The sequence below is a fragment of the Agromyces sp. NPDC029043 genome (assembly GCF_055564615.1).
The window spans coordinates 1-56953 of record NZ_JBVHVX010000008.1; the positions used below are offsets into that span (position 1 = coordinate 1).

Consider the following 56953-nt stretch of genomic DNA (forward strand, 5'->3'; position numbering starts at 1 on the left):
CCTCCCCCCCTCCCCCCCCCCCTCCCCCCCTCCCCCCCCCCCCCCCCCCCGCCCCCCCCCCCCCCCCCCCCCCCCCCCCCCCCCCCCCCCCCCCGCGTTCCGCCCGGAGACCGCGAATCCCGGGTTTGCGCGGGTGCACCCGCACGAACGCGGGACTCGCCGAAGAAGCCCGTCGCCGCCGTGCCACCCCCGGCTCCCGAAGCCCGCGTTTCCGCGGGTGCACCCGCACCAACGCGGAACTCGCCGAAGAAGCGCGTCGCCGCCGTGCCACCCCCGGGTTCCCGAATCCCGGGTTTCGGCGGGTGCACCCGCACGAACGCGGGACTCGCCGAAGAAACGCGTCGGCGCCGTGCCACTTCGGTTGCCGAATCCCGGGTATCCGCGGGTGCACCCGCACGAACGCGGGACTCGCCGAAGAAACGCGTCGCCGACGCACGCCGCGAACGCGAGCGGGGCGGTCAGCCGCGCGGGACGCCGCCGTCCTGCAGGAACGCCAGCACCGCGGCCACCCGTCGGTGCACGCCCGTCTCGGGCAGGCGCAGCTTGGTGAAGATCGCGTTCACGTGCTTCTCCACGGTCGACGACGACAGGAAGAGCGACTGCTCGATGCCGGCGTTCGTGCGACCGCGCGCCATCTCGCGCAGCACCTCGAGCTCGCGCGGCGACAGCGCCGACAGCGGGCTCGACGCGGCCGCGCTGCGCCGCCGCACGAGCGTGTCGACGATCTGCGGGTCGATGACCGAGCCGCCCGCGCGCACCTCCCGCAGTGCGTGCACGAGGTCCTCGAGGTCGCCGATGCGATCCTTCAGCAGGTAGCCGAGCCCCGCCGAGCCGTCGGCGAACAGCGCGAGCGCGTAACTCTCGTCGGCGTGCTGCGACAGCACCACGACGCCGACGTCGGCGTGCTCGGCACGGATGGCGCGGGCCGCCTCGATGCCCTCCATGTGATGGCCCGGCGGCATCCGGATGTCGGTGAGCACGGCGTCGGGCGTGAACCGCCGGACCGCATCGAGGAGCTCCGTCGCGTCGCCGGTCCCCGCGACGACGTCCACCTCACCCGAATCCTCGAGCAGCCGACGCACCCCTTCACGGACGAGGTAGTTGTCCTCCGCGATGACGACGCGCAGCGTGCCCTGGTCATCCACCGCGATCACCGACCGGGAGGTCGACGAGCACGGTCGTACCGGCACCCGGAGGCGGGATCGGCGTCACGCGCACCGTGCCCCGCAGCGCGGCGACCCGGTCGCGGATGTTCGCCAGCCCGCCGTGCGCCGCAGAGGTCGCGGCCGATTCGATGCCGCGCCCGTCGTCGGTGATGGTGATCGTGAGATGCCCGTTCGAACGCGCCAATCCGACCGACGCGTGCGACGCGTTCGCGTGCTTCGCCGTGTTCGCCAACGCCTCGCGCACCACGTAGTACGCGGTGGTCTCGACCTCCTCGGGGTACCGCTCGGCGCGGACCGCGGCATCCGCCTCCACCGCCAGCGGGATCGGGAACCGCGCCACGCCCGACTCCACTGCGGCGACCAGCCCGTTGTCGCTCAGCACCGGCGGGTGGATGCCGCGCGCCAGCTCGCGCAGGTCGGTCAGCGTCTCACGCGCCTGGTCCTGCAGCTCGACCAGGTCAGCCGGCTGGAGCTGCCCTCGTTCGAGTCGGTTGCGCGCCAGCCGGAGTCCGGCGATCTGCGCCACGATGTCCTGCTGGATCCCGTCATGCAGGTCGCGCTCCAGCCGCCGCCGCTCGTCGTCCTGCGCCGCGACCAACCGCTCCCGGGAGGCGGTGAGCTCCTGCAACTGCTCCGCGAGTTGCGCCGTGAGGCTCACGTTGGCGACGGATGCCGCGGCCTGTCCGGCGACCGTGCGCAGCAGGGCCTGCTCCGCCTCGCTGTACTCGCCGCGCCGCCGCGGCCCCGCATCGATCCGCCCCAGCGTCCGGTCGGCGTGCACCAGGTCCACCCCGAGCGCCGGCTCACCCGCCACGTCACCCGCGATGCCCGCGGGTGCGCCGGCGAGTGCGCCATCCGCACCCGCCAGCCGGATGCGGACCCACGACGCATCCAGGCCCTCGCGGACCGCCGCGGCGAGGTGGCCCAGGAGGTCGCGCGGTTCGGCCGCCTGCTCGAGCCTCGCGCCGAGTTCGCTGAGCATTCCGAACTGTCGCTCGCGGTCGCCGAAGAGCGCCCGGTGCAGCCGATTCTGCATCCAGCCGCGCACGGGCAGGAGGACGACGGCGAGCAGGGTGGTGAGCAGGATCGCCGGCACGACTCCCAGGGGCGGACTGAGCAACAGGGCCGGCGTCGCCACGCCGGCCGCGTAGACGACGGTGATGAGCAGGATGGACGAGCGCTCGGCCCGCGCCGAGCGCTGGCCGGGCGCGATGTCGAAGGCGCCGTAGCGGAGGATGCCGTGGATCGCCGCGATCGGAATGGCGAGCATCGACACGTAGACGAGGAGCTCCACGCCTCGCAGGTCCGGGAGGAAGGTCCACAACGCGAACGCCACGATCGCGAAGGCGACGGCGAGGGCGATGACGCGCGTGCGGGCGCGCACCTCGGGCGCCCCGAAGACGGCGCGCGAGACCAGCACGGCCAAGCCGAGCACGACCGCCACCCACGCCTGGACGACGAGGTAGTACACCAGCGGTTCGGCCCATTCGAGCCACGGCACGGCGTAGGGGTTCGGGATCGTCTCGCCGCTGATCCCGAGGAACGGTGACGTCACGACGTGCGGCGTGGTGAGCAGGGTGAGGGGGCCGGAGAGGACCGGCACCCAGAGGAACCCGACGGCGATCCGCTCCCACCGCCGCTCGGCGACCCCGTCGGGGAAGGTCGCGAACACGATGAGCAGCGTCGAGGTCGCGACCGCGTCCGCCGTCAGGCCGATCATGTTGAAGAGCGGGAACCATGGCGCGGCGAGGATCTCGGGTTCGGTGTGCACGAACGTCTCGTACGCCGACCCCACCAGCAGGGCGGTCGCGCCCAACGCGACGAACACCGCCACCCGCGACGACGAGACGGTGAGCAGCCAGATGCCGAACACGAACAGCGGCAGGATTCCGAGCAGCGGCCAAGCGAGGCCGTGATCCGACACGCTGTCGACGTGGGTGAATCCCCGGACGACCACGACGTAGGCCAGGCTCGCGACCCCGATCGGGCCGAGTATCCCCAGGCACACCCACCTGCGTTCCACGGTTCCATGGTCCTCCTCCGGGACGGCGAACGGGAGGGGGCGCTCCACGACAGCCCTTGGCGGCTGGCCCCCATCGGCCGTGCGGCGGTCCGCCACGCGGCATCCGGTTCGCTTCGTTCCGGCCGCGGTCGCGTGCGACGAGGGTGTGGGTCGAGCGGATGCCGCGACGAGGCGCCGCACGAAGGAGAAGGCATCATGCGCAGGCTGTACACCGGACTCGCCTGGACCGTCGCCGGAGCCGTCGTCATCCAGGCCGCGGCGATCGCGTTCGCGTTCGGCGGCATGCTGAACCTCGTCGCCGAGGGCGGCGTGGTCGACAAGGCGCTGCTCGAGAGCTTCCAGGCGGCCGGCGTCGGCGAGGTCGGCTTCCTGATCCACGGGGTCGTCGGCGGCGTGCTCATCCCGCTGGTCGCCGTCGCGCTGCTCATCGTGTCGTTGCTCGTCCGCACCCGCGGCACCACGCTGTGGGCGGCCATCGTACTCGGCCTCGTCGCGCTGCAGGTCACGCTCGGCTTCTCGATCACCGACACGCCGTACCTCGGCCTCATCCACGGGGCGAACGCGCTCGCGGTCGTCGCCGCGGCGTCGTTCGCGGCGCTCCGCACCAAGCGCCTCGGCGCGCAGGCTCGCGACGAGGAGGCGAAGACCGATGCCGTCGCGGCGTGAACTCATCCGCCGGGTCGCGCTCGGCACCGCGGTCGCGACCGCGGTCGGCGCCGGCGCGCTCGCGTGGAGCTCCACGCTGCTGGGCGAGTACTCGGTCATGGACATGGGCCGCGGCGACGCCGGAGCGGGCGAGCATGCCGGTCACGGAGACCACGCGCACGCCGCGGGTGGAACCGGCGCCGCCGCGCCATCCGGTGCCGTCGACCCGTCGGTGTCGGTCGACGTGACCTCGCTCACGGCCGACCCCGACCGCCCCGCCGACGTGCGCGTCGAACTCGTGGTGCGGCAGGAGCCGATCGACGTGCCCGGCGGCCGCCGCATCGACGGCTACACCGTGAACGGCACGTCGCCGGGGCCCGAGATCCGGGCGCGGCAGGGCGACCTCGTCGAGGTGACGCTCGTCAACGAGTCCGTGGCGGATGGCGCGACGCTCCACTGGCACGGCATCGACGTGCCCAACGCGGCCGACGGCGTCGCCGGCATCACCCAGAACGTCGTGCCCGTCGGCGGCCGCCACGTCTACCGGTTCACGGCCGACGACGCCGGCACGTACTGGTACCACTCGCATCAGGTCTCCCACGACCAGGTGCTCCGCGGGCTGCTCGGCGCGATCGTGATCGACCCTGCGACGCCGGCGGATGGCGCGGCCGACCTCGACGTCACCGCGCTCCTGCACGTGTACGGCGGCCTGCACACGCTCAACGGTCGCGTCGCCGACGCGCACGTCGACGCGACGCCCGGATCGAGCGCGCGCGTCCGCGTCGTCAACACCGACCAGGGAACGGCCGCGGTCTGGTCGGCGGCGCCGTACCGCGTGCTCGCGATCGACGGCCGCGAGGTGCACGAGCCGACCGAGGTCCGCGATCAGCGCCTGCTCATCCCCGCGGGCGGGCGAGCGGATGTCGCGGTGCGCGCGCCCTCGGACGGCAGCGCCGTGCGCCTGCACGTCGGCGGCGCACGCAGCGTGCTCGTCGGCGGCGACGACCCCGAGCCCGAGTCATCCGCCCCGCCCGCACGCCAGCCGAAGGACACCCTCGACCTGCTCGCCTACGGCACGCCGGCGCCCCTCGACTTCGACCCGACCGCACCCGATCGCGCCTACGACTACGTGATCGCCCGCCGCTTCGGCCTCATCGACGGCCGGCCGGGCAACTTCTGGACCATCAACGGCCGCATGTTCCCCGACGTGCCGATGTTCCACGTCCGCGAGGGCGACGTGGTCGCAATGCGCATCGAGAACGCCTCGGGCGACGTGCACCCGATGCACCTGCACGGGCACCACGTCGTGGTCCTCGCGCGCGACGGGGTGGCGGCATCCGGCAGCCCCTGGATCGTCGACTCGCTCGATGTGCACCCGGGCGAGCGCTACGACATCGCGTTCGTCGCCGACAACCCCGGCATCTGGAGCGACCACTGCCACACGCTGCCGCACGCGGTCGACGGCCTCGTGGCGCACCTCATGTACGAGGGCGTCGGCACGCGGTTCACGATCGACGGAGCGGCCGGAAACCGGCCGGAGTGAGCGCGGCCCCGGCGCAGCTCCGATGGCACGCTGCCCGTCGCCGCCGTAGGATCGTCTCGAGGGCGCCGAGCATGCCATCGACCGGGGAATTCTTCGACGAACTGGGCCGCCGCGGCCACGAGCCGCTGCTGCGGCGGGTGAGCGCGACCATCCGGTTCGACATCGAGGACGGCGCGGCGACCGAGCACCGCACGGTGCGCATCGAGCGCGGCGACCTGCGCGTGTCCGATGAGGCGGCGTCCGCGGGATGCAGCTTCACATGCAGCCGGGCCGAGTTCGACGACCTCGTCGCCGGGCGGACCAGCGTCATGGCGTCGCTGCTCCGGGGCGCGCTCATGGTCGACGGCGACCCGGAGCTCCTGGTCCTGGCCCAGCGGCTGCTCGCCGGCGCGCCGCACGCGGTACCCGCCCGGGACGCGAGCCGCGCGGACGGCACGAGCGGAGGAGGGACGGCACGATGACCGACGGGCTCGTGCACGTCCTCGAGGGCAACACCTTCGTGGTCAGCGATCGCCGCGGCGACATCGAGGCCTCGGCCACCGACCCGACCGGCCTGTTCGCCTGGGACACCAGGTTCCTCTCGCGCTGGGTGCTCACGATCGGCGGGCAGCGGTTGACCGCGCTCTCGACCGACGACCTCAACTACTTCGAGGCCCGCTTCTTCCTCGTGCCGGGGACCGGCACGGTCTACGTCGACGCGAAGCTCACCGTCATCCGGCAGCGGGCCGTCGGCGACGGCTTCCGCGAGCGCATCACGCTCCTCAACCACGATGAGCTGCCGCTCGACGCGACCGTCCGGATCGACGTGGGCTCCGACTTCGCCGACCTCTTCCAGGTGAAGGACGCGCTCGCCAAGCAGGGCACGTACGCCACCCGGATCGACGACGGGTCGCTCGTGCTGTCCTACGAGCGCGACACGTTCCACCGCTCGACCACGGTGTCCACGTCCGAGCGGGCGGCCCGTGTCGACGAGGGCGGGCTGGAGTTCGACGCGGCGATCGAGCCGCACGGCTCGTGGTCCACCGAGTTGCATGTGGCTCCGGCGACGGCGCGGCACGGCGCCCGCACCATCCTGGTCGGGTCCGATGCGGCCACGCGCGCCGGGCGCAGCCGGGAGGATGACCTCGATGCGTGGCTCGCGGCCGCGCCCAAGCTGGTCACCGACTCGGACGCGCTGGACCTGACGTACCGGCGCAGCCTCATCGACCTCGCGGCGCTCCGCTACTCGCCGGTCATCGCCGGAACCCGGAGCCTCCCCGCCGCCGGCCTGCCGTGGTTCATGACCATGTTCGGCCGCGACAGCATCTTCACGAGCCTGCAGGCGCTGCCGTTCACGCCGGAGCTCGCGGCGACGACTCTGCGCGTCCTCGGCGACTGGCAGGGCACCCGCGTCGACGACTTCCGCGACGAGGACCCCGGTCGGATCCTGCACGAGATGCGCTACGGCGAGATGACCGCGTTCCAGGAGCGCCCGCACTCGCCCTATTACGGGACCGCCGACGCCACGCCGCTGTGGCTGGTCCTGCTCGACGAGTACGAGCGGTGGACCGGCGACGCCGACCTCGTCCGCGAGTTCGAGCCCGAGGCCCGGGCGGCACTGCGCTGGATCGACGCGTACGCCGACCTGCAGGGCAACGGCTACATCGCCTACCGGCGCCGCAACGAGCAGACGGGGCTCGAGAACCAGTGCTGGAAGGACTCCTGGGACTCGATCTCGTACCACGACGGCCGGCTCCCCGGGTTCCCCCGGGCCACGTGCGAACTCCAGGGCTACGCGTACGACGCGAAGGTCCGGGCGGCGCGCCTCGCCCGCCGGTTCTGGGGCGATCCGGCGTTCGCCGACGAGCTCGAACGCCAGGCCGCCGACCTCAAGCAGCGGTTCGACCGCGACTTCTGGGTCGAGGACGGCGACTACCACGCGCTCGCCCTGGACGCGGACGGCGGACGGGTGGACGCGCTCTCCTCGAACATCGGGCACCTCCTCTGGAGCGGCATCGTGAAGGAGGACCGCGCGCCGGCGATCGCGGCGCACCTGCTCGGTCCGCGCCTGTTCTCGGGCTGGGGCGTCCGGACGCTGGCCGAGGGCGAGGCCCGGTACAACCCCATCGGCTATCACGTGGGCACGGTCTGGCCCTTCGACAACTCGTTCATCGCCTGGGGTCTGCGCCGCTACGGCTTCAAGGCCGAGGCGGCGCGCATCGCGGCGGGCGTGCTCGAGGCGGCGGGTTTCTTCGAGGGCCGGTTGCCCGAGGCGTTCGGCGGATACGAGCGCTCCGTGACGCGGTATCCCGTCCAGTATCCGACCGCCTGCAGCCCGCAGGCGTGGTCGACCGGGGCGCCGCTCCTCTTCCTGCGCACCATGCTCGGACTCGAGCCGATCGACGACCACCTCATCGTCGACCCCGCGGTGCCGGTCGGCTTCGGCCGAATCGAGCTGCTCGACATCCCCGGCCGGTGGGGCCGCTTCGACGCGTTCGGCCGCGGCATGGTCGAGGTCGGCGGAGGGCGGTGACGCCGGGCAGCCGCCCCGCGTCACTCCTCGCGGACGGCCCCCGATGCCCTCGGCTGCCCGCCGAACCCGCCGACGAGGCGCGCCCGGCGGTGCCGCGGCCGCGGCTGACGGCCGGCCGCTCCTCCGGTCCCGTCCGTGTGGACGGCTGATGTCCGAGGTCGATGACATGCTGGACGCATGGCGATCGAGGTGCGCCCGGCCACCGTCTTCGACGATGTCGCCGCCGTCGTCGGCCCCAAGCGGCCCGACGCGAACGTGTGCTGGTGCCTGAGCTACCGGCTCCCCACGTCGAAGGAGAACCTCGCGCTGCGCGGGCCGGCGCGGGGCGAGCGCGTCGCCGAGCTCGTACGACAGGATCCGCCGCCGGGTGTGCTCGCGTACGACGGCGACGAGGTGGTCGGCTGGGCGGCGGTGCACCCGCGCGCCGACACGAGCTTCGCGACCAACCGCAAGATCCCGCACGTCGACGAACTCGACGTGTGGTCGATCTGGTGCATCCGGGTCCGACCGGGTCACCGCAAGCAGGGCATCTCGCACCACCTCCTCGCCGGAGCGGTCGAGTTCGCCCGCTCGCACGGCGCGCCCGCCGTCGAGGCCTACCCGGTCGACAACCGCGGGGCCAAAGTCGACCTGACCATGGCGTACGTCGGCACGCGGGCCCTGTTCGAGGCCGCCGGCTTCGTCAAGGCGGCCGACACCGACTCGGTGATCAACGGCTTCCCGCGGGTGCTCATGCGGCTCGACCTGCGCTGATCGCGGCGCAGGGGCCAAGATCGACCCATGGGCATGCGTGAGGTGCCGACCGACGTGGCGGTCGCCGTCGACATCGGCGGCACCAAGGTCGACGCCGCACTCGTCGACTCCGGCGGGCGCATCGTGCCGGGCACCCGCCACCGCGCCCCCACCGGGCCCGGGCAGACCCCCGACACCTTCGCCGCCGCGATCGCGTCGGTCTGCCGACTGGCGGCGGAGGCCGCGGGCCCGGCGCACCGCGTCATCGGCATCGGCATCGGCACCGCCGGGCCGCTGCGCGGCGACGGAACGCACGTGTCGCCGCTCAACATGCCCGGCATCCGCGAATTCCCGCTGATTCCGGCGGTCGACGGCCTCGTGCCGGGGGCGCCCGTGCGCGTCGCCCTCGACGGCACGTGCATCGCCCTCGCCGAGCTGCGCTTCGGCGCGCTTCGCGGCGTGCAGAACGGCATCGCGATGGTGGTCTCGACGGGCATCGGCGGCGGCATCGTGATCGACGGTCGCGTCATCCGCGGCGACACCGGCAACGCCGGTCACGTCGGCCAGGTCTGGGTGCGCCGTCTCGGCCCGGCCGAGCCGGCTCGCGCGAGCGTCGAGGGCGTCGCGTCGGGGCCCGCGACCGTGCGGTGGGCGAATGCGCACGGCTGGACCGGCCCCGACGGGCGGGCGCTCGCCGCCGACTACCTCGCCGGCGACGCGGTCGCGGTGCGCGCGGTGCACCGGTCGGCCGAGGCGGTCGGGCAGGCGATCGCGGGCTACGCGGCGCTGCTCGACCTGCGGACCGCTGCGATCGGCGGCGGCTTCTCACGCGTCGCCGACGACTACCTCCCGCTCGTCGAGGCAGCCGCGCACCGGGCCGCGCTGCTCCCGGCCGCCGCCGAGCTGCGCGTCGTGCCGGCTGAGCTCGGCGACGACGCGCCGCTCGTGGGCGCCGCGCTGCTCGTGCACGACCCGTGACGACCAGCGGGGCGCCGGGCCGGCTGAGCGCCACCCTCGCCATCCGCTCCGCCGTTCGTCGCGCGGGCACTGCCGTTCGTCGCGCGGGGACTACCGGCTAGGGCCGATCGTGCGCTATCGTCGGTTTCCTGACTGAACGATCGGTCGGCAAACCCCTCGGCGCACCACCCTCGCGCTGGATCACCCGAGTCCCGCATGAACAACGGAGTTCACCCAATGACCTCAACATTCCACGATGAAGCCGAGCGCACGGGCCGCATGCCCTCCGAGGAGCGCAAGGTCCTCGCCGGCACGCTCGTCGGCACCTCCATCGAGTGGTACGACTTCTTCATCTACGCGCAGGCTGCGGGCCTCGTGCTCGCGCCGCTCTTCCTCGCGCCCGTGGCCGAGGCGAACCCGGCGCTCGCGCAGATCCTCGCGTTCGCGACGATCGGCATCTCGTTCCTGTTCCGGCCCCTCGGCGCCGTCGTCGCCGGCTACCTCGGCGACAAGATCGGCCGCAAGAAGATGCTCGTCTTCACGCTCATCATGATGGGCGTCTCGACCTCGTTGATCGGCTTCCTGCCCACCTACGCGGCGATCGGCATCGCGGCGCCGATCCTGCTCATCACCCTCCGCATCCTGCAGGGCTTCTCGGCCGGCGGCGAGTGGGGCGGCGCGGCGCTCATGGCCGTCGAGCACGCCCCGAACAGCCGACGCGGCTTCTTCGGCTCGTTCCCGCAGATCGGCGTGCCGGTCGGCATGATCCTCGCGACCTTCACGCTCTGGGTCATCACGTCGTCGATGTCGCCCGAGGCGTTCCTCGAGTGGGGCTGGCGCATCCCGTTCATCCTCTCGATCGTGCTCATCGTGGTGGGCTACGTGATCCGTCGCGCCGTCGAGGAGAGCCCGGTCTTCAAGGACCTGCAGCGCCGCCAGAAGGAGTCGTCGGCGCCGCTCGGCCAGCTGTTCCGCCACAACACGAAGAACGTGCTGCTCACGGCGCTCATCTTCATCGGCAACAACGCCGCGGGCTACCTGCTCATCGCCTTCTTCGCGACCTACGCGGTCACCGTGCTGGGCATGGACCGTCCGACGGTGCTGCTCGCGACGGTGCTCGCCTCCTTCGGCTGGCTCGTCTTCACGATGTTCGGCGGCCGGCTCTCCGACCGCCTGGGCCGCGTGCGCACGTTCCAGATCGGCTACGGGTTCCTCGCACTGTGGGCCGTGCCGATGTGGTTCCTCATCGACACCGGCAACATCGTCTGGTACTTCGTGGCGCTGTTCGTCATGACGTTCGGCCTCGGGCTCTCCTACGGCCCGCAGGCGGCGCTCTACGCCGAGATGTTCCCGGCGAACGTGCGCTACTCGGGCGTCTCGATCGGCTACGCGCTGGGTGCGATCCTCGGCGGCGCGTTCGCCCCGATGATCGCCGAGGCGTTGCTCTCCGCGACCGGCAACTCCTGGACGATCGGCGTGTACATCGCGATCGCGGCGCTGGTCTCGCTGGCCGCGGTCTCGGTCGTCAAGGAGACCAAGGGCACCGACCTGAAGGTCTGACCCGGGGGTCGAGCGAGGGGCGGATGCCACGCGGCATCCGCCCCTCGTCGTACCCTCTCCGGCCGCCGGCCGGCGCTCACGGCGAGGGTTCGACCCGCCGCCCCGCCGATTCCTCGAGCGCACGGATGAGCGTGCGCGAGTCCCACGGCCCGATGTGCCGGACCCCGCCGATGAAGAACGTGGGCGTCGAGTGGAGGTCCATCATCTCGGCGTCGAGCTGGTCCTCCTCGACGCGCAGCACCGCCCGCGGCGAGCGGAAGTCCTCGATGAACCGGTCGACGTCGAGGTCGAGCTCGTTCGCGTACCGGCACAGGTCGTCGGCGGTCAGCGCACCCTGGTGGGCGAACATGATGCGCGCCATCTCGAGGTAGCGCCCCTGCATCGCGGCGGCCTCGTACGCCTGCGCGGCCTCCTTCGCGTGCGGGTGCACCGACTCGAGCGGCAGGTGGCGCCAGACCCAGCACACGTCGTCGCCGAAGTGGTCGATCACGGCGTCGATGGAGCCCGTGGCGCGGCTGCAGAACGGGCACTCGAAATCGCCGTACTCCACGATCTGGTACGGGGCGTCGGCCCGGCCGCGGAAGTGGTCGCGAGTGGGATCGAACGGTCGCGCGAGCACCTTGCCGATCGGTTGCGGCGGTGCGAGGCGGTCGGCGATCGCGAAGATCGCCCAACCGAGCGTGAACGCGATGACGGAGGCCGTGAGCACGCCGACGCGCGCGAGGTCCTGCATCTCGGGGTCGTCGATCGCGATGGTCACGATGAAGAGCGAGATCGTGAAGCCGATCCCCGAGAGGGCCGCGCCCCCGGCGATGCGCGGCATCCCGAGTCCCGGTGCCAGGCGGCCCAGTCCGGTCATCCGCATCACGGCGGTGGCGCCGGCGATCCCGACGAACTTGCCGACGACGAGGCCCGCGATGATGCCCCACACGAGCGGCGAGGCGACCGCGGCGCCGAGCGTCTCGGCGTTGAGGTGGACACCGGCGTTGGCGAGTGCGAAGAGCGGCAGCACGAGGAACGAGATGTACGGGCCCCATGCGGCCTGGAGCCGATCGTTGATCGACAGCGAGTCGCGCAGGCTGCGGGCGACCGCGGCGGCGTAGGCCGCGTTCGGCGATTCGCGGAACGCCTGGGAGAGCTCGGCGGAGCGCTCGACATCGGTGCGCCGCGGCGGGAACACCGGGATGAGCAGTGCGACCGCGACCCCCGCGAGGGTCGGGTGCACGCCCGCCGCGGCGATCGCGAACCACAGCGCGGTGCCGAGCGTGGCGTAGGCGATGCCGCGCCCGGCCCGCAGGAATCGCACGAGCGCGATCGCGACCATGAGCACGACCGAAACGACGAGCGGCACGACGTCGATGTCCGAGTTGTAGAACACTGCGATCGCCAGCAGCGCGCCGATGTCGTCGACGACCGCGAGCGTGAGCAGGAACGCCCGGAGACGGGCGGGGAACTTCGGCCCGATGATCGCGAGTGCGCCGAGCAGGAACGCCGTGTCCATCGAGATGACGACGCCCCACGCCTGCGCCTCGCCCGACGGCCACGCGATGGCGAGGAAGATCAGCGCGGGCACGACGAGCCCCGCGGCGGCGGCGACGACCGGCACCACCGCACGCTTGGGGTCGGTCAGGTCGCCGAGCGTGAACTCCCGCTTGACCTCGAGCCCGACCACGAAGAAGAAGAGCGTCATCACGGCGTCGTTGACGACGTGATGCAGCGTGGTGGTCAGCACCATGTCGCCGACGCCCAACTCGACGGGCATCTCCCAGAACAGCTCGTAGGTGTCGCCCCAGGGCGAGTTCGCCCACACGATCGCGATGACCGTGAACAGGAGCAGCAGCGCCGCGGCCGCCCGATCGCCCGTGCCGAAGCGCAGCCTCGCGTGCCACGGCGTCGTGGTCGTCGTGGTGTCGGGTGCGGGGGCGGGCGCTGCGGCGCTCATGGGGCAATGCTAGAGGCGGATGGCGCGCGCCGGGCCAGTGCTGCGACGCAGCGCGCCGTTTGACTTCGAGCTCGCGCGGGATGAAACTGCCGATCATGAGCACGCATGGAGATGCCCGGACCGACGAATCCGAGCAGCGCAGCGTCGACGAGGTCATCGAGCGCCTCGTCGGGAAGTTCCCCCACGTCGATCGCGAGGAGATCCGTCGGATCGTCGACGAGGAGCATCACGGCTACGACGGCCGGCCCGTCCGCGACTTCGTGCCGGTGCTCGTGGAGAAGAGCGCCAAGCGCCGCGTGAAGGCGCTCGCGACGGCCTGAGGGGGCGCGCGCACCAACCACCTCGGTTGGCGCGGGCTCAGACTGCGACGACCGCTGCAGCCCTGTGCGCCCGGGCCGTCTCTTCCACCACGACACGCGCGCCGGTCCGGGCGGACTCGAGCACCGCCGCGGTCAGGTGCGCCGCGCGGAGGCCGTCCGCGAACGTCGGCAGCGTGTCGGAGGGGTCGCGGGTCAGTGCGGCGTACGCGTCGGCCACGAAGTCGTTGAAGCACTGCTGGTATCCCTGCGGGTGGCCTGCTGGCACCGGCTCGAGTCCGACGGGCGAGGCGAGCGCCTTGGCCGGGTTGCGAGTGATCAGGCGGCTCTCGTCGCGACGGCCGATCCAGGCGCGCTCGGGCAGCTGCTGGTCGAACTCGTAGCTCTCCTCCGGGCCGTCGAACGAGAAGTACAGCCGATTGTCGCGCCCGGCGCTCGCCTGGCTGACGACGAGCGAGCCGATGGCGCCGCGATCGGTCGTGAAGGTCAGCACGGCGCCGTCCTCGGTGAGGTTCTGCGCCGGACCGCCGTGGCGCTCGAAGGCGTTGCCGACGGTGGCGGTGACGGTGGTGATGCGCTGCCCCGTGACGAACTCCATGAGGTCGCACCAGTGCACGCCGATGTCGCCGAACGCGCGGCTGGTGCCGCCGGCGACGGGATCGACCCGCCAGTTCGTCTGGTCGGCGCCGGCGAGCCAGTCCTGGAGGTAGCTGCCGTGCAGCATCCAGAGCCGATTGCCGGGGGTGCGCCGGATCCGCTCCCGGATCTCGCGGACGAGCGCGGAGTACCGGTAGATGAACGGCACCGCGGCGACCGGCACGTCGGCCCGACGCCCGGCGAGCGCCTCGGCGTCCTCGACGCTCGTCGCAAGGGGCTTCTCCACGATCACGCCGATGCCCGCGTCCATGACGGCCTCGGCCTGCATGCGGTGCAGCGCGTTCGGCGTCGTCACATGCACGACGTCGGGGCGGAGGCCGATGAGCTCCTCGACGCTCGCGACCGGCACGGTGGCCGGACGGGCCGTCACGAAGGCCTCCGCCTTCTCACGCGTCGAGCCGGCGACGCCGACGAGACGGTGGCCGCCCGAGGCGATGGCCTGCGCGTGCACGCGTGCCATGAACCCGGTGCCGATGATCCCTGCGCGAACCGACATGCGATGCTCCTCTGGTCGTGATGAACCCTCACCACCAGTGTCCCGCAGTTGCGCCTGTTTCGCACATAAGTAGTTGCGATCCTGCGCATAAGGCGGAATGCAGTGCATTCAGCCCTCGTGGTTGTAGTACGGCCACGGGAGGAACCTCCGCTCCCCCCGTCGATCCGGCCCATGGAGGGTGATCTCGCCCGTTGCGGCCCACTCGACGCCGCGCGGGAACATCCGGATGAACTCGATGCGCCGGAACGTGTCGATGTCGTGACCGATCGTGATCGTGAAGCTGCGGCCCGCGCCGTACTCGTTGATCCACGCGATGGGCTGGTCGGTGTTCATGCCGTTCAACTCGGCGATGCCGCCTTCGGGAATCTCGACCGGATAGTGCGACATCGGCCAGACGGGCGCGTTCTCGTAGGCCTCCAGGTCGTCGAAGGTCGTCAGCAGCACCTGAGCGCCCTCGTAGAGGTTCACGCCCGTGAGGATGTCGTCGCCGGTCACCGTCCAGCGGGCGCTGATGCCTTCTGTGATCGGATGCCGCGGCTCGACGGTGTCGAGCTGCGCCTCGCCCCAAGGGCGGGGGCGGAGGCCGGTCTCATACGCGCTCAGCTTCGCGCCCCGCATGACGTTGTACTCCTCGGGATAGCCCCAGCGGTCCTCTTGGGCTGCGGACCCGTGGAACCACACGATGCCCTTACCGTCATCGTGGACGAACTTCAGGATCGCGGCATCCGTCTCCGCTCCGAATCCGACGGCCTTCTCGAAGAACCCGTCGCGACCCTCGAACACGACGACCAGCACGTCGTACTTGTCGATGATGTCGGCGCCGAGGCCGCGCGGGTCTTCGACGACGCGCACCCTGAACCGCCCGGTGTCCTCCAACAGGGTGGTGATCCACTCGTTGTGCAGCCGGAAGCTGCGGAACTCGTTGTCGTGCTCCCGGGTCATGTGCCCGGAGAGGATGAGCACGTTCAGCATGCCTGCCATCAGGGGGTCTCCGGTCCTCAGGCCTTACTCGAGAATGCCGCGTCGAACGCCGCGGCCGACGGCTCGTACGACGACAGCCGTCGAATGAACTCGAGCGCCTCGGGTGCGCCGGCCATCCGGTCCATGCCGGCGTCCTCCCACTCGATCGAGAGGGGCCCGTCGTAGCCGATCGCGTTGAGCATGCGGAACGCGTTCTCCCAGGGCACGTCGCCGTGACCGGTGGAGATGAAGTCCCAGCCGCGGCGCGGGTCGGCCCACGCGAGGTGGGAGGAGAGCCGGCCGTTGCGCCCGTTCGAGAGGCGCTTCTTGGTGTCCTTGCAGTGCACGTGGTAGATCCGGTCCTGGAAGTCCCACAGGAATGCCACCGGGTCGAGGTCCTGCCACACCATGTGGGAGGGGTCCCAGTTGAGCCCGAACGACTCGCGGTGCCCGATCGCCTCGAGCGCGCGCTTCGTCGTCCAGTAGTCATAGGCGATCTCCGACGGATGCACCTCGTGCGCGAACCGCACGCCGACCTCCTCGAACACGTCGAGGATCGGGTGGAACCGATCGGCGAAGTCGCGATAGCCCGCGTCGATGAACTCCTCCGAGGCCGGCGGGAACATCGCCACGGCCTTCCAGATCGACGAGCCCGTGAAGCCGGTGACGGTCTTCACGCCGAGGGCGGCCGCCATCCGGGCCGTCATCTGCAGCTCCTCGGCCGCGCGCTGCCGCACGCCCTCCGGATCCCCGTCACCCCACACGCGGCGGTTCAGGATGTCGCGGTGCCGCTCGTCGATGGGATCGTCGCAGACCGCCTGGCCGGCGAGGTGGTTCGAGATGGTCCAGACCTTCAGGCCGTTCCGCTCGAGGATGTCGCGTCGGCCCTGCACGTAGGCGTCGTCGTCCCAGCGGGACACGTCGAGGTGGTCGCCCCAGCAGGCGATCTCGAGGCCGTCGTAGCCCCAGTCGCCGGCGAGCCGCGCCACCTCCTCGAACGGCAGGTCGGCCCACTGGCCGGTGAACAGCGTGATCGGACGTGGCACGTGGTTCCTCCTCTAGTCTCCGGCGGGTTCGGCGACGCCGACCCACCGCGAATCGTGTGCGGCGCTCTCCTCCACGGCGGCGAGGACACGTTGAACGTGCAGCCCCTCGGCGAACGTGGGGTGCGGGTCGGTGCCCTCGGCGATCGCCTCGACGAGGTCCTTCACCTGATGGCTGAAGCCGTGCTCGTAGCCGAGCATGTGCCCGGCCGGCCACCACCCGGAGACGTACGGGTGCTCGGGCTCGGTGGCGATGATCCGCGTGAAGCCCTGCACCTCGTTCGGCGCCGTCCGGTCGTACCAGTGGAGGACGTTGAGATCCTCCAGGTCGAACGCGAGCGCGCCCCGGTCGCCCGAGACCTCGATCGCCAGCGCGTTCTTGCGGCCGGTCGCGAACCGCGTGGCCTCGAACGAGGCGAGCACGCCCGACGCGAACCGTCCGGTGAAGATCGCCAGGTCGTCGACGGTGACCGGGCCGCGGCCTTCGCCGGCCGTGCCCGACAGGCCCGATCCGGACCCCTGCACCGGACGCTCGTGCACGATCGTCTCGAGCACGCCCGACACCGACGTGAGGTGCTGCCCGGTGACGAACTGTGCGAGGTCGATCGCGTGCGCGCCGATGTCGCCGAGCGCACCCGACCCGGCGTGCTCCTTCTGGAGGCGCCATCCGAGGGGCATCTCGGGGTCGACCAGCCAGTCCTGCCGATAGCTCGCGCGCACCTGCTGCACCCGGCCGATCCGGCCGTCGGCGATCAGGTCGCGCATGAGCGTGACGGCGGGCACGCGTCGGTAGGTGAAGCCGACCATCGAGCGGATGCCGCGTGCGGACGCCCGCTCCGCGGCATCCGTCATCGCCTCGGCCTCATCGACCGCATTCGCGAGCGGTTTCTCGCACAGGACGTGCTTGCCGGCCTCGAGCGCGGCGATCGCGATCTCGGCGTGCGACCCGCCGGGGGTGACGATGTCGACGAGGTCGATGTCGTCGCGCGCGATCACCTCGCGCCAGTCGGTCGCCGACTCGGCCCAGCCCCACTTCGTCGCGGCATCCGCGACCGCCTCGGCGTTGCGCCCGACCACGACCGACATCTCGACGTCGGCCGGCAGGTCGAAGACCCGCGGCGCGGTGCGCCACGCCTGCGAGTGCGCGGCGCCCATGAAGCCGTAGCCGATCATGGCGACGCGCAGGGGCGGGCGGGGAGTCATGCCAGCACCACCTCGCGCTCGACGGGAACGCGGTTCGTGACGTAGCGGCCGGGGCCGCCGTCGACGCCCGGCATGATCTGCATGTAGAGCAGTCGCATCGTGAGTACCACCTCGACGGTGAGCTGCTCACCCTCCGCCGGGGTGCGGCCGAGGTCGATGAGCACATCCGGTCGGTCGGCGACGAACCAGAGCGTCTCCCACTGTTCGGGCAGCTCCTCGATGCGGTACTCGCGACCCTGCAGCGCGAAGCGCAGGCGGTCCTTGGAGATCGCCTCGCCGTTGACGGTCACCGCGACGTCGTCGACGGCCGAAAGCCAGAGGCTGCGGTACCAGGGCAGTTGCACCGAGACGGCGACGCCGCGGTCGGTCCGGCGAACGTCGTTCTCGGAGAAGAGGGAATCGTGCGTGGCCATGGCTGATCCTCAGGCGTAGGTGTCGGTGAAGAACTCGTGCGGCACCGGCGGGGCGGGCTCGAGCTTCTGCACCGTCTGCGGGCTGTACGGGTGGTTGGTCGAGGGCACCGGCTCGTCGGCCGGCGGCATGAAGACGGGCTTGCCGTCGTCGCCGAAGTACATGAGGTCGAGATCGAACGCGCCCTGGTTCTTCAGGCCGAAGCTGACCCAGTTCTCCTCGAACGGCGCACGGGCCAGCTCGTAGCAGCGGAACTTCCAGAACTTCCACTCGCCGTCCTGCTTGAGGAAGTCGATCGCGTACTTGCACCACACCCAATGCGCCCAGACCTTCTTGCCGAGCACTTCTCCGGGCGAGTACATGTCGGGAAACGCCTCGGCGACCTTGGGCTCGGTCAGGCCCGACTCCGTGCCGGCCATGAGCCAGACGCCCTTGGCGGTCTCGCCGTCGGCGGCGACCTCGATCACCGGGGTCGTCGTGGCGTGGAGGATGAGCTTGCCCTCGGGGTGGGGACGGTCGCGGTGGTAGCGGGTCACACTCTCCCATGTCGTGTACTGGCCGGCGTTGGTGTAGCGCGCGCGGATGCCCTCCGTGCCCTCCTTCACCCACAGCGGGATGATCTGCTCGTCCTCGAAGGCGTTGTGCAGGTACATGTAGCGGTTGAACAGGTTCTCGACCTGGCCGCGGTCCTCGGCGCGCTGCGCGAGCGCGCGGGCTGCGGAGACCTCCTCGCGGAGGGCGGCGAGCTCGGCCTGCAGCTCCGAGAGGGATGCGGGGGCCATGGTGGTGTCAGACATCAGCGGTCTCCTTGGATCGTTCGGCTACCGTGTCTTCGATGGCCTTGCGCATGAGCGCGTGCTGCTTCTTCACGAGATCGATCGGGTCGGCCTCGCCGAGGTCCTGGAAGGCATGCCCCTCCCACTCGCTGGAGAGGTATCCCCGGTATCCGCCCACCACGAACTGCTTCACGATGCGCGGGATGTCCATCGCCGGCTCCTGGCCGGACTCGTCGATGTCGTAGAACTTCGCGTGCACGTGGAAGATCTGCGGCATGATGTCGAGCCACTCCTCCGGCGGCACCAGGCCGTGCATGTTGAAGGCGAGACGCGTGAAGGGGCCGAACGTGAGCGGGTCGACGCCCTCGTTCGAGAGGTAGTCCTCGAACTTCTGGTTGCGCACGTGCATGGGCGTGGGCTCGTGCCAGACCTCGTCCATGACCGCGAAGTGCTTCTCGTCCATGCCCATCTTGCTCAGTTGTGCGAGCAGCGTCGGCGAGAGGCTGTGCATGGTGGATGAGAAGTCCGCGGTGAAGCCCAGCCGTTCGCTCTGCAGCTCGTCGTACATCTCGCGCATCTGCAGCACGGCAGGGTTGTTCGGCCCCGAGGGGGCGTGGATCTCGTACCCGAGGTACTGGTCGTACTGCTCGGCGAGCGGCAGGAGGCTGCGGAGCAGTTCCTTGCCGTGCGAGCGGATGACGACCTTCTTGAAGCCGAGGGTGTGCGCGGTCTTGAGCTGGCGCGCGAGGAAGTCGTGCTCCTCGTCGGGCGTCATGTCGCGGTCCTTGCGGCGCCCCATGTCGAGGTTGGTGCCGACGGCGCTCGCCTCGAGGCCGTACTTCTCGAGTGAGTCGAACCAGAGCTTGACGAAGTCGGCGTCGACATCGGGATATGTGCGCAGCAGCTGGGCGATGTTGAACTCGACGCCGGGGCCGATGCCGTTCTCGGCGACGGCGGCGATCAGCGTCTCGGGCGTGTAGAGCCCGGCCGCGAACTCGCTGGTCATCGAGTAGAGGGTCGTCCCGAGCTTGATGCCGGTGCCGGCGATGCCGGTGGAGGTGTCGGTCATGCCTGGACCGCCTTTCCGAGGTGGGTGTCGAGGATGCGACGCGCCTCCGCGGCATCCGTGATCATGCGGGAACCGGATGCCTCGGCGGCCGAGCGCTGCACGGCCTGCTCGGCCGCGATGATCTCGAAGGGACTCTGCCAGTTGTTCCAGTGCCATCCCTCGTACTCGCTCGAGACGGCGCCCGAGTAGCCGTTCTCGACGAGCAGGCGGATGAGATCGCGAACGGGGACGGACGGCTCCTCGCCGCGCTCGTCGATGCCGAAGAACTTGCCGTGCACGTGACGGATCCATGGCATGATCTCGAGCCAGTCGTCGACGCGCGCCGGGCCGAAGAGCCCGGTGCCGTTGATGGCGAAGTCGATGCCGAGGTCGGGGCGGCCGTTCTGGGCGGCGAGGCCGATGAAGGCACCGAACCGCTGGCCGTGCTCGGCCTGGTCGGCCGGCGGACCCTGCTCGTAGAAGGTGTTCCAGAGGTCGACGACCTTGGCCAGCAGCTCGTCGGACGCGCCGCGGCGACGGTACGCCTCGAGCAGCGACGGGGCGAAGCCCGTGACGGTGGCGCCCCAGTCCATGGTGAAGCCGAGGAAGGGCGAACCGACCTGCTCATAGCGGTCGCGCAGCGCGAGGATGCGCGGGTGCGAGGCGTACTGGTCGGCGTGCACCTCGAGCGCGAGCGTCACGCCGTACTGCTCGGCGATGGGGGCGAGCTGCTCCATCGAGTCGGGCGTGAGCGAGATCTGCACGCGCGCGATCGGGAAGCCGAGCTTGGCGGCCGCCTCGATCTGGCGCCGCATGTACTCGATGAGCTCGTTCTGCGTGAGCAGCCGGTCGCGGTGGATGCCGATGTCGGCGTTGACCGCGAGCGACGTGGTGACGAGGCCGACCTCGTCGACGAGCTCCCTGAACTCACCGGCGAACCGGTCGTCGATCTCTGGGAAGCCGCGGAAGCTCGAGAACCCGATGATCTCGAGGCCGGGGCCGTACCCCTCAGCGGCGACCTTGCGGATGAGGCCCTCGAGGTCGTACTCACGACCATGGAAGGCGCGGGTGAAGCTGTAGAGCGTGACGCCCTGGATGGGCGTGCCGAGTGCGGTCATGCCGCCACCGCCTTCCGTGCCGGCATCGTCTTGGTGTCGCGCTCCTCGATGTGGAGCGTCTCGCCGTCGCCGATGATGATGTAGGGGATGTAGAGCGTGAGCTCGACGCTCACCTCGTGCTCCGCGGCATCCGTCGCCACCGCAAGGTCGCCCGAGAGCACGGCGGAGTCGGTGGGGAACCACCACTCGTCGCTCGCGCCGACGAGCTCGGCGAAGGTGAACTCGCGGCCGTTCATCACCCAGCGGAGCGAGTCGGCGGGCGCCTCGACCCCGTCGACGCTGAGCGTCGCGCCTGCGATGCACGAGCCCGGCAGGGCGCGGTACCAGGGCATCCGGACCTCGACCGACGCGCGTGTGCCGTCGACGGTGAGCGTGCCCTGCTCGATGATGCGGTCGGCGATCATGCGGACCTCCTCGACTTCTTCGTCATGATTCCTACAATCTAATGTCTGTTTTCGACGGAAGCAAGTCCCGCGGCGAATTCACGGGCGATGACGCGAGCACCGCGGACGGCGAGCGCGACGCTCGTGAGCGTCGGGTTGCAGGCCGTCGGGGTCGGGATCACGTTGTTGCCCGCGACGAAGACGCCGGGTACCTCCCACACCTCGCTGTCGGGGCTGCAGACGCTGTCGCCGTCGTTGCGTTCGCCCATGCGCGTCGTGCCCTGGTAGTGCAGCGACGCGCCGAGCGGCATCGTGAACGGACGCGGGTCGAGCGGCTCCCCGACCGCCGCCCCGAGGCGCACGATCTCCTCGCGGGCCTGCTCGAGCACCTCGTGGTCGCGCTCGGTCAGGCGGTAGTGGATGCGCATGGCGGGCATGCCGTACGAGTCGACCTCGTCGTCGCTGAACTCGACGCGGTCCTCGCGCTGCAGATCCTTCGCGCAGAAGAGGCCGAGGCCGACGATCGAGCCGGGCACGATCGGGTCGTCCTCCGCGAGCGGGATCGGCGACGCGTCGAGCTGCATGATCTGGCCGTGGAACGGCTGCGTGTCGGTGTACGGCACCCAGCTCACGCCGCTCTGCTCGCTGAGACCGCCCTCGGGCGGCGCCGACTCCTCGGCGCGGTCGCTCGGGTCGACGTCGCGGATCCGGGCGGCGAACACCACCTGGGTCTGGTCGTTGAGGTAGCGGCCGAGCGCGTCGGGGCGGATGCCGCTGGCCCAGAGGAGCTGCGGCGTGCGCAGCGCGTCGGCGGCCACGACGACCGCGCGGGCGCGCACCTCGTGCTCCTGCCCGGTGCGCAGGTCCCGTACGCGGACGCCGGCCGCGCGGCCGCCGTCGACGAGCACGCGCAGGACGAGCGACTCGTCGTACAGGCGGAAGTCCGGGTTGGCGCGTGTCACGTCGCCGAGCACGACGTCGGAACCCGACCACACGAGGCGGCCGTCGGGTCGGCGGTGCACGGCCAGCGGCATCCGCTGCACGCGCGCCGCCGGTTCGCGGCCCTCGTCGACGGCCGCCGCGAGCCGCTCACGCACGAGGCCGGTGAAAGGCGCGCCGTCGAACGCGTCGGTCGTGACGCCGAGCAGGCGGTCGGCCTCGTCGAGCAGTTCGTCGAGGTCGGGCAGGAACGCGATGCGCTCGGCGCCGCCCGGCCGCGGGCAGGCGCCTGTCCAGTGGGCGGACATCCCGCCGACGTTGCTCGACATCGCGACGACCGGCAGGCCGTCCTCGCCGGGGAACGCGTAGCCGTCCTCGAGCAGGAAGGTGCCCGGGCGGGCGCGGCGCTCGCCGCTCTTGACCGCGCCGGGCGAGCTCACGGTGTCGGCGCCGGCACCCGGTCCCTCGGAGGCGCGCTGCGCAGCGGCTCGAGCGTCCGGGTCCTCGATGTTCTTGACGTGCGCGCCGGGCGGGTCGGACACCGTCGGCCCGACCTCGAACATGGCGATCGTGACGCCGGGCGCCTCCTCGCTGAGGATGCGCGCGTAGGCGGCGCCCGTCGGGCCGCTGCCGACGATCGCGACGTCGACGGCGTCCGGATACCGCGACTCGACTGCCGTGCTCATGCCGTCGCCGCCAGTTCGCGGATGAGGGCGACGGATGCCACGGACTCCTGCGTCGGGTAGTACTCGAGCCCGATCGGGCCGTCGTAGCCCGACGCGCGCAGGATCTCGAGGGTGCGGGCCCAGTCGAGCGATCCTGAACCCGGCTCGCCGCGGCCCGGCGTGTCGGCGAGCTGGACGTACTTCACGATGTCGCCGGCGTTGGCGAGCTCGACCGCCATGTCCTCGCCCTCGACCGCCGAGTGGTAGATGTCGTAGAGCACGCCGAAGAACGGCGAGTCGACCCCGCGGGCGACGTACACCGCCTCAGCGGTGCGGTCGAGCAGGGAACCGGGATGGTCCACGCGCACGTTCACCGGCTCGAGGACGAGGGTGATCCCCGATCCGTCGGTCTGCGCGACCGCCTTCTGGTAGATCTCGATCAGCTTGTCGAGCTGCACCTGGCGCTTCCATCCGCCGAATCCGGTGCCGCTGCCGACGACGATGCGCGGGCAGCCGAGATCCTGCGCGATGGCGACGCCCTCGTCGAGCTTGCGGAAGAACTCCGTGTGGTCCCACGGCGGGATCATGAACTGCGTGCGCGGCTCGGCGAGCTGGGCGGTGAGCTGCGTGCCGGTCTCGACGAGCGCCGCCTTGAGTGCGGGCAGGTCCTTCGGCGTCGCGGGGGCGTCCACCCCGGTCGGTCCCCACATCTCGACGGCGGTGAAGCCGGCCGCGGCGGCCGCGCGCACGCGGTCGTGGTAGTCACCGGCCTCGGTGAAGAGGAGTTCGATGTTGGGTGCGAGTTGGTACACGTGCGTCTCCTGGGATCGGAACCTGATGGGTCGTGAACGGCATGCACGGGAACCTGCGGCAGCACGTCCCGGTGCTCGACGATCCGGCCGTCCTCGAATCGGTGGGCGGTCCGCGTGCGGCGGATCAGCCCTTCAGGCCGCCCGCGAAGCCCTGGATGAAGCGCTTCTGGGCGAACATGTAGAAGGCGAGGATAGGGATCATCGAGATGATCACCACGGCGAAGATCTTGTTCCACGCAGAGACCAGGCCGCCGACGTAGGTGTACATCGCCACGGGCAGCGTCTGCGTCTCCGAGCCGCCGAGGAAGATCAGCGAGTTGAAGAAGTCGTTCCAGACGATCAGGCCCGCGAGGATCGCGACCGTGCCGGTGGCGGGCGACATGAGCGGCAGCACCACCCGGAAGAACGCCTGCGTCGGCGTGGCGCCGTCGATGACCGCCGCCTCCTCGTACTCGGTCGTGAGCCCGCGGAAGAAGCTCGCGTAGAGGAAGATCGACAGCGGCAGCAGGATGCCGATCCACAACAGGATCATGCCCAGCGCGTTGCCGGTCAGCCCCACCGTGCGGGCGCCGATGTAGAGCGGCACCGTGCCGAGCTGTGCGGGCAGGATGATCGCGATGAGCACCAGGTAGTACGTGAAGTTCGTCCACGCGCGGGTTCGGCGGGCGATCACGTAGGCCGTCAACGAGCCGAGCAGCACGAGTCCGGCGATCGCGCCGACCGTGATGATGACGCTGTTCACGATGCTCATCGGGATGCTGTTGCGGCCGGTCGAGGTGAGCACCTCGACGAAGGCGCTGAAGTCGACCGATGTGGGCGGGGCGACCGCACTGGTGGTCAGCACCTCCTGGTCGCTCTTCAGCGACGTGACGACGAGGAGGTAGAGCGGGAGCAGTCCGATCAGGGTCACGATCCAGACGAGCACCTCGCGGAACGCGGTGAGCTTGGTGTAGCGGAACATGTCAGGCCTTTCGGGCGTCGCGGTCGCGGGTGACGTACTGCTGGAGGATCGCGAACACGAGGATGATGACGGTCAGGACCAGCGCGAGCGCCGAGCCGAAGCCGAACTGCCCCAGCGAGAACGCCTGCTTGTAGACCTCGGTCGCCAGCGTCTCGGTCGCTCCGGCGGGACCGCCGCCGGTGAGCGCCAGGATCTGGTCGAAGATCCGCAGTCCCTGGATGATGCCGAGGGTGGTCGCGATCGCGATGGAGGGGCGGATGGCGGGGACGACGACGTGCCAGAAGCGGCCCCAGATCCCCGCGCCATCCAGGGCGGCGGCCTCCTCCACCTCGATGGGCACGCTTGCGAGGCCGGCGAGGTAGATCACCATGACGAAGCCGGTCTGCTGCCAGACGACGGTGATGAGGATGGCCCAGATCGACCAGGTCGGGTCGGCGAGCCAGACCTTCTGGAACTCCTCGAGGCCGATGAGCCCGAGGAAGCCGTTCAGCGGGCCGTCGAACTGGAAGATGAACTTCCACACGTACGCCACCGCCAGGGGGCTGAGCACGACGGGCATGAACAGCAGCGTCCGCAGGAGGTAGCGGGTCTTCAGCATGCGGTTGATGGCGAGCGCGTAGAGCAGGCCGAACACGTTCGTGAGGATCACGGAGCCGAACGCGAGGAAGAGGGTGTTCCACACCGCCCCGAGCAGGAGCGGGTCCTGGAAGATCCGCTCGAAGTTCTCCAGCCCGATGAAGTTCCAGTCGCCGAGGCCCGTCCAGTCGGTGAAGGCGAAGAACCCTCCCGTGAGGGTGGCGAGATAGTGCACCGCGATGACCAACGCGACGGCGGGCAGCGCCCACCACCAGTGGCCGAACTGGATCAGCGGCCGGCGTCCGCCGCGAGGCTTGGGCGGTGGCGTGTTCCGGGCGGCGGGCGGCACGGTGATGGTGCGGGTGCTGTCCTGCGTCGTCACAGTCATTTCGCTTCCTGACATCGTCGTCGCGGCGCCTCAGCGGATCGGGGCGCGTTACGGAAACTCTCCCACGCTTGTGTCGAAAACACACATTAGTTATCCCGATGGCGCGTATAAGTAGGGAGTACCTGAACGGCCGCTCGACCGGACATAGGGTGAAACCAGGTGCCATGAATCGATTCAAGGAGGTGTCGGTGACAAGCATCGTCGGTCTGCGCGTTGAGCACGTCGAGCGACCCCTCGGCGTGGGCACCGCCCGTCCCCGGTTCTCGTGGCAGCTCGTGTCGACCGGGTTCGACGTCGCGCAGGCGGCGTACGAGATCGAGGTCATGGAGACCGCCGGCTCCCGCGCGATCTGGCGCAGCGGCCGCGTGCCGTCGTCGCGCACCACCCTCGTGGAACACGGGGGCGACGACCTGCGGTCGACGACGAGGTACGCGTGGCGCGTGCGCGCCTGGCTCGACGAATCGAGCGATCCGACCGAATGGGCCCGGTCCGAGTTCGAGACGACCCTGCTCGGCGACGAACCGTGGAAGGCGCCGTGGATCGAACCCGCGCAGTCTCCCGTACGACCCGATGGAGCCTCGCGCTTCCACGAGCTGCACTCGCTCCGGATCGACACTCCGCCCGAGGATCGCCTGCTCCCGCCGCCGTACATCCGGCAGCGGTTCGACCTCGACGGTGACATCGCACGGGCCCGGCTCTACGCCACGGCGCACGGCATCTATCGGGCCGAGATCAACGGCTCGCCCGTCTCCGACGAGCTCTTCGCCCCCGGCAACGACAGCTACGACCGCCGACTCGCCGTGCAGGTCTACGACGTGACCGACCTCGTCGCTCGAGGCGAAAACGTCCTCGGCATGGTCCTCTCTGACGGATGGTACGCCGGGCGGGTCGGCATCCTCGGTTCAAGCCGCCACTACGGCGATCGCCTCCGGGCCACGTGGCAGCTTCGCGTGACCGACGCCGACGGCTCGACCCGCACGATCACCGCCGACGGCACCGCGGTGTGCTCGACTGACGGCCCACTCAGGTATGCCGACCTCGCCGTGGGCGAGCGCTTCGACGCCCGGATCGACTGGGCGGGTTGGAGCCGACCCGGGTTCGACGATTCGAAGTGGTCTCCGGTCGGGGTCGTGGAGCTGGAGCAGCCGCTCGTGCCGTTCGTCGGCGAGCCCGTCCGCCCCGTGCTGGAGCTGCCCGCGGTGGAGGTCCTCAGCACTCCCGCCGGCGAGACGGTCGTCGATTTCGGGCAGGTCATCGCGGGCGTGGTGCGCTTCCGGGTCCGCGGCCCTCGGGGCACCGTCGTGCGCCTCGAGCACTCGGAGGTGCTCGACCGGCACGGCGACTTCCTCATGAACATCGTGGGCCCGAACAAGGACCAGACGGATGTCTACGTCCTGGCCGGCCTGGACGGAGGCGAGACCTGGGCGCCGACGTTCACCTTCCACGGCTTCCGGTATGTCCGGCTCACCGGATTCCCCGACGACGTCCGGCCCGACGACTTCACGGCCGTCGTGACCTCGTCCGACCTCCGCGTCATCGGCGACTTCAGCTGCTCGGACGATCGGCTGAATCGGCTCCACCAGAACGTGCTCTGGAGCCAACGGGGCAACTTCCTCTCGATCCCGACCGACTGCCCGCAGCGTGAGCGCTACGGCTGGACCGGCGACATGCAGGTCTTCGCGCCCACCGCGGCGACCAACATGGCGGTCGCCCCGTTCCTCACCCGATGGCTCGCGAACGTCCGCGCCGACCAGCTCGACGACGGGCGGATCACCAACATCTCCCCCGACCCGCCGTCCCTTCGATTCATCGCCGACGGACCTCCGCCGAGCTACGACGACCCCATCATGCTGCTCGCCTCGTCGGCGGGCTGGGGGGACGCGATCGCCATCGTGCCGCAGGTGCTCTACGAGCACTTCGACGACGTGCGCGTGCTCGAGGAGAACTACCCCGCGATGGTGGCGTGGGCGGAATACCAGATCCGAAGCGCCGAGCGCGGACTCCCGCCGCGGCTCATGGGCGTCGACCTGGATCCGGACCGCCTCGAACGGCAGCACTACCTCTGGAACAACGAGCCGAACTTCGGCGACTGGCTCGCACCGAGCACGCTCAGGGGCCCGGACGGCGACCAGATCAACGCCCCGCGCCGGACCGGCGAGGTGGTCGGGTCGCTGTACCACGGGCACCTGCTCGACCGGATGTCACGCATCGCGACCGCCCTCGGCGAGACGGCCGATGCGGAGCGGTTCGCGACGCGTGCCGACGGCGTGCGGCGGGCGTTCGCGGCGGAGTACCTCGACGCGGACGGCCGGATCCCCGGCGACCTGCAGGGACCCTACGTGCTCGCGCTGGCATTCGGGTTCGTGCCCGACGATCTCGTGCCCGTCGTCGCCGCGAACTTGGTCGACCTCATCCACGCCGCCGACGACCACCTCGACACGGGCTTCCTCTCCGTGCCGCATCTGCTCGACGTCCTCTGGGACACCGGGCACCGGGAACTGGCGCGGGCCATCCTGTTCGAGGACACGGCACCGTCGTGGCTGTACGAGGTGAAGCAGGGCGCCACGACGATCTGGGAGGGCTGGGAGGCGATCCGACCCGACGGCACGGTCACGGAGCTCTCGTTCAACCACTACGCGTTCGGCTGCGTGGACGACTGGATGTACCGCCGCCTGGGCGGGCTGCAGCTCGTCGAGCCCGGGTATCGGCGATCGCGCATCGAGCCGGACCTCGACTGCGGCCTCTCGTCGGTTTCGGCGAGCATCGAGACGCCCCACGGTCGCCTCGCCTCGTCGTGGGAGCGTTCCGAGGAGGGCCGGGCGCGGCTCCACGTCGTCGTGCCGCCGAACACCAGGGCGACCGTGGTGCTCCCCGCCCGCTCCAGCGACGTCCGGTTGGTGCGCGCGGGTGCGACAGGGCGGGCCGGCAGCGAGATCGAGTTGGGGTCGGGCGAGGCGTGGTTCGAGTTCGTCCTGTGAACACGCCTCGTCACCGGATCAGCGGGACTATTGCCCCACATAACCGATACTAATGTCAGAATCGTGCGAATGTGTGTCAGGCTGGATTCCACGGCCGAGCGCCGTGCCAGCCCCCAGAGCTGGCGACAACGACGTCACGAAAGGGTCGAAATGCCACAGCACGCACCGCACCCCGCAGCCAAGCTCCGGTGGTCGCTCCTCGCCGCACCGGTCGCCGGTGCCCTGGTCCTCGCCGGCTGCGCCGGCGGCGGCGACGCCGACGAGGGAGGCGACTCCGCCGGCGGCTCCGCCGACAGCTTCTCCGTCATGGTCGCCCAAGCCAACGACCAGGACACGGCGTACCAGCAGCTCATCGACCAGTACGCCGAGGAGACCGGCGTCGAGGTCGAGGTCATCCCTTACCCCTCCGACGCGTACAACACGCAGGTCACCACGCAGCTGCAGGGCGGGAACGCCGCCGACGCGATGATCCTCTCGCCCGGCACCGGCCAGCCCATCTCGGTCATCACGCTCGCCGAGGCCGGCTTCCTCGAGCCGCTCGACGACACGTCCGCGGGCATCATCCCCGAGGGCACCGAGTCGCTGTACGAGGTCGACGGCGAGGTCTACGCGCAGCCCACCTCGCTGCAGCCGGTCGGCCTGGTCTACAACCCGGCCGCCGCCGAGGAGGTCGGCATCGACGAGTTCCCGGCGACGTACGAGGACCTGCTCGAGGCCTGCGCCACGGCTCGCGATGGCGGCAAGAGCTTCCTGGTGATCGCCGGGTCCGTCCCGTTCAACACCGGCCTGTTCTCGCAGATCCTCTCCGCGACCCGCGTCTACGAGGAGACCCCCGACTGGAACGAGCAGCGCGCTGAGGGCGACGTCACCTTCGCCGACAGCGGATGGCGCGACGCGCTCGAGGACTTCGTCGAGCTGAACGAGGCGGGCTGCTTCCAGGACGGCGCCGCGGGCGGCACGTTCGACAACATCACGAACGGCATCGGCGGCGGCACCGCGCTCAGCGCGCCCGTTCCCGGCTCGGCGGCGAACTCGATCAACGCCGGCGCCGGCCTCGAGACCGACGTCCGCGCCTTCCCGCCGGCCGACGGCCAGGGCGAGTACACGCTGGCCTCGGCGAACTACGCGTGGGCGATCAACGCGTCCTCCGACGATGACGTGAAGGCCGCCGTGCAGGAGTTCCTCGACTGGGCCGCCGAGCCCGAACAGGCGAAGGCCTTCGCCGACCTCTTCGGTGCGGTGCCGATCAACGGTGCGGCCACCGACGAGCTCCTGCCGATCTACCAGCCGATCGGCGGCCTGCTGGAGTCGGGTGCCTTCACGGGTCTCCCGAACGCGACCTGGCCGAACCCGGCGGTGTACGACGCGCTCGGCGCGGGCGTGCAGGGCCTGCTCACCGGCCAGACCACGGTCGACGGCATCCTCGAGGAGATGGACGCCGCCTGGGATCAGTGACCTGACCGCACCATCCCACCACTGACGGATCGCCGCTCGGGGCCTCGCGCCCCGGGCGGCGATCCGCGTCTCGTACCGAAGGAGACCCGATGTCCCCGAGCCCGCGCGTGCGCGCCCTCCTCGACCAGCTGACCTGGGCCGAGAAGCTCGGTCAGCTCCAGATCGTGTTCCGCCCCGCGCTGCAGGACGCGGTGCAGCTGGTGCGCGACGGCGTCGGCTCGATCTTCTGGCCGCGGTCGGCCGCCGCGACGAACGCGCTGCAGCGGGTCGCCGTCGAGGAGACTCGGCTCGGGATCCCCCTGCTCGTCGGGCTCGACGTCATCCACGGGCAGCGCACCATCGCACCCGTCCCGCTCGCGCAGGCCGCGAGCTTCGATCCGGCGATGGTGCAGGAGCTCGCGCACCTGGCCGCCGAGGAGGCGCGGTCTGGCGGCGCGAACTGGACGTTCTCCCCCATGCTCGACGTCTCGCGCGACCCGCGCTGGGGCCGCGCGGTCGAGGGGTTCGGCGAGGACGTGCACCTGACCGCCGAGCTGGGCCGCGCGATGGTGCGCGGCTACCAGGGCGACTCGCTCGCGGCGCCCGACGCCATCGCGGCGACCGCGAAGCACTACGTCGCGTACGGGCAGCCCGAGGGCGGTCGCGACTACGACGCGGCGGATGTCTCGGAGCACCGCCTGCGCAACGTGCACCTCGAGCCGTTCCGTGCCGTGGTCGAGGCGGACGCGGCATCCGTCATGGTCTCGTTCAACACGGTGGCCGGACGCCCCATGCACGCGAACCGGCGGCTGCTGACCGGGGTGCTGAAGGAGGAGTGGGGCTTCGACGGGGTCGTGGTCGGCGATGCCGACGGCGTGCGCAACCTGGTCCCCCACGGCGTCGCCGCCGACCTCGCCGACGCGGTGCGGCTGGCCTTCGCCGCCGGCCTCGACGTCGAGATGGGCGGGGCGCCCGGCGACGTCGACCAGTCCGAGCTCACGCCTGGCCGCCTCGACCCGGCGCGCATCGACGACGCGGTCGCTCGCGTGCTCGCGGTCAAGGAGAGGCTCGGGCTGTTCGACGATCCGTATGTCCGAGAGGCCGACGAGATCGTCGAGCCCTCCGATGCGGGCCGGCGGATGGTCCGGGATGCCGCTGCGCGCGCCTGCGTCCTGCTGAAGAACGACGGCACCCTGCCGCTGCGCGAGCCCCGACGCGTGCTCCTGACCGGGCCGTACGCCGAATCGACCGACCACCTCGGCGCGTGGACGCAGTCGTTCGCCGCGCCGGCGCGCAGCATCGCCGGCGAGTTCCGCGAACGGCGGCCGGACACCGACGTGCGGGTCGTCCCGGGCGTCGGCTTCCTCGACGACGACGCGTCGGGCATCGCCGAGGCGGCGGCGGCCGCCCGCGACGTCGACGTGGTGCTCGTCTGCGTCGGTGAACCGAGTTCACTGTCCGGCGAGGCGGCCTCGCGCAGCGACCTCCGATTGCCCGGGCGCCAGGCCGACCTGATCCGCGCGATCGCCGCGACGGGCACGCCGTTCGCGGTGGTGCTCGAGAACGGCCGCCCGCTCGTCGTCGCGGACTGGGTCGATGTGGCGCCGAGCGTGCTCGAGGCATGGCACGGCGGCACCGAGGCATCCGCTGCGATCGTCGACGTGCTGCTGGGTGACGCCGACCCTTCCGGACGCCTGCCGATGTCGTTCCCGCGCTCGGTCGGCCAGGTGCCCGTGTACTACGCGCACGAGCGCACGGGCCGGCCGGCGACCGTCCGCGGCACCCTCACCGAGACGGCGGCGGATGTCGGCCTGCACGGCCCCGACAACGTGCACGAGAAGTACACGTCGAAGTACCTCGACCTCGAGCTCGGCCCGCAGTTCGCGTTCGGCCACGGCTCGGGGTATGCGACGTTCACGCACGGGCTCCCTCGGCCGGACCGCGGCGAGATCTCGCTCGGCGACCCGTATCGGGGGCTCCGCGTCACCGTCGAGGTCGACGTGACGAACACCTCCGACCGCCGCGGCGACGAGGTGGTGCTCGTGTTCCTCGAGGACGTGGTCGCGAGCATCGCCCCGCCCGTCCGCCGGCTCGTCGCATTCGAGCGGCGCACGCTCGACTCAGGCGAGACGACGACCTTCTCGTTCGAGCTCGGCGAGCGCGATCTCGGCTTCTGGGAGACGGATGGCGCGGACGCGCGCTTCGTCGTCGAGCCCGGTCTCTTCCGGCTCCATGTGGGCTCGTCGCTCGAACGTACCCAGGCGCTCGACGTGCGCGTGACGGAATCGCGCGCAGCGTCGCCCCTGAAGGACGAAGCTACTCGCCGTCGGCCGGCGGGGTGATGCGCTGCAGGATCGAGCTGAGCCGGGCGTGCAGGTCGGTGAGCTCGTCGAGGTCGACGCCGAGCGCTTCGACCACCTGCATGGGCACGGCTCGCGCGTCCTGGCGCAGGGCGTCGCCGCGCGGGGTCAGCCGCAGGGCGAGTTGACGCTCATCCTGAGCCGATCGCTCGCGCCTCACGAACCCCGCGGCTTCGAGGCGCTTCACCAGCGGCGAAAGGGTGGCCGGCTCGAGACGGAGCACCGTCGCGATCTCCTTCAGCGACCGCGGCTCGCGCTCCCAGAGCGTGAGCATGACGAGGTACTGCGGGTGCGTCAGGCCGAGCGGCTCGAGGATCGGCTTGTAGGCGCCGATGACCGACCGAGACGTCACGGCCAGCGCGAAGCACAACTGCCGTTCGAGCAAGAGGAGGTCGTCGACCTCGGTCTCAGCAATACCGCTCATATAGTTAGTATACTAATCATCATGGCACGAAGGAATGGTGAGCGCTCCGGCGATCCGCTGAACCCGTTCGTGGGCAAGCGCGGGTTCTTCAACCGGCTCAACCGCGTCGTCTACACGTTCACGGGTCCGGCCCAGGTGGGGATCGGGCGGCCCGAGGCGCCGTACGAGCCCCCGGCCGACCCGCGCTGCCCGATCTGCGGCAACCCTATGGCCCAGCACCGCGTCGATCGATCAGGAGAGCGCACGCAGCTCTACTGCCCCGCGCCGGCCGAGGCGAGTGTCGGCGAGGGGGCGGATCAGCCCAGCGGCCGGTAGCGCAGCCCCCGGAAGCGCACCTCGCCGTCACCCGACGAGTACACGGCCGGACGCAGACTCAGCAGATCGCCCATCGTATTGGCGTGGTAGCCCGACGTCTCGTATCGGATGCCGTGACGCACCCAGTCCCCGCCGGGCAGTGCGTACCACGACGTGACGACATGCTCCTCGTTGCGGATGCGCAGGCGCAGGCGCCGGGTCGCCGGCGCCGGTTCGCGCCAGTGCGTGCGGTGACCGCCCGAGTAGCTCAGCATCCGCTCCCCGTCGATGCCCATCCCGCAGAAGAGCCGGTCGTTGAAGAACAGGAGCAGTCCTCCTTCGACCGATCCCGCTCCGAGCTCCAGGTCGACCTCGATCTCGTAGGAGTGGTCGCCGGTCACCAGGCACAGCGGTGACGTGTCGGCCGGGCCGGCGCCCTTCGCCCGCAGCACGACGGCCTCGTCGTCGACCCGCAGCCGGTCCGCCTCGCCGTGGGACGGCGCGTGGAACGCCAACCGGTCGCCGAGCCGGAACGCCCCGGCGTCGAGCTCGAACCCCTCCGACGGGCGCTGCGGTGCGGCCTCCGCGGGCGCGGGCTGCGGCGCTCCGATGTCGCCGGCGACCGCCATGGGCCAGCCATCGTCGGTCCAGTCGATCGGCTCGAGCAGCACCTGCCGGCCGAGGGTGCGGAAGCCGTGCTCGTAGCCGTGCGAGAGCATCCACCAGTCATCGCCCGGCCCGCGCAGTATCGTCGCGTGGCCGCGCGACCACCAGCGCTCCGCGGGGTCCTCGGTGCGGGCGATCGGGTTGCCGGGGTGGTTCTCCCATGGGCCGTGCACCGAACGCGATCGCGCCACGATCACCATGTGTCCGGTGGGCGGGCCCGAGGTGCCGCCCACGGCGCTGACGAGGTAGAACCACTCGCGGCGACGGAACAGCTTCGGCCCCTCGAGGGCGTACGCCTCGGTGACCCACTCGTCGGGGTAGCGCCATCCGTCGTACACCTGCTCGAGGTCGCCGACCGTCGCGAGGCCGTCGTCCGTGAGCTGCACCATCCGGATGCCGTTGACCAGGAGGTAGCGCCTGCCGTCCTCGCCGACGATGTGGCCCGGGTCGATGGCGCCGCGGATGCCGAGGTCGATCGGTTCGGACCACGGCCCCCGCATCGACGGCGCGTGGATCACGAAGATCGACGGCTCCGTCAGCTCCGACCACGGCGTCGGAATGAACGGGATGTAGATGAAGAACCGGCCGTCGTGCTCGGCGATGTCGACGGCGAACGTGCTGCCGAGCGGTTCGGGCAGCGCCGAGCCCTCGTAGGTCCAGTTCACGAGGTCGGTCGACCGGTACAGCGGCAGCCCGGGCGCCGATTCGAACGACGAGTAGGTCATCCAGTACTCGTCGCGGACGCGGATCACCGACGGGTCGGGGCGGTCGCCCGCCAGCACCGGGTTGGTGAAGGTGATCATCGGCTCGATTCCGGTTCGCGGATGTCGCGGCCGACCCACTCGGCGATGGCCTCGATCGTGCGCAGCGCGCCCTCGTCGCCGGGCTGGTCGATGTGCCCGTGCCGTGCGGCGGCCTCGACGCGGAGCTCGACGTCGACACGGGCATGGGCGAGCGTCGCGGCGAACCGCTCCCCCGACGGCCGCAGCTCGTCGAGCTCGCACACCACGATGAGCGTCGGCGGGAACCCGTGCCCGTCGCCGAGGCCGGCGAACGCGTGCGGGTCGGCGAGCGCCGCCTCAGTGCCGGCGTAGTTCAGGGCGAGCCGGCCGTGCGGCGAGGAGGCGTCGACGGAGCCGGACGCCTCCGGACCGTTCGGGTGCAGGACCGGGTAGACCAGCACGAGCCCGGCGGGCAGCGGCTCCCCCGCGTCGCGCAGCCGGGTGACGGCGCCGGCCGTGAGCGCGCCGCCCGCGCTGGCCCCGCCGAGCACGAGCGACCCGGGCGTCACGCCGACGAGGTCGGCCGCGGCATCCGTCACGAAGCGCCACGCGGCGAGCACGTCGTCGGACGGCACGGGGAAGTGGACGTCGCCCAGGCACTTCGCGTAGTCGACCGAGACGACCGGGATGCCGCGGGCCGCGAGCTCGCGCGCGACCCAGTTCGACTCGGGCATGTCGAGGTGGCCGCCGATGAACGCGCCGCCGTGCACCCAGACGAGGGCGCGGCCGGTCGGCATCACCTCGGGGTCGCGGTACACCCGGATGGGAACCGGGCCGTGCGAGCCGCGCACGACCCGGTCGACGGCCTCGACGCTCCCCAGACGCGGGAAGCGCCGCACGAGCGAGGCGGTGTCGATGTCGGATCGCGGGTCGGCCGGCTCGCCGTGCTCGGCGAGCCAGCGGATGGCGTCCGCCACCGGCATCCGCCGGAAGTCGGGCAGGCCGGCACGGTCGGTTTGCAGGGCGGCGTCGGTCACGGCGATCTCCTCGGTTCCGGTCATCGGAGGGGCGTGCGTCCCTTGGCGCTCGCCGCGCGCTCGGCGTCGGCGAGGATCTCGCTGTCGAAATACTCCTGCTGCAGGATCACCCTGCCGTCCCGTACCCGGATGACGTGGATGAACGACTGCGGGTACGGCTCGCCGAGGAAGGTGGCTTCGGGCACCATGCGGCTCGTCACGAAGAACAGCTCGGGGTCCTCCGCCGAGTGGATCACGAGGTCGCGGTGCCCGCAGTCGGCGAACATGCCCGAGTTGTTCACCGTGTTCGCGACGATCTCGTCGCGGCCCTCCCAGCGGGTCTTCGGCAATCCCTTCGGGGCGAAGGGCAGTTCCTTCACACCATCCGGATGCCACAGGGCGAGCCGTTCCTCGGGACGGTGCAAGTTCGACGCGAAGAACGCCTCGACCACGGCCCGGTTGGCCGCGCGCAGGTCGGCGACGGATGCCTCGGAGGCGCTCATGCCGGCTGCACCGCCCGCATGCTCGCGCGGACGAGGTCGTGCTGGCGACGCACGAGCAGCAGCGGGTCGACCTCGCCGAGCTCGGCGAAGGCGTGACCCTCCCACTCGCTCGACCAGTAGCCGCGGTAGCCGCCCTCGACGAAGACGCGCACCAGTTCGGGGTAGTCGATCGCCGGCTCCTGGCCCTGCTCGTCGATGTCGTAGAACTTCGCATGCACGTGCAGGATCTGCGGCATGATGTCGGCCCACTCGCGCGGGTCGACGTGGCCGTGCATGTTGAAGGCGAGGTGCGCGAAGGAGCCCAGGCGGCCCGGGTCGAAGTCGCGGCCGCGGAGGTAGCCGATGAACTCCTCCTGGCGCTCGCGGATCGGGGCGTCGGTCGCCCAGATCGCCTGCAGGCGGTCGACCGCTTCGTCGTCGAGCCCGGCACGGCGCACGGCGCGCAGCAGCGTCGGCGACATCGAGTGCATGGTGGACGAGAAGTCGGCGACGAACCCCAGCAGCGGCGAGTCGAGCTCGGCGTAGGTCTCCCGCACCTTCAGGATCGGCTCGGCGTTCGGGCCCATGGGCGCGTGGATCTCGTAGCCGAGCTTCAGGCCCAGCTCCTCGGCGACGGGCAGCAGTCGACGCAGCAGCTCGGGCTTCGCGCTCTGGATGCGCACGAGCGGGAAGCCGAGCTTCGCCGCGCCGCGGAAGAGCGTCTCGCTGAACGCGAACTCCTCGTCGGGCGTCATGTCGCGGTCGCGCCGCCGCCCCATGTCGAGGTTCGCGCCGAACGAGCTCGCGTCGAAGCCGTGCCGGTCGAACGCATCGCGCCACGTGCGCACGAACTCGTCGGAGACGACCGGGTAGGTGGGCAGCACCTGCGAGGCGACGATCTCGATGCCCGGGCCGATGCCGAGCTCGGCGACGCGGTCGAGCAGCCCGTCGAAGTCGTACCACCCGGCGCGGAACTCGGCGCTCGCGGAGTAGAGCGTGAGGCCGAGCTTGAACGGGTCGGCGTCCGTCGCGGGCGGCGGCGGAGCGACATCCGTCACCACCGCCGGCGCCGGCGCATCGCGGTCGGTGGCCGTCAGGTTCAGCGACTGCCGCACGACGTTCGGCACGTAGATGCCGGGCGCGGGGTCGGCGCCGGGCGCGATCTGCATGTACGGCAGGCGCAGCTCGCCGAAGATCTCGACCTCGTGCGTCGCGCCGAGCGCGACCGGCTCCGGGCGCTTCGCGATGAGCAGCGGGTGCGCCTGCAGGTACCAGAGCACCTCGCTCTGCTGCGGCAGCTCGTCGAGCGCGTACCGCACCCCGTCGAGCTCGAACGCGAGATCCTCCCGCGCGACCTCGACGCCGTCGACCGTCAGCCGCAGCGTCGACACCGACGAGAGCCAGAGGCTGCGGTACCACGGCAGCGTGAGCGAGAGCGCGAGGCCCTCGGGGTGGGTGCGCAGGCTGTCGGCCTGGATGAGTCCGTTCGGCATGGTTCGTGTCCTGTCGTGCTGGGTATGTCGTGAAGCGGATGCCGCGGCTCAGAGCCCCGCGGCGATGCGGCGGATGAGGGAGTGCTGGCGGCGCACCTGCTCGATCGAGCGCCACGGCTCGCGCTCGCCCTCGTACTCGCTCGAGAGGTACCCGGCGTAGCCCGCGTCCTTCAGCGCGCGGAGCACCGGCTCCCACGGGATCTGCTGGTCCTCGAGGTGCTCGTCGATGTCGTGGAACTTGGCCTGGATGAACACGACGTACTTCGCGATATCGGCGACGTCGGCGGGGTCGACGCCGATGCCGTCGAGGAATGCCGGGCGCTGGCCGGGCAGCTCGCCGGGCCGGAGCGGGATCGGGCGGTCCTGGAAGATGCCGGTGTCGAGCAGCAGTCCGAAGTGCTTGGTGCCGGTGCGCTCGATGAGGTCGATGTAGTCGTCGACGACCGGGTGCTTGATCGGCGTCGGCGAGTGGATCTCGGGGCAGATCACGACGTCGAGCTCGGCCGCGAGGTCGAGCGAGCGCTCGACCGACTCGGTCCAGATCGGGTCGGGCACGAGGTCGCTCGAGACGACGCCGATCTTGGGCCGGACGAACCGGAAGCCGAGGCGCTTCGCGAGCCGCAGGTCGCGCTGCAGCATCCCTGCGCCCTCCTCGGCGGTCAGCCGCCGGGCGTTCGGGCCGCTCGAGTGGAGCCGCGTGTCGATCCACGAGCCGTAGTTCGTCGGCTCGAGCCCGTACCGGTCGAGCAACGCGAACCACCCGTCGATCCAGTCGGTCGTCGGCTCCGGGTAACCGGCGATGTGGCCCTCGCCGAGGATCTCGACGCCGGTCGCGCCGACGTCGGCGACGTGCGCGAGCGCGGTTTCGAGATCGAGCACCGTGCCGTAGTCGGTCATGTAGCTGTAGAGCGAGACGCCGTACTTGAAGGGTCCGCCGTCGCCATCCGATGAGAGCGTGATGTGCCGAGCGACCCGGTAGGTGCTCGGCTGGTGCTCCTCGGGGATGTACGACATCCGGAGGCGCAGCTCGATCGACACCTCGTGCGTGCCATCCGGAAGTCCGCCCTCGAGCGGCACCGTGACGACGGCGGCCTCCTCGAGCGGCCACCTGACGCCGTCGGCGTCCCAGAGCTCCGCGAGCGTGTAGGTGCGGCCGCCGAAGGTCCATCGCGGCACCTCCGGGCCGACGTCGACCAGGTCGCTCACGCGCACCGCGATGCCGTCGATGAGCGAGGCGGCCATGCCGCGGTACGACGGCATGCGCACGCGGAACTGGAAGCCGGTGACCCGGTCGCCCTCGCGGACGTTCCGGAATCCGGTGGACTGGATGAGGTCTCTCTCGAGCAGCATCGTCGAACTCTCTGTCTGGTCGGTGCCGGCGGTCAGGCGGTGGTGACGGATGCCGCGGTGCGGGCCGAGAGCTCCTCGACGGCCTTGCGCGCTCCGCGTACCGCGATCGCGACGCTCATGAGCGTCGGGTTCATGGTGGTCGGCGTGGGGATGAGCGCGTTGCCGCCGACGACGAGGCCCTCGACGCCCCAGACGCGCGACCACGGGTCGGCGACGGAGGTGCCGTCGTCGGCCGCGCCCATGCGCATGGTGCCCTGGTAGTGCAGGCTCGAGCCGTTCGGCATGAGCCGCGGCTCGGCGACGAAGGTGCCGAGTGCGTCGCCGGCGCGACGCAGCCGCTCGGTCGCCGCCTCGATCTCGGCGTTCTCACGGTCGGTGAGGGCGTACTCGATCGTCATGTTGGGGAAGCCGCGGTAGTCGAGCTCGGCGTCGTCGAACGTCACCGCATCCTCGTAGCGCGGGAACTTGCGCATGCCGTACCCCATGTTCACGTAGCCCCAGCGGTTTCCGGCGTGCGGGTGCTCGGGGTCGAGCTGGAAGGGCGGGTTCTCGGCGTACATGACCTGCAGCGAGTACGTGTGGCCGGGCTCCGAGAACGGGATGCGGTTCACGGCGGCGACCGGGTCGGCCGCGTTCGTCGCGCGACGCGCGAGCTCGCCGTCGAGCTGCTCCTCGGTGGCGAACCGGCTCATCTTCTGCGGGTCGAGCGCAACCGTGGAGATCACGACCGGGTGCTCGGTGAGGTAGTGGCCGAGCGCGGCCGGGCGGATGCCGGAGGCCCAGAGCAACTGGGGCGAACGGAACGCGTCGGCGGCCACGACCACGAGGTCGGCCGGCACGAACGAGGTCTCCTTCGTGCGGAGGTCTTCGATCGTGACGCCGGTGACACGGTCGCCGTCGTGTTCGATACGGCGCACGAGCGTGAGGTCGCGCAGCTCGAAGCGGTCGGCGAGCGGGTTGTCCGGCTCGATGAGGGGCCCGAGCACGGCGTCGGCACCGGCCCAGCGCATCGTGCCGTCGGGCTGCGGGTCGCCCGCCACGGGCAGCGTGCTGGGGCCGTAGCCCTCGGGCAGTTCGCCGTTGAACTCCTCCGAGAGCAGCGAGCGGATGGCGCGACCGACCGACGAGTCGGCGAACGCGGCGCTCTGCTTGTGCAGGAGGTCTTCGGCGGTCTCGATCAGGTCGTCCCACTCGTCGTCGGCGATGAAGTCGACCTTCTCGCTGAAGGCGGGCCGCGGGATGGCGCAGGTCCAGTGCGCGCCCTGTCCGCCGACGTTGGTCGCGCCGGCGGCGGCGGGGAAGGTCGGCGCGTGCGCCGATCCTTCACCGCCGAAGTCGAAGAGGTGCGTACCCTGGCGCGCGGTGAACATGCCCTCGACGACCGTGGCGGCGGGGATGCCGAGCGACTCGCGGTGGTCGCCGGCCTGGGGGCCCTGCGACATCTCGCGGGCGCGCGCCTTCTCGTCGGGATCGGCGATGTTGCGGACGCTCTCGCCGGGGCGGTCGGTCAGCTGCGGGCCCGCCTCGAACATGATCACGCGCGCGTCGGGGAGGCCCTCGATGAGCAGACGGGCGTAGGCGGAGCCGATCGGTCCGCTGCCGACGACGGCGATGGTGGGGTGGTGCGACATGTGGGTCTCCTCTTCGAGTCTCACGCGGTGAGGGGTTCGGTTGCGGGTTCGGTGGGGGCCGGCGCCGGCTCGTCCGAGAGCCGGCCGGGCGGGAGCAGGATGGCGGCGACGATGCCGATCGCGTACGTGATGGCGAGTGCCGCGAAGACGGGCACGAAGACGTCGCCGTAGATCTGGGCGACCTCGGCCTGCACGGCGGGCGCCGACCCGTGCACGACGCTCGGGGTCGTCGAGGAGGCCTCGAGGGAGGCCGGGAGTCGTGCCGCGACGCCGGCGCCGATGACACCGCCGATGACCGCGGTGCCGAGGGTCGAGCCCATCTGCCGGACGAGGTTCGTGGTCGCGGTGATCGTGCCGGTCTCGTTGCGCGGCACGGCGCCCTGGACGACGGCGATGACGAGGCTCATGAACGATCCGGTGCCGATGCCGACGGCGAACATCACGACCATCGGCACCCAGAGCGGCAGGCCGACGGGCAGCAGCGCCATCACGAGCAGGCCGGCAGCCGCAAGGCTCGTGCCGAAGATCGTGTAGCCGCGGTAGCGGCCGGTGCGGCTGGCGAGCCATCCGGTGCCGAGGTTGGACAGCAGCATGCCGAACACGGTGGCGATGGGAACGAAGCCCGACACCGTGGCGCTCGTGCGGTAGGCCATCTGGAAGTAGGTGGGCAGGTACGCCGTGACGGAGAACAGCCCGATGCCGATGACCGCCGACAGCGCGATGCCCGCGGCGACGGTGCGGTCGGCGAAGTATCCGAGCGGCACGATGGGCTCGGGCGCGCGCAGCTCGATGAGGAAGAACGCGGCGAGCGCGAGGATGCCGAAGGCGAACGCGACGACCGCGGCGAGCGCCGACGCGGTATCGCCGACCCAGGTCACCCCGAGCACGAGGGCGACCAGCGCGACCGTGAACGTGACGGCGCCGGGGATGTCGAAGCGGCGCGGCGTGGTCTCGACATGCGGGACGGCGAACACGGCGAGCGCGAGCGCGACGAGTCCGAAGGGAAGGTTGATCCAGAACACCCACGACCATCCCAGGTAGTCGGTGATGAGTCCGCCGAGCACCGGCCCGACGAGGATGGCGATCGGGAACGCCGCGCCGATGATGCTCATGTAGCGCGGCCGCTGGCGTGGCGTGGTCACGTGAGCGACGATCGTCTGCGACATCAACTGGATGCCGGCGGAACTCATGCCCTGCGCGACCCGTGCGACCACGAGCTGCGCCATGTCCTGCGCGAACCCGCAGGCGAGCGATGCCGCGAGGAAGACGACGACGGACGTGAGGAAGACCAGCCTCGGCCCCACGAGGTCGCCGAGCTTGCCGAGCACGGGCAGGAGCACGGTGCTCGCGAGCGTGTAGCCGACGACGACCCAGCTCATGTGCTCGAGCGCGCCGAGCTCGCCGGCCACGGTCGCGAGCGAGGTGGCCACGATGGTGTGGTCGAGCGCGCCGAGGAAGGCGACGGTGAGGAGCGAGGCGACGAGAAGGCGAAGCCGGAGAGGTGAGAGCGACATTCGTTGGTGCCCGAACGATCGGGCCGTCGACGCGACCGGTTGTGCCCTCGCTCGCAACCTCACGACGAGGATCGGACCCCTGAGGATCCCGACGTCATGTCGATTCTAGACGATCTTTAGTTCGAAATCAACTAAAGCGCCGGGAGCGCGGGGGACGTGACCGCGAGTGAGACCGATGCGACGGCGTCATGACGCAGCTCGCCCAAGTCGTGGATCTCGGACCGCGCCACCGCGACGTCGATGGCGCGTCGCAGGGCAGCACGCGACGCGGACTCGTGGAGCGACGGCGAGATCAGCATCCCCCGCGACGTGCTCGTCGAGAGCTGCCGGCGCCCGATCGGCTCGTCGATCTCGAGCTCCGTCGTCGTCTCGCCGAGCGCACGCACGCGCAGCATCGCGCCGCCGGCGGTCGTCGCGGTCGCGATCAGCGACCCGGCCGGGTGGACTCCGCCGGCGGGACGCAGGAGCGCGGCGCCCTCGCTCGCGGCGACCTCCATCGGCCCCCCGGCGAACACGCGCAGCCACCCGATCGCGTCGCGCGTGAGCGCGGAGAGGTCGGCCGGTTCGGCGCGGCACTCGGCGACGAGCACGCGCGGCGTCGCGTCGTCGCGCGCAGCGATCGCCTGCGCCACGAGGTCGTGTCGGAGCCGCGGGCGGTCGACCAGCACTGGAACGCCCGCGCCATCGAGCGCATCGATCTCCTCGACCGGCGTGCGGACCGGGTCGGCGACCAGCACGGCGCGAGCGCCGCCCGCGACGGCCTCCGCCGCGGCATCCCACCACCGACCGGCGCCGTCGACCACGACGATCGCGTCGCGCGGTTCGGCCGTCGCCCTGACGTGATGCGGCAGGGCGGCGACGGCGACGCGGTACTCTGCCAGTGCCCCGGCGACGTGGACGCGCGCGGTCATCCTCCGGCTCTTCGTCGCACCGCGGCGGCCGCCGCGTCGGCGAGCTCGATCGCGTACAGCGCGTCGTCGAGGATCTCGTGGTACTCGATCGTCGCCACGCCGTCGAGCAGCTCGGCGAGCGCGCGCCACTCGCCGAGGTACCCGTCCTCCGGGCTGCGCGGGTAGGTCGTGGTGCGAAGCTCGCCGCTGCGCACGCGCACCTCGGCGCTTCCCGTGTGCACGAACGCCGGTGGGAACTCCACGTCGACGCGGTCGGTCGACGTGTCGATCGCGATCCGCCACACGGGATCGGGACCGTCGGGGACCATGACGGCCACCAGGAGCACGGGGATGCCGCTCGCCCGGAACCCGATGGCGTACCCGATCGGCGCGACCGGCACGGCGAAGTCGACGCCCTCGAGGTCGGGGGCCAGGTCGCGGACGGCAGGGAGGTCGTGGACCGCGAGCCCGAGCACCAGTTGCCGGATGACACCGGCGGCGACCTCGGGATCGGCGAGGTCGGGTGCACCACGCCCGGGCGCCCCGGCCGTCGAGAGCTCGGTCACCGCGGAATGGAATCGTCCGTTCGGCGGCAGGGCGACCGTGGCCGAGATCGCACGGACCTCGGAGCGCAGCGAGACGAGGTGGTGCTTGGCGCGGCTCCACGCGGGGTCGTACAGGTGGTTCGTCGCGACGACGAGCGGGATGCCCGCGGTGCGGCACGCCTCGACGATCGCGCGGGCGTCCTCGGCGTCCGTCGCGAGCGGCTTCTCGCACAGGATGGCGCGCGCGCCGGCGTCGATGCTCTCGCGGACGTGGCGAGCGTGCTCGGCGGGCGGGCTGCAGATCGCCACGACCTCGACCGCCGGATCCGCGAGGAGCCGGGCGGTGCCGCTCGAGGCGGCGGCGCCGGTACGGGCGGCGAGCTCGGCCGCGCGGCCGGACCCGGCGTCGGCGACGTGCGCGACCCGGAACCGATCGCCGAGCCGGTCGAGGGTCGGCAGGTGCAGCGCCGAGACCCCGGGTCCCGCGCCGATCACGCCGACACCCCACGTCATCCGATTCCCCCTTCTCGCTCGCGGCTGTTGCCACTTTGACCTCGACTATACAAAAGTTCGCTCGACTTCTGTCTAATTCGCCTCGAAACGGCCGGTTCGGACGAGTCGTTGTGTCAGAATTCAGTGCATGACACGCGAGTCCACGCTGCGCTTCGGCGCCCAGACCGACGAGGTCACGAGCCTCCTGCGGATCGTGAACCTGGTCCGCACCGGGGAGGCCACCACCCGGCCCGAGATCGGCCGACTCACGGGCCTCGGGCGGGGCGTCGTGACCCAGCGCGTCGACCAGGCGATCGACATGGGCTTCCTCGCCGACGGCGACTTCGGTCCCTCGTCGGGCGGCCGCGCGCCGCGCACCCTGCGGTTCCGCTCGGAACGGGGGCGCATCATCGTCTGCGCCTTCGGGGCGCTCCACATCCGCGTCGGCATCGCCTCGCTCGACGGCGACATCATCGACGATCGCCACATCGGATGGGACATCGCGCGAGGCCCCGCCGAGACCATCGACAGCGCGCTCGCGATGCTCGACGACATCCTCGCGCAGCACGAGGACGTCCCGGTGTGGGGCGTCGCGGTGGGCATCCCCGGCCCGGTCGACTTCGACAGCGGCCGACCCGTCGCGCCCCCGATCATGCCCGGATGGAACGGCTTCGACATGCGCCGGCGCTTCGAGGAGCGCTTCGACGCACCGGTCTGGGTCGACAACGACGTGAACCTCCTCGCGTTCAGCGAGCGCTCGCGCCGACCCGACGAGCGCCTCGACCTCATCTTCTTCAAGGTCGGCACGGGCATCGGCGCCGGGCTGCTCTCGCAGGGGCGGATCCACCGCGGCGCGAACGGCGCCGCAGGCGACGTCGGCCACGTGCGGGTGCGCGACTCGGATTCGGCGTGCCGCTGCGGCAAGGTCGGCTGCCTCGAAGCGGAGGCCGGCGGGTGGGCCCTCGTCCGCGACGCCGAACACGCGGTCGCAGAGGGCGCGACCGGAGCGCTCGCCAACCTGGTCGCGGAGGGCACCACGCTCACGCCGCAGCTCATCGCGATGTCGGCCATGAACGGCGACGCGCTCGCGATCTCGCTCATCCAACGCTCGGCTCGCCTGGTCGGCGAGTCGATCGCCGCACTCGTCAACATGTTCAACCCGGCCGTCATCGTCGTCGGCGGTGCGGTGTCGTCGGCCGGCGAGGTGTTCCTCGCCGAGGTGCGCCAGCGCGTCTACGAGCTGTCGCTACCGCTCGCCACGCGCGACCTCGCCATCGTCCGCTCGCTCGGTGACGAGCGGGAGCCGTTGCGCGGTGGCGCCGAGATGGTGCGCGAGCAGCTGTTCGAGGCGACGTTCCCCCGCTGGTTCGCCGAGGGGCGGCCGCTCGTCCGCGACGTCATGCCCGCAGCATCCTGATCACTTCTTCCTTTTTCTGACATAAGGGCGTATCTTTCAGTCTCAACGAGACACGAAGGAGTGCGCCGCACATGAGCCTGCCCATCCTGCTCGACGACGCGCTGGACCGCACCGCTGACGGGTTCGCGCTGCGCCTCAGCCTCCCGTGGATCCGATCCCTGCCGGTGTCGAGCGTCTCCGGACTCGAGGTGTGGGTCGACGGCGCGGCGGTCGAGGACCTCCGCGTTCGGCCCGACGGCGAATGGTGGTTCCTCCAGGACCGACTCGTCGTCGCGGCTGACGGTCGCCTGGAACCCGGGTCGCACGAGGTCGCGGTGTCGTTCCGCCTCGCCATTCCCTATCTGCCGGCCGGGCCCGATGCGCCGCTCACGCTGCCGTTCCACGCCGAGCGCACGCTGGTCGCGGATGCCGCGGGCGAGCAGGCGCGGGAGGCGAGTGCAGACCCCTTCGCTGGTCGAGGAGCGCGAAGCGCGTCTCGAGAACCGCGACGTCCTCGAGACCTCCCCGCCGGCTGGACGCTCGCCGCGAGCGCCTTCAACTGGACCCCTGACGTCGTGCGCGCCGAACGGCGCGCGGCCGACATCGCCGCGGATGTCGTGCGCGACGGCGTGGCCCCGGTCATCGAGATCGAGCCCGGACAGATGTGGCGCGGCTTCCCGGTACCGACCGACGCCGAGGTCGACGCGTTCCGCGCCGAGCTCGAGGCGGCCGGCGGCAGGGTGAGCATCGTCGGTGCGAGCCTCGACGACTGGAGGGCGGACGGCCGGCGACGCGCTGACGATGAGCGCCTCGCGTTCCTGCTGCCCCAACTGCGCGCTGCGCGGCGCGTCGGCGCGACCGGTGTCCGCCTCCCGATCGGGCAGGCGGGGTCTCCCCTGCTCGCCCGGCTCGTGCCCGTGCTGCACGCGCTCGACCTCGTGCTCTTCGAAGAGGCGCAGGGGCGCCAGACCCCCGCCGATCCCGACACGACGCGCGCACTCGACGCGATCGCAACGCTCGACGACCCGCACGTGCGCGTGCTCGTCGACTGCAGCATGCTCATGCCGGCACTGCCCAGAACCTACATCGAGGCGCTGGACGCGGCCGGCCTCGACCGGTCGCTCGTCGATCGCGTCGTCGCGGGATGGCGCGACCCCGAGACCGTGAGCGTGCTCGTGTCGGCGCTCCGCGCCGGCGAGGTGCCGCCGCACGCGCACGCGCTGTTCATGGACATGCTGGTGCGCTTCGGTCGCTCGGATGCCGCGGTCGTGCGCGACATCCTCCCGCTCATCGGCGCGTTCCACCTCAAGTTCTGGGACCTCGACGACGCCGACGGACGCGTGTCGCACCCCATCCGCGACCTCGGTGCCGTGCTCGCCGGCTCGGACTTCGCGGGCACGCTGTGCAGCGAGTGGGGCGGCCATGAATGGCTCGATGCGGATGCCACGGAGATGACGCGCAGCCACCTGACGCTCGCTGCGGATGCGCTCGCGGCGGGTGCTGCGTCGGCTCGCAGGGATCACGATCGCGCATCACGCGTCGCGATGCCCTAGCAGCAAGGATAGATGCGGTGGATAGACTGGGGTTCCGACCCCAGCGAAGGATCACAGCGACGTGTCCGACTCACAGCCACCGCTCTCACGGCTCGACCTGAACCTGCTCGTCTCGCTCGACGCGCTGCTGACCGAGCGGAGCGTGACGCGCGCCGCCGAGCGTCTGCATCTCAGCCAGCCGGCGCTCAGCGCCTCGCTCTCGCGACTCCGCACGCACTTCAACGACCCCATCCTCGCCCGCACCGGCAACACCTACGAGCTCACCCCGCTCGCGTCACGCCTGGCCGAGCACACGGCGGCCGCGCTCGACGCCGCTCGCCGCGTGTTCGAGAGCTCGGCCGAGTGGGATCCGAGCCAGTCGACGCGCGAGTTCGCGATCTACGGCTCCGACTACAGTGTCGCGACCACCGGCCGACGGGTCGCGGCGCTCGCCGCCGAGCGAGCCCCCGGCGTGCGATTCCGCTTCATGATGCACAACCCGCAGATCGTCGAGGACGCCGTGAACCGGCTCCGCAGCGCCGACGCGCTGCTCATGCCGCACGGCTTCCTCACCGACCTCCCGTTCACCGACCTGTGGACCGACCGGTGGGTGGTCCTCGCATCCGAGACGAACGACGCGATCGCCGACGAGGTCACGCTCGAGAACGTCGCGGACCGCCCCTGGGTCTTCACCTACCAATCGCGGTCGGCGTTCACGTCGGCGACCCGGCAGATCCAGCAGCTCGGCATCGAGCCCCGGGTCGAGGCGGTCGTCGAGAGCTTCCTGCTGCTGCCCATGTTCGTCGCCGGAACCGACAAGCTGGCCCTCATCCAGGCGAGCCTCGCCGGCTACGCCCGCGACGCGGCCGGCGTGCGCGTGTTCGAGCCGCCGTTCGACGCGACGCCGATCCACAACGCGATGTGGTGGCATCCGGTGCACCGCCGCGACCCCGAGCACGAGTGGTTGCGCGGACTGTTCGTCGAGGCGTCGGCGGAGCTGGGCGAAGCGTCGGCGGCCTGACGCTCGAACTCCGTACGGTCAGGCGCGTTCGCGCGCCCGCGGGCGCATGCGAGCGGGTGGGATCTCCGGCACCGGCCGGGCGCGGCCGACCGTGTTGCGGATCTCGCCGATGCCCTCGACCCGCATCACGACCTCGTCGCCCTCGGTGAGCGGCGGCGGCGTCAGCTCGCCGGCCCGGCCCCACAGCTCGGCGAGGCATCCGCCGTTGCCGGCCGTGCCCGAGCCGAGCACGTCGCCCGGGACCACCCGCGAGTCGCGCGACGCGTAGGCGACGAGGTCGCCGAACGGCCAGCCCATGTTCGAGAGCAGGTCGTGGCCGATGCGCTCGCCGTTGACGAACACCTCCATGCGGATCGGCAGGAAGCCCTCGTCGTCGACCAGGCCGGCGAACTCGTCGGCGGTCGTGATCCACGGCCCGAGCGTCGTCGCGAAGTCCTTGCCCTTGGCCGGCCCGAGCCGCACCTTCATCTCGCGGCCCTGGATGTCGCGGGCCGACCAGTCGTTGAAGATCGTGTAGCCGAAGACGTGCGACGCCGCATCCGCCGGGTCGAGGTCGCGACCGTCGGACCCCGCGACCCCGCCGATCACGGCGCCGACCTCGAGCTCGAAGTCGAGGCGCCCCGTCGCCGGCGGGCGCACCTCGTCGCCCGTCGCGACGATCGAGTGCGGGTTCGTGAAGTAGAACGTGGGGAACGTGTACCACTCGTCGGCCACGTGGCTCGCGCCGTCGACCGACGCCGTGACGCCCTCGACGTGCTCCTCGAACGCGACGAAGTCGCGCACGCTCGCGGGCACGAGCGGGGCGAGCAGCTCCACCTCGGTGAGCGGCACGGCGGATGCTGCGGCGTCGCCCTCGACCTCGGCGGCGAGCGCCGGCAGCTCGGCCAGGCCGTCGGCGAGCACATCGGCGACCGTGAGGCCGCGCGGGAAGGGCACCACCCCGTCGCCGATCACGAACCCCTCGCCGAGGGCGCCGCCGCGGGTCCAGCGAGCGATCCTCATGCCGCTCCCCCGGCCGCGACCGCGCGCACCCGTCCCGCCGGCAGGCGAGCGCCGAGGAGTTCGACCGCGTTCCCCGAGAGCACGGCGCGCTCGTCGGCCTCGGCGAGCCCCGCCTCCCGCACGCGCTCGATCGGGTCGTCGACGCCCATGTCGAACGGGTAGTCGGTGCCGACGAGCACGCGGTCGGCGCCCGCCGCCTCCACGAGCGCACGCAGGGCGCCGGGCGTGTGCACGAGCGAGTCGAAGCGCAGGCGTCGCAGGTACGACGACGGCAGCTCGCGACATCCGTGCGCCTCGGGCCGCACCTGCCACGCGTGGTCGGAACGGCCGAGGAACGTCGGCAGGTACCCGCCGCCGTGCGCCGCCACGAGCGTCAGGTTCGGGTGCCGGTCGAGCACGCCCGAGAAGATGACGTGCGAGAGCGCGACCGCGTTCTCGACGGGCTGGCCGACGGTGTTCGAGAGGTAGTAACGGTCGAGACGCTCGTCGAGGCTGCAGCCGAACGGGTGCAGGAACACGATCGCGTCGAGCTCCTCGGCACGGGTCCAGAACGGTTCGAGCCGCTCGTCGGAGAGCTCGACGTCACCGGCGAACGACGAGAGCTCGACGCCCGCGAGGCCGTTGCCGACCACCGCATCCTCGAGCGCCGCGACGAGCAGGTGCGGATGCTGCAGCGGCACGAGCCCGAGTCCGAGCAGCCGGTCGGGCGCCCCCGACACGTGCTCGGCGATGGCACGGTTCGCCTCGCGTGCGGCCCACCCGGCGACCTCGTCGCCCGCCCAGGGGTAGTAGTGCGACGGCGACGGCGACACCACCTGCACGTCGACGCCCTGCCGGTCCATCTCGGCGAGGCGCGCGTCGAGCGAGGTGAGCAGCGGCATCCGCTCGCCGATCATGCGACCGGATGCCGCGAGGCTCTCGGGACCGTTCCGGCGGGCCTCGAGGGCCTGCGCCGCGGCGAAGCCCTCGGGGTCGCGCGCGCCGACCGCCTGCTGGAGCGCGGGCAGCAGCAGGTGGGCGTGCATGTCGACGACGGGTCGCGCGGCGTCCGTCGCGGTGGTGTCGGCGCTCATGCGGGCTGGCTCACGAGCATGGCGATGCGCCGCATGAGGCCCGGCACGTCGGCGTCCTGCACGTGGTCGATCTGCCACTGGCCGAGCTGCACCGACGCCTCGACGACCGCGGTCGCGCGCGGCAGGCGCCGGGCGTGGAACTCGTCCCACAGCGACTGGTCGACCTCGTCGCGAGAGAGCAGCAGCTCGGCGAGCACGAGCGCGTCCTCGCCGGCCTGCGCGGCGCCCTGGGCGATCGTGGGCGGGCAGCTGTGCGCGGCGTCACCGATCACCACGACCCGCCCGCGGTTCCATGCGTCGGGGATGACGTGCTGGGTGAACCACGTGTAGTTCACGCGGGAGGCGCCGTCGAGCGATTCGCGGATCTCGTTCCACGGCCCGCCGTACGCCTGCGAGAGGCCCTTCATCACCTCGACGCCCTCCTCGGGCGAGGAGAGGTGTCGATCCTGGGCGGGCTCGACAAGGAAGGCGTACATCATCTCCTCGCCCGTCGGCGTGTAGCCGGCGATGTAGACCGGGCCCCCGTAGTACAGGTCGGTCTGCGTCACGTCCTTCGGGCGGGGCACGAAGGCGCGCCAGATGCCCATGCCCGTACGTTCGGGCTCGGCCTCGATGCCGAGCTGCTTCCGGATGGACGAGTTGAGGCCGTCGGCGCCGATGAGCAGGTCGTAGCGACCCGTCGACCCGTCGCTCAGGGTGACATCGACGCCGTCGTCGTCCTGCGTGAAGCTCGAGACGGTCGTGCCGTAGTGGATGCGCGCACCCAGCTCGGTCGCGCGGTCGGCGAGGATCTGCGCGAGCTCGGGCCGGTACATCCCGGCGACCGCCGGGTACTCGGGGCCGCCCGTGCGCGCGTCGGGGATCTGCGCGATGAACGGCGCGTCCGGTCCGGGCGCGCGCAGGCCGGTCTGGTTGAAGAAGTAGCCGGCCTCCTGCACCTTCTCCCAGACGCCGAGGCGGTCGAACACGCGCAGGGCGTTGCCCTGCAGCGTGATGCCCGAGCCGAGGGCGGTGAGGTCGGGCTTGACCTCGAAGACGTCGACGTCGACGCCTCCTTCGGCCAGCAGGATGGCGGCGGCGGTGCCGGCCACTCCGGAGCCGACGATCGCGACGCGGGAGACTGCGGTCATGGGTGATCCCTCCTTCGGGATGCGTTCGGGTTGGCTACTTCAGGGCGATGGGGTTCACGGGCGAGCCGACGGCTCCCGTGATGGGCAGCGGGGGTGCGACGAGCAGGAACTCGTGGACGCCGTCCTCGGCGCAATCGGCGGCGAGCGCCTCGAGGTCCCACATCTCGCCGATCGTGAGGCCCATGTTGGGGATCACGACCTGGTGCAGCGGCTGGAACGCGTCGTCGAACTCGTTCGGCCGCACCTCGAAGCCCCACGTGTCGGTCGCGATCGCGGCGATCTCGGTGCGGTGGAGCCATCCGGCCGTCGTGAACGACAGGCCTGCGCTGGGTCCGCCGGCGTACCCGTTCCAGCCCTCGCGCAGGGCGCGCGCGTAGCGGCCGGTGCGCACGAGCACGAGGTCGCCGCGGCCGACGGCGCTCGTCGCGCCCTGCGCGGCGATGCACGCCTCGAGGTCGGCGACCGTGATGGCGTAGCCGTCCTCCAGCTCTCCGGTCTGCGGCCGCAGGTGACGGCCGACGTCGAGCAGCACGCCGCGTCCGACGATGGCGGATGCCGCGTGCTCGATGCCCGTCACGAGGTCGCCGTCGCTCGTGACCACCTGGCCGGCCGGGCGGCCGTTCCAGGCCAGGCCACGGTCGAAGATGTGGCCGAGCCCGTCCCACTGGGTGGAGCACTGGAGGGGCATCGCGATGACGTCGTCGGCGCCGCCGATGCCGTGCGGGAAGCCCTGGGTGCCGGCCGCGGCATCCGTCCCCGTGTCGAGCATCGTGTGCACCGGGTTGGTGCGGCGGCGCCAGCCCTGCTGCGGACCGTTCATGTCGAACGGCTGCGAGAGCGAGAAGCTCGCGCCGCGGCGCACGAGGCCTGCGGCCCGGGCGCGCTCGGCGTCGCCGATGAAGTTGAGCGTGCCGAGCCGGTCGGCTTCGCCCCAGCGGCCCCAGTTGCGGACCGCCTCGGCGGTCTCGGCGATGTGGCGGGCCGGGTCGGCGCGGTCGAGGGCGGCCGGGTCCTCGCTGAGGAGGTTCGTGGTCATCGTGCACGCGCCTCGGCGTGGACGCGCTCGCCCGCCGCATCCGTCGTCTCGGCCACGGCCCGCACGGTCTGCGCGCCCAGCCCTTCGATCGCGCCGACCATCACGTCGCCGTCGCGGAGCATGCGGCCGTGCACGATGCCGTTGCCGGCCGGGCTTCCGGTGAGCAGCAGGTCGCCGGGCAGCAGGGGCATGTTCTGCGACGCCCCGGCGATGAGCGCGGGCAGGTCGAAGAGGAGGTCGGAGGTCGTGGCATCCTGCATCGTCTCACCGTTGAGGGTGAGCTGCAGGTGCAGGTCGCCCGCATCGGGCACGAACTCGGCGGGGACCAGGTAGGGCCCCGTCGGCAGGAAGCCGGGCGCGTTCTTGCCGCGGTACCAGTCGGTGCCGATCTCCTTCATGTCCTCGCGGAAGACGAGGTCGCGCGTGGTGATGTCGTTGACGATCGTGTAGCCGGCGACGTGCTCCATCGCGTGCTCGCGGTCGACGCGGTACGCCTCTCGGCCGATCACGACGGCCAGCTCGAGCTCCCAGTCGTGCTGGTCGCTGTACGAGGGCAGCACGAGGTCGACGTCGTCGCCGACCACCGCGGCGGGCAGGCCGATGAAGAAGTACGGCGTGCCCTCGCGCGCGCGGCGGTCCATCATGTCGGCGGCCCACTCGCGCAGCTCCTCGATGGGGCGCGGGTCGTTCTTGGCCCGGCCGGCGGCGACGAGGTCGATGACGTGCGTGCGGTAGTTCGCACCGGTCTGCAGCACCTGGCGCGGCGTGACGGGTGCGGTCAGCGTGACGTCGGCGAGCGGATGCCACGGGCCCTCGGCCTGCTCGGCGACCCGACGCAGCCGGTCCCACGATGCCGGGGCCTCCGCGAGGAACGCGTTGAGGTCGGGCGCTCCGAGCTCGTCGGGGTCGATCGCGCGCACCCGTTCGCCCGCGACGAGCCCGAGACGCGGCTCCTCGCCGTCCGCCGCGCGGAAGCGGACGATGGCGAAGGGTGCGGTGAGGCCGGCGGACGACGATGTCACGGGTGTCTCCAATCACGCGCGCGTCGGTGGGCGGCGTGGATCCAGTCAAGCGCGTGAGCCGGTATCAGTGAAGGGCCGATCCATGATGGAGTCCATCACTCCTGTGGATGCGCTGAGCCCATGGCGCGCGCGATCGGCAGTCCGCCCGCGTGGCCCGTCAGGCCGCCGTCGACGGCGACCTCGGTGCCCGTCACGAACGAGGCATCCGGCGACAGCAACTGCAGGATGACGGCCGCGACCTCCCCGGGCGTGCCGGTGCGGCCGAGCGGGGTGCCCGCCAGGTTCGCGTCGCGGAACGCGCCGGGCGCGCTCGCGGTCATCGGCGTCTCGATGAAGCCGGGGCTGACGAGGTTGACGCGGATGCCGCGGGGCCCGAGCTCCATCGCCGCGGTCCTCGTGATGCCGCGGAGCGCCCACTTGCTCGCGCCGTAGGCGATGCCGTAGTGCGCCATGAGGCCGGCGGCCGACCCGACGTTGACGATCGAGCCGCCGTCGCGCATGAGCGGTGCGAGCGCCTGGATGCCGAGCGCCGGCCCGATCGCGTTGACGGCGAAGGCCTGCTGGAAGTCGTCGGGCGTCGCGTCGTGCAGGCGGGCGCGGCGCGTGATGCCCGCGGCGTTGACCAGGCCGGCGAGGGCAGCGGTGTCGCTGCCGAGCCGCGCCGCGAGCCCGGCCCAGGCGGAGGGGTCGGTCACGTCGAGCCGCACGCGATCGACGCGCGGTGGCGCGGGCTCTGCGGCACCCCAGGTCAGGTCGGCGGCGACGACCAGCGCCCCGGCCGCGAGGAGTCCCGCGACCGTCGCGGCGCCGATCCCGGAGGCCGCGCCCGTCACCGCGTACGTCCGACCCTCGATCGATCCCATCGGCGCCTCCTCGTCGTGACCACCAGTCGATCCATCGTCGCGCGAGGACGCCCCCGTGATGCGGCGCATCACGAACCCCGATGACGCGGCACCTCGGGGCTCCGTACACTCGCGAGGACGCGTCGAGGAGGATGGCATGGGCGAGGGTGCGGGCAACGACACCGGATCGGCACTGCATCCGGCGCGCCTGTTCTCGTGTGCGGGGCAGGTCGCCGTGGTGACCGGTGGGTCGTCGGGGATCGGGCTCACGGCTGCCGAGGCCCTCGCGGCCGCTGGCGCCCGGGTCGTCATCGTCGGCCTGCCCGACCGGGATCCGGACGCGGCGGCACGAGCGCTGCGCGATCGGGGGCTGGAGGTCGAGGGCCTCGCGGCCGACCTCACCGTGGAGGGCGCCGGCACCGACCTGGTCTCGACCGTTCTCGATCGCTGGGGACGCCTCGACACCGTGCTCGCGAACGCGGGCGCCGCCCTCGACGCATCGGGGCGGATCGACCTCGGCGCGCTCGACCGCATGTACGCCGTGCACGTGCGCTCGGTCGCCGAGTTGGCGAACGCCGCCGTGCCGGTGATGGCGGATGGCGGCGGCGGCGCGTTCCTCGTCATGTCGAGTCTCGCCGGCCTGCGCGGCAACCGCGTCCTGTCGGGCTACGGCATCACCAAGGCGGCGAACGCGCAGCTCGTGCGGAATCTCGCCGTGCAGTGGGGGCCCGCCGGCGTGCGGGCGAACGCGATCTCACCCGGCATCATCGCGACCGACTTCGCACGGTCCATCACCGACGATCCCGACGCGGCGGCACGTCGCCGGAAACGGACGCCGATCGGTCGGTTCGGCCGGCCGGAGGAGGTCGCCGGCGCGGTCGTCTGGCTCGCGTCATCCGCCGGCGCCTTCGTGACGGGCCAGAACATCGTGATCGACGGCGGCACGCTGATCGCGGACTGACGCCGCTCGGCCCCGCGATTGGCATACTGGACGGCACACCGTCCGGACGGAGGACTCCGTGGCCGACCTGACCGAACTCGCTCGTACCCACCTCGCCGCCGCGCTCACCGACGAGCACGGCCGGAGCGCCGAGCTGATCCTCCGCGACGGACCCATGCGACAGACGATCATCGCGCTGCGGTCGGGCGCCCAGCTCTCCGAGCACAACTCGCCCGCGGCCGCGAGCGTGCAGGTGCTGTCCGGGCGGATCCGCGTCACCGGGCAGGACGTCGCCGAGGTTCCCGCCGGCCGCGTCGACGTGCTCACCCATGACCGGCACTCGGTGCTCGCGCTCGAGGACTCGGTCTTCCTGCTCACGACCGTGACCGGCATCGAGCCCACCGGCGGGCCCGAGCGCGCCCGCTGACCCGCCGGAGAACGGCCGCATCGGCCCGCCCTGCGGGGCCGTTCACCGGAAGTTCCGCGGTCCTCAGGTCGGAATCGCCGAATCCGTCCGGCACATCGCGGATTCTCCTGTGATCGGGGCGCGCGAATCGGCGCAGATCAGGCGCGGGCGAACACCGCGGCGAGCGCCTGGCCGCCCCCGATGCACATCGTCTCGAGCGCGAGCTCGCCGTCGAGCGCGGGCAGCTCGTGCGCGAGCGTCGCGAGTATCCGGATGCCGGTGGCCCCGATCGGGTGACCGATCGAGATGCCGCTTCCGCGCGGGTTCAGGCGCGGGTCCTCGGCGTCGAGTCCCCAGTCGGCGAGGCACGCCAGCACCTGCACGGCGAACGCCTCGTTGAGTTCGATCACGTCGAGGTCGTCGAAGCGGATGCCCGCCCGGTGCAGCGCGAGGTTCGCCGCCGGGACGGGCGCGACGCCGAAGCGCAGCGGGTCGTTGCCCGCGACCGCCCACGACACCAGCCGCAGCATGGGCGTCAGGCCGAACTCGGCCGCACGCTCGGGCGTCGTCACGATGCACGCGGCCGCGGCATCGTTCTGTCCGCTCGAGTTGCCGGCGGTGACGGTGGCGTCGGGGTCGCGCCGTCCCAGGATGGCGCGCAACGATCCGAGCGCCTCGAGCGTCGTGTCGCCGCGCGGGTGCTCGTCGCGGTCGATGACGACGCTCCCCCGGCGGCCCTCCACCTCGACCGGCACGAGCTCGGCGTCGAATGCGCCCGACTCCTGCGCGGCGACCGCGCGGCGGTGCGATTGCAGCGCGAACGCGTCCTGCGCGTCGCGCGAGATCCCGTACTCGGCGCGCAGCAGCTCGGCCGAGCCGACGTTGCCGTCGGGCGTCGGGAACCGCCGGCCCCCGACGGTCTCGCGACCGCGCGAGAGCGCGTCGTGCAGCATCAGGCCGGCCCCGGCGATGCCCCGCCGGCCCTCGACCGTGTAGAGCGGGGCGTTCGACATCGACTCGACCCCGAGGGCGACGACGGCATCGGCGACCCCGGTCTGCACCTCCATGGCCGCGTTGAGCACCGCCTGCAGTCCCGACCCGCAGCGGCGGTCGAGCTGATAGCCGGTCGTCGTGACGGGGAAGCCCGCGTCGAGCGCGGCGACCCGGCCGATCGCGGGCGCCTCCATGGTCGGGTAGCCCTGGGCGGCGATGACGCCGTCGATCGCGGCGGGGTCGATGCCGGTGCGCTCGAGCAGGGCGGTGAGCACCGTGGTCGCGAGCTCGAGGGCGGCGACCGGTGCGAGCGCGCCGCCCATCCGTCCGACCGGGGTGCGCAGCGGCGCGCAGACGACGACCTCGCGCAGCTCGGTCACAGGCGGCCACCCCCCGACCTGCGAGTCGTCGGATCTCCGACGCGACGCGCCGACGG

50 protein-coding genes are annotated in these 56953 nt (G+C 71.5%); 17 read left to right on the top strand and 33 right to left on the bottom strand.

Features of this window, described 5'->3' with window-relative positions:
- Window positions 1-458: 458 nt before the first annotated feature.
- Both ACZ4TW_RS11590 and ACZ4TW_RS11595 read right to left on the bottom strand, forming a co-directional pair.
- Complete coding sequence (locus ACZ4TW_RS11590; RefSeq protein WP_465542871.1) at window positions 459-1145, bottom strand: response regulator transcription factor; 687 nt, start codon at window positions 1143-1145, stop codon at window positions 459-461.
- Window positions 1138-3189, bottom strand: coding sequence for a sensor histidine kinase (locus ACZ4TW_RS11595; RefSeq protein ID WP_465542872.1), 2052 nt, complete (start codon window positions 3187-3189; stop codon window positions 1138-1140). Before ACZ4TW_RS11595 ends, ACZ4TW_RS11590 begins: the two co-directional genes overlap by 8 nt.
- Before the next feature lie 195 nt (window positions 3190-3384).
- Here ACZ4TW_RS11595 and ACZ4TW_RS11600 point away from each other — a divergent pair, with 195 nt between their 5' ends.
- The 7 genes from ACZ4TW_RS11600 to ACZ4TW_RS11630 all read left to right on the top strand — a co-directional run bounded on the left by ACZ4TW_RS11600 (window position 3385) and on the right by ACZ4TW_RS11630 (window position 11138).
- The gene (locus ACZ4TW_RS11600) at window positions 3385-3855 is read left to right on the top strand and encodes a hypothetical protein (RefSeq protein ID WP_465542873.1); all 471 of its coding nucleotides are present in this window, start codon (window positions 3385-3387) and stop codon (window positions 3853-3855) included.
- A complete protein-coding gene (locus ACZ4TW_RS11605; protein WP_465542874.1) occupies window positions 3839-5377 on the top strand; it encodes a multicopper oxidase family protein in 1539 nt (512 codons plus the stop codon). Before ACZ4TW_RS11600 ends, ACZ4TW_RS11605 begins: the two co-directional genes overlap by 17 nt.
- Window positions 5378-5448: 71 nt before the next feature.
- On the top strand, window positions 5449-5838 hold the full coding sequence (locus ACZ4TW_RS11610; protein WP_465542875.1) for an SCP2 sterol-binding domain-containing protein: 390 nt from the start codon (window positions 5449-5451) through the stop codon (window positions 5836-5838).
- Complete coding sequence (locus ACZ4TW_RS11615) at window positions 5835-7889, top strand: amylo-alpha-1,6-glucosidase (RefSeq protein ID WP_465542876.1); 2055 nt, start codon at window positions 5835-5837, stop codon at window positions 7887-7889. The genes ACZ4TW_RS11610 and ACZ4TW_RS11615 overlap by 4 nt, the downstream gene beginning before the upstream one ends.
- A 177-nt stretch (window positions 7890-8066) precedes the next feature.
- On the top strand, window positions 8067-8642 hold the full coding sequence (locus ACZ4TW_RS11620) for a GNAT family N-acetyltransferase (protein ID WP_465542877.1): 576 nt from the start codon (window positions 8067-8069) through the stop codon (window positions 8640-8642).
- A 27-nt stretch (window positions 8643-8669) separates the two neighbouring features.
- On the top strand, window positions 8670-9599 hold the full coding sequence (locus tag ACZ4TW_RS11625; protein WP_465542878.1) for an ROK family protein: 930 nt from the start codon (window positions 8670-8672) through the stop codon (window positions 9597-9599).
- Between the two features lie 216 nt (window positions 9600-9815).
- On the top strand, window positions 9816-11138 hold the full coding sequence (locus ACZ4TW_RS11630) for an MFS transporter (RefSeq protein WP_465542879.1): 1323 nt from the start codon (window positions 9816-9818) through the stop codon (window positions 11136-11138).
- Window positions 11139-11214: 76 nt separating this feature from the next.
- Here ACZ4TW_RS11630 and nhaA read toward each other — a convergent pair whose 3' ends face one another.
- Window positions 11215-13080, bottom strand: coding sequence for a Na+/H+ antiporter NhaA (gene nhaA, locus ACZ4TW_RS11635; RefSeq protein ID WP_465542880.1), 1866 nt, complete (start codon window positions 13078-13080; stop codon window positions 11215-11217).
- Window positions 13081-13175: 95 nt separating this feature from the next.
- Here nhaA and ACZ4TW_RS11640 point away from each other — a divergent pair, with 95 nt between their 5' ends.
- Window positions 13176-13400 (top strand): three-helix bundle dimerization domain-containing protein, encoded by a 225-nt coding sequence (locus tag ACZ4TW_RS11640; RefSeq protein ID WP_465542881.1) that lies wholly within the window; start codon window positions 13176-13178, stop codon window positions 13398-13400.
- A gap of 37 nt (window positions 13401-13437) precedes the next feature.
- On the opposite strand, the gene ACZ4TW_RS11645 is transcribed toward ACZ4TW_RS11640, so the two are convergent.
- The 13 genes from ACZ4TW_RS11645 to ACZ4TW_RS11705 all read right to left on the bottom strand — a co-directional run bounded on the left by ACZ4TW_RS11645 (window position 13438) and on the right by ACZ4TW_RS11705 (window position 25833).
- A complete protein-coding gene (locus ACZ4TW_RS11645) occupies window positions 13438-14550 on the bottom strand; it encodes a Gfo/Idh/MocA family protein (protein ID WP_465542882.1) in 1113 nt (370 codons plus the stop codon).
- A gap of 108 nt (window positions 14551-14658) precedes the next feature.
- Window positions 14659-15531 carry a ThuA domain-containing protein gene (locus ACZ4TW_RS11650; protein WP_465542883.1) on the bottom strand — a complete coding sequence of 291 codons (873 nt, stop codon included), beginning with the start codon at window positions 15529-15531 and terminating at the stop codon, window positions 14659-14661.
- Between the two features lie 17 nt (window positions 15532-15548).
- Window positions 15549-16556 carry a sugar phosphate isomerase/epimerase family protein gene (locus tag ACZ4TW_RS11655; RefSeq protein ID WP_465542884.1) on the bottom strand — a complete coding sequence of 336 codons (1008 nt, stop codon included), beginning with the start codon at window positions 16554-16556 and terminating at the stop codon, window positions 15549-15551.
- Window positions 16557-16568: 12 nt separating this feature from the next.
- Window positions 16569-17726: a Gfo/Idh/MocA family protein gene (locus ACZ4TW_RS11660; protein WP_465543056.1), complete on the bottom strand. Its 1158-nt coding sequence runs from the start codon at window positions 17724-17726 to the stop codon at window positions 16569-16571.
- Window positions 17727-17752: 26 nt separating this feature from the next.
- Window positions 17753-18169 (bottom strand): C-glycoside deglycosidase beta subunit domain-containing protein, encoded by a 417-nt coding sequence (locus ACZ4TW_RS11665; RefSeq protein ID WP_465542885.1) that lies wholly within the window; start codon window positions 18167-18169, stop codon window positions 17753-17755.
- A 9-nt stretch (window positions 18170-18178) separates the two neighbouring features.
- Window positions 18179-18964: a nuclear transport factor 2 family protein gene (locus ACZ4TW_RS11670; protein WP_465542886.1), complete on the bottom strand. Its 786-nt coding sequence runs from the start codon at window positions 18962-18964 to the stop codon at window positions 18179-18181.
- On the bottom strand, window positions 18957-20012 hold the full coding sequence (locus ACZ4TW_RS11675; RefSeq protein ID WP_465542887.1) for a sugar phosphate isomerase/epimerase family protein: 1056 nt from the start codon (window positions 20010-20012) through the stop codon (window positions 18957-18959). Before ACZ4TW_RS11675 ends, ACZ4TW_RS11670 begins: the two co-directional genes overlap by 8 nt.
- The gene (locus ACZ4TW_RS11680; protein ID WP_465542888.1) at window positions 20009-21109 is read right to left on the bottom strand and encodes a sugar phosphate isomerase/epimerase family protein; all 1101 of its coding nucleotides are present in this window, start codon (window positions 21107-21109) and stop codon (window positions 20009-20011) included. Before ACZ4TW_RS11680 ends, ACZ4TW_RS11675 begins: the two co-directional genes overlap by 4 nt.
- On the bottom strand, window positions 21106-21513 hold the full coding sequence (locus ACZ4TW_RS11685; protein ID WP_465542889.1) for a C-glycoside deglycosidase beta subunit domain-containing protein: 408 nt from the start codon (window positions 21511-21513) through the stop codon (window positions 21106-21108). Before ACZ4TW_RS11685 ends, ACZ4TW_RS11680 begins: the two co-directional genes overlap by 4 nt.
- 38 nt (window positions 21514-21551) lie before the next feature.
- Window positions 21552-23117 carry a GMC oxidoreductase gene (locus tag ACZ4TW_RS11690; RefSeq protein ID WP_465542890.1) on the bottom strand — a complete coding sequence of 522 codons (1566 nt, stop codon included), beginning with the start codon at window positions 23115-23117 and terminating at the stop codon, window positions 21552-21554.
- On the bottom strand, window positions 23114-23908 hold the full coding sequence (locus tag ACZ4TW_RS11695) for a TIM barrel protein (protein WP_465542891.1): 795 nt from the start codon (window positions 23906-23908) through the stop codon (window positions 23114-23116). Before ACZ4TW_RS11695 ends, ACZ4TW_RS11690 begins: the two co-directional genes overlap by 4 nt.
- A 124-nt stretch (window positions 23909-24032) precedes the next feature.
- Window positions 24033-24869: a carbohydrate ABC transporter permease gene (locus tag ACZ4TW_RS11700; RefSeq protein ID WP_465542892.1), complete on the bottom strand. Its 837-nt coding sequence runs from the start codon at window positions 24867-24869 to the stop codon at window positions 24033-24035.
- 1 nt (window position 24870) lies between these two features.
- Entirely contained in the window at window positions 24871-25833 is a 963-nt protein-coding gene (locus ACZ4TW_RS11705) for a carbohydrate ABC transporter permease (protein WP_465542893.1), read from the bottom strand.
- 188 nt (window positions 25834-26021) lie between these two features.
- Here ACZ4TW_RS11705 and ACZ4TW_RS11710 point away from each other — a divergent pair, with 188 nt between their 5' ends.
- The 3 genes from ACZ4TW_RS11710 to ACZ4TW_RS11720 all read left to right on the top strand — a co-directional run bounded on the left by ACZ4TW_RS11710 (window position 26022) and on the right by ACZ4TW_RS11720 (window position 32587).
- Entirely contained in the window at window positions 26022-28811 is a 2790-nt protein-coding gene (locus ACZ4TW_RS11710; protein ID WP_465542894.1) for an alpha-L-rhamnosidase, read from the top strand.
- A gap of 150 nt (window positions 28812-28961) precedes the next feature.
- Window positions 28962-30266, top strand: coding sequence for an ABC transporter substrate-binding protein (locus tag ACZ4TW_RS11715; protein WP_465542895.1), 1305 nt, complete (start codon window positions 28962-28964; stop codon window positions 30264-30266).
- A gap of 89 nt (window positions 30267-30355) precedes the next feature.
- Window positions 30356-32587 (top strand): glycoside hydrolase family 3 N-terminal domain-containing protein, encoded by a 2232-nt coding sequence (locus ACZ4TW_RS11720; protein ID WP_465542896.1) that lies wholly within the window; start codon window positions 30356-30358, stop codon window positions 32585-32587.
- Here the strand turns inward: ACZ4TW_RS11720 and ACZ4TW_RS11725 are convergent.
- Complete coding sequence (locus ACZ4TW_RS11725; protein WP_465542897.1) at window positions 32562-33029, bottom strand: MarR family winged helix-turn-helix transcriptional regulator; 468 nt, start codon at window positions 33027-33029, stop codon at window positions 32562-32564. The two genes, ACZ4TW_RS11720 and ACZ4TW_RS11725, sit on opposite strands and share 26 nt — an antisense overlap.
- Before the next feature lie 21 nt (window positions 33030-33050).
- Between ACZ4TW_RS11725 and ACZ4TW_RS11730 the strand changes: the two genes are divergently transcribed.
- A complete protein-coding gene (locus ACZ4TW_RS11730) occupies window positions 33051-33344 on the top strand; it encodes a hypothetical protein (RefSeq protein WP_465542898.1) in 294 nt (97 codons plus the stop codon).
- Here the strand turns inward: ACZ4TW_RS11730 and ACZ4TW_RS11735 are convergent.
- The 9 genes from ACZ4TW_RS11735 to ACZ4TW_RS11775 all read right to left on the bottom strand — a co-directional run bounded on the left by ACZ4TW_RS11735 (window position 33326) and on the right by ACZ4TW_RS11775 (window position 44145).
- Window positions 33326-34792, bottom strand: a complete 1467-nt coding sequence (locus ACZ4TW_RS11735; RefSeq protein ID WP_465542899.1) for a family 43 glycosylhydrolase — start codon at window positions 34790-34792, stop codon at window positions 33326-33328. The two genes, ACZ4TW_RS11730 and ACZ4TW_RS11735, sit on opposite strands and share 19 nt — an antisense overlap.
- Window positions 34789-35772, bottom strand: a complete 984-nt coding sequence (locus ACZ4TW_RS11740) for an alpha/beta hydrolase (RefSeq protein WP_465542900.1) — start codon at window positions 35770-35772, stop codon at window positions 34789-34791. Before ACZ4TW_RS11740 ends, ACZ4TW_RS11735 begins: the two co-directional genes overlap by 4 nt.
- The gene (locus ACZ4TW_RS11745; protein ID WP_465542901.1) at window positions 35769-36230 is read right to left on the bottom strand and encodes a nuclear transport factor 2 family protein; all 462 of its coding nucleotides are present in this window, start codon (window positions 36228-36230) and stop codon (window positions 35769-35771) included. Before ACZ4TW_RS11745 ends, ACZ4TW_RS11740 begins: the two co-directional genes overlap by 4 nt.
- Window positions 36227-37702 (bottom strand): C-glycoside deglycosidase beta subunit domain-containing protein, encoded by a 1476-nt coding sequence (locus ACZ4TW_RS11750; protein WP_465542902.1) that lies wholly within the window; start codon window positions 37700-37702, stop codon window positions 36227-36229. The genes ACZ4TW_RS11745 and ACZ4TW_RS11750 overlap by 4 nt, the downstream gene beginning before the upstream one ends.
- A gap of 48 nt (window positions 37703-37750) precedes the next feature.
- Window positions 37751-39052: a C-glycoside deglycosidase beta subunit domain-containing protein gene (locus ACZ4TW_RS11755; RefSeq protein WP_465542903.1), complete on the bottom strand. Its 1302-nt coding sequence runs from the start codon at window positions 39050-39052 to the stop codon at window positions 37751-37753.
- Window positions 39053-39084: 32 nt separating this feature from the next.
- Window positions 39085-40683: a GMC oxidoreductase gene (locus tag ACZ4TW_RS11760; protein ID WP_465542904.1), complete on the bottom strand. Its 1599-nt coding sequence runs from the start codon at window positions 40681-40683 to the stop codon at window positions 39085-39087.
- A gap of 20 nt (window positions 40684-40703) precedes the next feature.
- The gene (locus tag ACZ4TW_RS11765) at window positions 40704-42197 is read right to left on the bottom strand and encodes an MDR family MFS transporter (RefSeq protein ID WP_465542905.1); all 1494 of its coding nucleotides are present in this window, start codon (window positions 42195-42197) and stop codon (window positions 40704-40706) included.
- 131 nt (window positions 42198-42328) lie between these two features.
- Window positions 42329-43108 carry a hypothetical protein gene (locus tag ACZ4TW_RS11770; protein WP_465542906.1) on the bottom strand — a complete coding sequence of 260 codons (780 nt, stop codon included), beginning with the start codon at window positions 43106-43108 and terminating at the stop codon, window positions 42329-42331.
- Window positions 43105-44145 (bottom strand): Gfo/Idh/MocA family protein, encoded by a 1041-nt coding sequence (locus tag ACZ4TW_RS11775; protein ID WP_465542907.1) that lies wholly within the window; start codon window positions 44143-44145, stop codon window positions 43105-43107. Before ACZ4TW_RS11775 ends, ACZ4TW_RS11770 begins: the two co-directional genes overlap by 4 nt.
- 127 nt (window positions 44146-44272) lie before the next feature.
- Here ACZ4TW_RS11775 and ACZ4TW_RS11780 point away from each other — a divergent pair, with 127 nt between their 5' ends.
- From ACZ4TW_RS11780 to ACZ4TW_RS11790, 3 genes are all read left to right on the top strand, one after another.
- A complete protein-coding gene (locus tag ACZ4TW_RS11780) occupies window positions 44273-45541 on the top strand; it encodes an ROK family protein (protein ID WP_465542908.1) in 1269 nt (422 codons plus the stop codon).
- Between the two features lie 71 nt (window positions 45542-45612).
- Window positions 45613-47073, top strand: coding sequence for a hypothetical protein (locus tag ACZ4TW_RS11785; protein ID WP_465542909.1), 1461 nt, complete (start codon window positions 45613-45615; stop codon window positions 47071-47073).
- 61 nt (window positions 47074-47134) lie between these two features.
- On the top strand, window positions 47135-48073 hold the full coding sequence (locus ACZ4TW_RS11790) for a LysR family transcriptional regulator (RefSeq protein WP_465542910.1): 939 nt from the start codon (window positions 47135-47137) through the stop codon (window positions 48071-48073).
- 18 nt (window positions 48074-48091) lie between these two features.
- Here the strand turns inward: ACZ4TW_RS11790 and ACZ4TW_RS11795 are convergent, their stop codons facing one another.
- The 6 genes from ACZ4TW_RS11795 to ACZ4TW_RS11820 all read right to left on the bottom strand — a co-directional run bounded on the left by ACZ4TW_RS11795 (window position 48092) and on the right by ACZ4TW_RS11820 (window position 54199).
- A complete protein-coding gene (locus ACZ4TW_RS11795) occupies window positions 48092-49075 on the bottom strand; it encodes a fumarylacetoacetate hydrolase family protein (RefSeq protein WP_465542911.1) in 984 nt (327 codons plus the stop codon).
- Entirely contained in the window at window positions 49072-50148 is a 1077-nt protein-coding gene (locus ACZ4TW_RS11800; RefSeq protein ID WP_465542912.1) for an amidohydrolase family protein, read from the bottom strand. The genes ACZ4TW_RS11795 and ACZ4TW_RS11800 overlap by 4 nt, the downstream gene beginning before the upstream one ends.
- Complete coding sequence (locus tag ACZ4TW_RS11805) at window positions 50145-51278, bottom strand: FAD-dependent oxidoreductase (RefSeq protein WP_465542913.1); 1134 nt, start codon at window positions 51276-51278, stop codon at window positions 50145-50147. Before ACZ4TW_RS11805 ends, ACZ4TW_RS11800 begins: the two co-directional genes overlap by 4 nt.
- A 34-nt stretch (window positions 51279-51312) precedes the next feature.
- Window positions 51313-52314, bottom strand: a complete 1002-nt coding sequence (locus tag ACZ4TW_RS11810) for a cyclase family protein (protein WP_465542914.1) — start codon at window positions 52312-52314, stop codon at window positions 51313-51315.
- A complete protein-coding gene (locus ACZ4TW_RS11815; protein WP_465542915.1) occupies window positions 52311-53336 on the bottom strand; it encodes a fumarylacetoacetate hydrolase family protein in 1026 nt (341 codons plus the stop codon). The genes ACZ4TW_RS11810 and ACZ4TW_RS11815 overlap by 4 nt, the downstream gene beginning before the upstream one ends.
- A gap of 95 nt (window positions 53337-53431) precedes the next feature.
- Window positions 53432-54199, bottom strand: coding sequence for an SDR family NAD(P)-dependent oxidoreductase (locus tag ACZ4TW_RS11820; protein WP_465542916.1), 768 nt, complete (start codon window positions 54197-54199; stop codon window positions 53432-53434).
- A gap of 136 nt (window positions 54200-54335) precedes the next feature.
- Between ACZ4TW_RS11820 and ACZ4TW_RS11825 the strand changes: the two genes are divergently transcribed.
- A complete protein-coding gene (locus tag ACZ4TW_RS11825; RefSeq protein WP_465542917.1) occupies window positions 54336-55139 on the top strand; it encodes an SDR family NAD(P)-dependent oxidoreductase in 804 nt (267 codons plus the stop codon).
- Window positions 55140-55197: 58 nt separating this feature from the next.
- A complete protein-coding gene (locus tag ACZ4TW_RS11830; protein ID WP_465542918.1) occupies window positions 55198-55545 on the top strand; it encodes a cupin domain-containing protein in 348 nt (115 codons plus the stop codon).
- 137 nt (window positions 55546-55682) lie between these two features.
- On the opposite strand, the gene ACZ4TW_RS11835 is transcribed toward ACZ4TW_RS11830, so the two are convergent.
- Window positions 55683-56897, bottom strand: coding sequence for an acetyl-CoA C-acetyltransferase (locus ACZ4TW_RS11835; RefSeq protein ID WP_465542919.1), 1215 nt, complete (start codon window positions 56895-56897; stop codon window positions 55683-55685).
- Window positions 56898-56953 lie beyond the last annotated feature (56 nt).

Coding starts and splice junctions, on each gene's coding strand:
- ACZ4TW_RS11745 (WP_465542901.1), bottom strand. CDS start 36,230: ATGAGCGCCTCCGAGGCATCCGTCGCCGACCTGCGCGCGGCCAACCGG.
- ACZ4TW_RS11625 (WP_465542878.1), top strand. CDS start 8,670: ATGGGCATGCGTGAGGTGCCGACCGACGTGGCGGTCGCCGTCGACATC.
- nhaA (WP_465542880.1), bottom strand. CDS start 13,080: ATGAGCGCCGCAGCGCCCGCCCCCGCACCCGACACCACGACGACCACG.
- ACZ4TW_RS11700 (WP_465542892.1), bottom strand. CDS start 24,869: ATGTTCCGCTACACCAAGCTCACCGCGTTCCGCGAGGTGCTCGTCTGG.
- ACZ4TW_RS11780 (WP_465542908.1), top strand. CDS start 44,273: ATGACACGCGAGTCCACGCTGCGCTTCGGCGCCCAGACCGACGAGGTC.
- ACZ4TW_RS11715 (WP_465542895.1), top strand. CDS start 28,962: ATGCCACAGCACGCACCGCACCCCGCAGCCAAGCTCCGGTGGTCGCTC.
- ACZ4TW_RS11660 (WP_465543056.1), bottom strand. CDS start 17,726: ATGATCGGCTACGGCTTCATGGGCGCCGCGCACTCGCAGGCGTGGCGC.
- ACZ4TW_RS11680 (WP_465542888.1), bottom strand. CDS start 21,109: ATGACCGCACTCGGCACGCCCATCCAGGGCGTCACGCTCTACAGCTTC.
- ACZ4TW_RS11755 (WP_465542903.1), bottom strand. CDS start 39,052: ATGCTGCTCGAGAGAGACCTCATCCAGTCCACCGGATTCCGGAACGTC.
- ACZ4TW_RS11800 (WP_465542912.1), bottom strand. CDS start 50,148: ATGAGCGCCGACACCACCGCGACGGACGCCGCGCGACCCGTCGTCGAC.
- ACZ4TW_RS11720 (WP_465542896.1), top strand. CDS start 30,356: ATGTCCCCGAGCCCGCGCGTGCGCGCCCTCCTCGACCAGCTGACCTGG.
- ACZ4TW_RS11610 (WP_465542875.1), top strand. CDS start 5,449: ATGCCATCGACCGGGGAATTCTTCGACGAACTGGGCCGCCGCGGCCAC.
- ACZ4TW_RS11645 (WP_465542882.1), bottom strand. CDS start 14,550: ATGTCGGTTCGCGCAGGGATCATCGGCACCGGGTTCATGGCACGCGTG.
- ACZ4TW_RS11665 (WP_465542885.1), bottom strand. CDS start 18,169: ATGGCCACGCACGATTCCCTCTTCTCCGAGAACGACGTTCGCCGGACC.
- ACZ4TW_RS11670 (WP_465542886.1), bottom strand. CDS start 18,964: ATGTCTGACACCACCATGGCCCCCGCATCCCTCTCGGAGCTGCAGGCC.
- ACZ4TW_RS11630 (WP_465542879.1), top strand. CDS start 9,816: ATGACCTCAACATTCCACGATGAAGCCGAGCGCACGGGCCGCATGCCC.
- ACZ4TW_RS11650 (WP_465542883.1), bottom strand. CDS start 15,531: ATGGCAGGCATGCTGAACGTGCTCATCCTCTCCGGGCACATGACCCGG.
- ACZ4TW_RS11740 (WP_465542900.1), bottom strand. CDS start 35,772: ATGACCGGAACCGAGGAGATCGCCGTGACCGACGCCGCCCTGCAAACC.
- ACZ4TW_RS11685 (WP_465542889.1), bottom strand. CDS start 21,513: ATGATCGCCGACCGCATCATCGAGCAGGGCACGCTCACCGTCGACGGC.
- ACZ4TW_RS11690 (WP_465542890.1), bottom strand. CDS start 23,117: ATGAGCACGGCAGTCGAGTCGCGGTATCCGGACGCCGTCGACGTCGCG.
- ACZ4TW_RS11735 (WP_465542899.1), bottom strand. CDS start 34,792: ATGATCACCTTCACCAACCCGGTGCTGGCGGGCGACCGCCCCGACCCG.
- ACZ4TW_RS11620 (WP_465542877.1), top strand. CDS start 8,067: ATGGCGATCGAGGTGCGCCCGGCCACCGTCTTCGACGATGTCGCCGCC.
- ACZ4TW_RS11675 (WP_465542887.1), bottom strand. CDS start 20,012: ATGACCGACACCTCCACCGGCATCGCCGGCACCGGCATCAAGCTCGGG.
- ACZ4TW_RS11725 (WP_465542897.1), bottom strand. CDS start 33,029: ATGAGCGGTATTGCTGAGACCGAGGTCGACGACCTCCTCTTGCTCGAA.
- ACZ4TW_RS11605 (WP_465542874.1), top strand. CDS start 3,839: ATGCCGTCGCGGCGTGAACTCATCCGCCGGGTCGCGCTCGGCACCGCG.
- ACZ4TW_RS11750 (WP_465542902.1), bottom strand. CDS start 37,702: ATGCCGAACGGACTCATCCAGGCCGACAGCCTGCGCACCCACCCCGAG.
- ACZ4TW_RS11730 (WP_465542898.1), top strand. CDS start 33,051: ATGGCACGAAGGAATGGTGAGCGCTCCGGCGATCCGCTGAACCCGTTC.
- ACZ4TW_RS11615 (WP_465542876.1), top strand. CDS start 5,835: ATGACCGACGGGCTCGTGCACGTCCTCGAGGGCAACACCTTCGTGGTC.
- ACZ4TW_RS11785 (WP_465542909.1), top strand. CDS start 45,613: ATGAGCCTGCCCATCCTGCTCGACGACGCGCTGGACCGCACCGCTGAC.
- ACZ4TW_RS11795 (WP_465542911.1), bottom strand. CDS start 49,075: ATGAGGATCGCTCGCTGGACCCGCGGCGGCGCCCTCGGCGAGGGGTTC.
- ACZ4TW_RS11775 (WP_465542907.1), bottom strand. CDS start 44,145: ATGACGTGGGGTGTCGGCGTGATCGGCGCGGGACCCGGGGTCTCGGCG.
- ACZ4TW_RS11760 (WP_465542904.1), bottom strand. CDS start 40,683: ATGTCGCACCACCCCACCATCGCCGTCGTCGGCAGCGGACCGATCGGC.
- ACZ4TW_RS11805 (WP_465542913.1), bottom strand. CDS start 51,278: ATGACCGCAGTCTCCCGCGTCGCGATCGTCGGCTCCGGAGTGGCCGGC.
- ACZ4TW_RS11825 (WP_465542917.1), top strand. CDS start 54,336: ATGGGCGAGGGTGCGGGCAACGACACCGGATCGGCACTGCATCCGGCG.
- ACZ4TW_RS11765 (WP_465542905.1), bottom strand. CDS start 42,197: ATGTCGCTCTCACCTCTCCGGCTTCGCCTTCTCGTCGCCTCGCTCCTC.
- ACZ4TW_RS11770 (WP_465542906.1), bottom strand. CDS start 43,108: ATGACCGCGCGCGTCCACGTCGCCGGGGCACTGGCAGAGTACCGCGTC.
- ACZ4TW_RS11705 (WP_465542893.1), bottom strand. CDS start 25,833: ATGACTGTGACGACGCAGGACAGCACCCGCACCATCACCGTGCCGCCC.
- ACZ4TW_RS11640 (WP_465542881.1), top strand. CDS start 13,176: ATGAGCACGCATGGAGATGCCCGGACCGACGAATCCGAGCAGCGCAGC.
- ACZ4TW_RS11820 (WP_465542916.1), bottom strand. CDS start 54,199: ATGGGATCGATCGAGGGTCGGACGTACGCGGTGACGGGCGCGGCCTCC.
- ACZ4TW_RS11810 (WP_465542914.1), bottom strand. CDS start 52,314: ATGACCACGAACCTCCTCAGCGAGGACCCGGCCGCCCTCGACCGCGCC.
- ACZ4TW_RS11600 (WP_465542873.1), top strand. CDS start 3,385: ATGCGCAGGCTGTACACCGGACTCGCCTGGACCGTCGCCGGAGCCGTC.